The following is a 56,276-nucleotide window of genomic DNA, read 5'->3' as shown; positions in this document are numbered from 1 at the left end:
ACCCCGGAGGAGCTGGACGAGGGCCTGCGCGTACTGGCCAGGGCCGTGCGCGACACCGAGTGACGCGAGGTGAGGTGCGTGACGTGAGTGACGCGCGACCGCAAGACGCCGGACCGAGAGTGAAGTGAAAGGAAGAGAGCACCTGTGATCGTCCGATCCATCGCCGACATCGAGGGCACCGACCGGGACGTCGAATCCGCCTCCGGCACATGGCGCAGCAAGCGCGTCATCCTCGCCAAGGAGAAGGTCGGCTTCTCGCTCCACGAGACCGTGCTCTACGCGGGCACGGAGACCTCCATGTGGTACGCGCACCACGTCGAGGCCGTGTTCTGCGTCGAGGGCGAGGCCGAGCTGACCAACGACGAGACCGGCGAGAAGCACTGGATCACGCCCGGCACGATGTATCTGCTGGACGGCCACGAGCGGCACACGCTGCGCCCGAAGACCGACTTCCGCGTGCTGTGCGTCTTCAACCCGCCGGTCACCGGCCGGGAGGACCACGACGAGAACGGCGTCTACCCGCTGCTGACCGAGAGCTGAGTCCCGGAGCGACTGACCGTAAGGGAGTTTGTCCAGATGACCACCACGCCCGAGCGCACCACCGACCTGTACCCGACCCGGGGCCGGACCGAAGTGGCCACGCCCCGCCAGGACCCCGTGGTGTGGTCCACGCCAGGGACCCCTGGCCCGTTCGCCGCCGACGAACTGGCCGCCTTCGAGCGGAACGGATTCGCCGCCGTCGAGCGGCTCGTCGCCCCCGAGGAGGTGCTGACCTACCGGGCGGAGCTGGACCGGCTGATCGCCGACCCGGCCGTGCGCGCCGACGACCGCTCGATCGTCGAGCCCGCCTCGCGGGAGATCAGATCGGTCTTCGAAGTGCACCGGATGAGCGAGGTGTTCGCCGGACTGGTCCGCGACCCGCGCGTGGTCGGCCGCGCCCGGCAGATCCTGGGCTCGGACGTCTATGTGCACCAGAGCCGGATCAACGTCAAGCCCGGGTTCGGCGCCAGCGGCTTCTACTGGCACTCGGACTTCGAGACCTGGCACGCCGAGGACGGGCTGCCGAGGATGCGGACGGTGTCGGTGTCGATCGCGCTGACCGACAACCTCGACACCAACGGCGGCCTGATGATCATGCCCGGCTCGCACCTGACGTTCCTGGGCTGTGCCGGTGAGACACCGAAGGACAACTACAAGAAGTCGCTGCGGATGCAGGAGGCGGGCACGCCCTCCGACGAGGCGCTGACCGGCTTCGCGGACCGGCACGGGATCAAGCTCTTCACGGGCCCGGCCGGTTCGGCGACGTGGTTCGACTGCAACTGCGTGCACGGCTCGGGCGACAACATCACCCCGTATCCGCGCAGCAACGTCTTCATCGTCTTCAACAGCGTGGAGAACACCGCGGTCGAGCCGTTCGCGGCCCCCGTGCGCCGCCCGGAGTTCATCGGCGCGCGGGACTTCACCCCGGTCCGCTGAGCGCGGAACGGGTCGCCACGGCCGGGCCCGGCCCCCCTCCCCCTCGGGGTCCGGGCCCGGCCGCCAACTCGGGGACAGACGCCGGGGCATGGCGCGGATGCGACAGAATCGGCGGGAAGCGAAGCGACGTTACGACTCGCGAAGGATTGCGCAGTGACAGATCCAGTGACCAACACGGTGTCGGGGCAGGTGCCGCGCCCCGGGCAGCGGTTCGTCTTCATCGGGGGCCTGCACCGCAGCGGCACCACGCCGCTGGCCCGCACCCTGGCCGCTCATCCGCAGGTCAGCGGCTTCCACGAGACGGGCGCGATGGAGGACGAGGGCCAGTATCTCCAGTCGGTCTATCCGACGGCGGCGGCCCGCACGCGCTCGGGTCCCGGCCGGTTCGCGCTGTCCCCGGCGGCCCACATCACGGAGACGTCGCCGCTGGCGGACCCGGCCAACCGGGACCGGCTGATCGCCGACTGGAGCCGGTACTGGGACCTGGACCGTGAATTCCTGGTGGAGAAGTCTCCCGCGAATCTCGTCATGACGCGCTTCCTCCAGAAGCTCTTCCCCGAGGCCCGCTTCATCGTGATCATGCGGCACCCGGCGATCGTCACCCTCTCGACAAAGAAGTGGGCGCCGCGCACGCGGCTCTCCACGCTGTTCGAGAACTGGTTCCGCGCGCACGACCTCCTCCGGGAGGACGCGGCGAGCATCGGGCATCTGCACCTGCTCACGTACGAGAGCCTGGTGGCCAGTCCGGGCGAAACGCTGGACCGGGTGCGGGACTTCCTCGGCCTGTCGGGCCCGATCCCGACCGGTGCCGTGCAGGACCGGAGCGGCGGCTACCGCTCGCGCTGGCTCCATCTGGCCGAGGCCACCGACCCGTTCAACCGCAGGCGCTTCCGCCGGCTGTGCGAGCGCTTCGAGGACCGGGCCAACGCCTACGGATACAGCCTGACCGACATCGACCGCGTTCCCCCGGCCGATCTCTCCCCGCGCCCCGCCGCCTGAGGGCGGACACGGGACCGCCGCCGCGCGGGACGCGCGGCGGCGGGCGTGGGTCTTGGGGGGCCGGTACGCGCCGCTAGTACGCCCCGCGCGACCGCAGGACCGCGAAGACCGTGCGCCACAGGATCATCGCGTCCAGGGCGAGGGACCAGTTCTCCACGTAGCGCAGGTCGATGCGGACCGACTCCTCCCAGGAGAGGTCGGACCGGCCGCTGACCTGCCACAGGCCCGTCATACCCGGCTTGACGACCAGGCGCCGGTACATGTCGCTGGGGTAGCGCTCGACCTCGTCGGGCAGCGGCGGGCGCGGGCCGATCAGGGACATCCGGCCGGCCACGACGTTGACGAGCTGCGGCAGTTCGTCCAGTGAGTAGCGGCGCAGCGTTCTGCCGAGCGGGGTGACGCGCGGGTCGTCGCGGAGTTTGAACAGCACGCCGTCGTGGTCGTTGGCCGCCCGCAGCTCCGCGACCCGGCTCTCGGCCTCGGTGTACATGGAGCGGAACTTCAGCAGGGTGAACGGCGCCCCGTCCTTGCCGATCCGGGTCTGCCGGAACAGCGCGGGGCCGGGGCTGGTCAGGCGGATCGCGAGACCGATGAGGAGGAGCAGCGGCGCGAGGAGGAGCAGCGCGACCGCGGCGCCGGCGCGGTCGATCAGCTCCTTGGCCACCCGCCGCCCGCCGGAGAGCGTCGGGTGGTCGACGTGCACCAGCGGCAGGCCGTCGACCGGGCGGATGGTGGTGCGCGGTCCGGCGACGTCGATCAGCGCGGGCGCGACCAGCAGATCGACGTCGCTCTCCTCCAGCTCCCAGGCCAGCCGCTGGAGTTCGGGCCCCTGGAGCTCGGGGCAGGACAGCACCGCCACGGTGTCGGCGTGGGTCCGCTCCACCACCTCCGCGATGTCGGCGAAGCGGCCGTAGACCGGGATGTCGCAGTCCGCGACGCGCTGCCGGTGGGGCCGGTGCGGGGGCAGGCAGGCGCCGACGACGCGCATGCCGTGGTAACGGTGCCGGTGCAGTTCGGTGGCGAGGACGGCGATGGAGCGCTCGTATCCGACGGCGATGACCCGTTGCATGAACCGGGCCGATTCCGCCCGGTTGTGGTGCACCCACTTGCGGACGGCGAAGCGGCACAGCAGGTCGAGCAGGAGGGCGCCCGGCAGCGCGAGGGCGACGTAGCCGCGTGCGATCTCCAGCTTGGCGGCGTAGGAGACGACCGCGACGGCCGAGGTGAGCGCCGCGCCCGCGAGAAGGGTGCGCTGGTACTCGTCGGGTCCGATGAACAGGAAGCGCGGGTCGTAGGCGCGGCTCATCGCGAGCGCGAGGACCCAGCACAGCGGGAAGACGGTGACGCTGAAGAGGAGGTAGCCGGTGCCGATCCCGGTGCCGAAGCCGCCGAACCGGGTCGCCGAGGCCGCCGCCCCGGCCGTGACGGCGACGGTGGCGTCGATGCCGAGGAGGAGCACGGTGTACCGGCGCTTCCAGCGGTGCGTCCTGGCGGCGCCCCTCCCCCGCCGGGGCCCCGGGCGGGACGGGGGTGGGGCCGGGGCCGGCGGGAGGGGGGCGGGCAGGGGCAGGACGCCCTGTCGTGGGCCGCGGAACATCATGCGTGGGCTATCGCCACAAAACGGCTCCCGGCCGAGGGGCGGTGCGCCCGCCGTACCCGGGCGGGGCGTTGACAGGAACGGGCGTACGAGCGTGGTGACGGCATCATGGCTGGGCTCTCTCTCCTGGTGAACGGACAAGGACCTGGTGAGCGGACAAGGGAAGGACGGGCGGGACCGGTCAGCGGCGGCGGGAGACGTACGGGTCCCGGCCGACGTCGCCCCAGGCGTCGAGGACCCCGGGCCGCACGGACACGCGCGTGTCGCAGACCTTGTGGGTGTCGAAGACGCTGACGGCCCTGATGTTGGGGTACTTGCTCAGCGCGGGCACGAGGTCGCGGTACCACTGGGCCTGCGCCCGCTCGTTCTCCGGGTCGGCGACCGTGCCGTATTCGGCGAGCATCACCGGCTTGTCCGAGAAGCCGTTGCGCATCAGCCAGTTGTACCAGGGGCCGATCGTCTCGCTGGGCGAGCGCCACTCGTTGTCCCGGCAGACGTAGTAGTTGAAGGGGTCGTAGCCGATCCAGTCGACGTAGTCGTCGCCCGGGTAGAAGTCGGCGATCGTCTCCTGGTGGCCGAGCCAGCCGACGGTGATCCACACCCAGGTGACGTTGTCGACGCCCTCCTCCTCGAAGACGTCGTGGATGTGGCGCCAGGCGCGCGCGTAGTCCGCGCCGTCGCCCTGGTCGGGATGGCGCTTGCCCTCGGCCTCGTGGTCGAAGGCGAGGAAGACGGGCTGGTCCCACTCCTTCAGCCGGCGCGCGGCGGGGCGGACGACGGAGTCGTCGTAGGCGCCGTCGGCGACGTCGTCCCACCGGGCGCGGTCGTCCTCGCCGTGGATCCGGGTCGTCCAGTTGAGGAGGAGGACGCGGGAGCCGTCCGCGCCGAGCCGCCGCTCGTGCTCGTCGGGGAAGACGCCGGAGCGGCCGGTGCCGGAGAAGTCGTGGTAGCGGTGGACGAGGTCGACGGTCCGGCCGATGTCGGACTCGATGCTGGTCACCGTGGTGTAGAGGTCCTGGCCCCGGTTCGCGGCGGTGGTGTAGATCCCCCACAGCAGGCCGCATGCGGGGACGAGGTTCTCGTCGAGCGGGCACCGCGCGGCGGGTTCGGGTGCCGGTTCGGGTTCGGGGTCGGGAAACGTCGGCGCGCTGAGGGTGGCGAAGCCGAACGCCGCGGCGGCCAGTACCCGCCACAGGCGGCGCGGCGAGCGGCGGGCGGACACGTTGTCGCTCATGACCGTTGGTTCCTCACAGGTGTCGAGGGCCTCAGAGGGGAGCCGGGACGGGCTCCGGCGCGAGCAGCGGCGCGGCTCTGGCCCGGACGGGTGGATGGCTCTCGGCCTCGCGCAGGGCGAGCGCCCCGGCGATCATCACGATGACCAGGCCGGAGTCCATGAGGCCGTAGTAGAAGATCATCACCGTGGTCATCACGACGACGACGTGCGTCCACAGCGCCGTGCCGGTGGGCGCCCGGCGGGTGCGCCAGCACAGCCACAGGAACCAGCCGAGGAACAGCCCGGCGCCGACGAAGCCGTGCGAGAAGAGCACGTTCCAGAACTGGCCCTGGGTGCCCACGGCGGGCACGCCCTCGCCGAGCACCGAGGGGCGGGGCGCGCCGTATCCGAACAGCGGTGAGTCGAGGGTGCGTTCGTACGCCTCCTGGTAGACGGCCAGGCGCGTCTGGTTGGTCTCGCTGTTGGAGACGCGATCGGAGACGCGGTCCTGCACGCCGATGGCGAGGTTGACGCCGAGCGCGGCGACCAGGAGCGTGCCGAGCGCGAGCAGGCCCTTGGCGTTGCCGCGGCCGGCCATCCGCAGGGCGGCGTAGCCCAGGCCCAGGCCGAGGGCGACGAACATGCCCCGGTTGACGGTCAGGAAGGCCGGGACCAGCGAGACGGGCAGCAGCACCAGGATCAGCCGGAACATCGGTCCGCGCCGCAGGTGGGCGAGGGCGACCAGCACGAACGGGATCAGCTCGGCGTAGTTGTGACCCCATCCGTTGGTGTAGGCGAACGGGGCGGACGGGCGTGGCTCGTTCTGCCAGAAGCCGTCCGGATTGCCTTGCGAGAAGCGGGGGTTGACCATGTGTGCGACCAGCTCGTTGCGTTGCAGGCCCTGGGGCACGAGGTGGGCCATGGGGGTGTCGAGCGAGCCGTGCGGGAGGAGCACGCCGAGGTAGCCGCCGGCGATGACGGCGGCCCAGTAGGCGGTGAGGACGAGCGCGACACGGCGCGCGGGCAGGTCGCGTTCGGTGCCGTTGTAGACGTAGAGGAAGATGACGGTGGCGGCGAGGTAGATCAGCGCCCGGTAGAGGAAGCCGATCATCCGGCCGCCGGTGTCGATCTGGATGCCCGAGGCGAGCAGCCAGACCAGGAACAGCAGCCACAGGCCGAAGCCCTTGGGCGCGCGCAGCTCGCCGTGGCGCAGCAGCAGGACCGTCATCGGGATGGCGACCAGCGGCCAGATCATGTCGCCCAGACCGAGGGTCCACCAGAGCGGGAACGCGACGAACAGCGCGTACAGCGGCCAGCGAGGAAGGGAGCCCGGCATCAGATCCCTCGGCCGGCGCGGTGCGCGAGCTTGACGATCGTGTCGACCTTCACCAGGTGGGTGCTGGCCAGCAGGGCGGCGTAGAGCCGCTGTTCGCGCCAGTTGTGCCGGAACGCGCGGGCGGCGCAGCGGCGGGCGCTCGGCATGTCGCCGAGTCCCGCGTGGGCGAAGGCGAGTTGGGCTTCGATGCGGGCGATGCCGACCGGCTCGGTGCGGAAGTCGGGGTGTTTTTCGAGCAGGTAGTCCAGCGCGGAGATGATCATCTTCCAGCGGTCGAAGAAGAACGACCGCGCGTGCCACAGGACACGGACCAGCGGCTGGTGCACGGCGCGGATGCCGCCGGCGTCGGCGGCGCGCAGCAGGAACTCGTAGTCCTCGCCATATCCGCCGGGGATGTCCTCGTCCACCAGTCCGATGCGGTCCAGCAGGACGGCGCGGCGGACGAGGACGGTGCTGGGGTGCACCTCCATGATCCGGTCGCGCAGGAAGTCGGCGCGGCCCAGCGGCCGGTCGGGGGCGAGCCGGGGGATGTCGCGGTCGCCGTAGCTGACGATGATCCCGGCCGAGACCAGGGGTGTTTCGGGGTGACGGGCCAGCAACTCGACCTGGGCGCTGAGCTTTCCGGGCAACCACTCGTCGTCGTCGTCGCAGAACGCGACGAGTTCGCCGGTGGCGGCGAGGATGCCGGTGTTGCGGGCACCGGCCAGACCGGGGGTGCGGTCGTTGCGCAGGTAGCGCAAGGTGCGGTCGCCGCCGGTCGTGGCGGTGGTGGCGGTCGTGACGTCCACCTCGGCGGGATCGCTCTGGTCGAAGACGACGACGCACTCGATGGGGCCGTCGTAGCGCTGGCCCAGAATGGCGGTGACCGCCCGGCGCAGCAGCTCGGGGCGGTCCCGGGTGGGGACCACGACGCTGACGGTGGGGGCGGGCTTGGTCGTCGCTGCCGGGGACTCCGGTGCCACGGCGCTTTCGCTCATGGGTGTGACCTCATCGCTTACCGGGCGCTTGCGGATTCTGGTCTCCGGCATGAGCTGGGGCCGGATACACGTCTCATTTACTTGCCAGAGACCGAGGCGGTGAGATTATCATCCTGCATCACCGGGGATGGATGCGGGCATTCGGCCGGACCGCGTGACACCGCCCTATTCCCCGCTCGGAGTTGTTAATACGGTGACCACACACCCACCGTATTCACGAGATCTCCTCCGGAACGCCCCAGCGGCACGGTGCGGCCTCACCCGGGCGGCCGGAAGTGCTCATATGTCGATATGCAAGCAAAGCGCGAGCAAAGGTTCTCATGAGTGGCATGAGTGGCACGACGCCTGACGTCCGATCCGTCGATGTGCGGCGGTATTTCGAGGTGCCCCGGCACCGGTGGCGCACGGTGCTCGCCGTGGCCGTGCTCGGCGTCGGAGCCGTCGGGGGCTACGCGGCGCTGGCGCCGTCGTCGTACGAGGCGACGAGCCTCGTCCGCGTCAGCCCGGTCGGGACGGACCCGTTCAGCTCGGGCCGAACGCCCGACCAGCTCGTGAACACGGACAGTGAGGCGCAGATCGCGCGCTCCTCCGACGTGGCCGGGCTCGCCGCCGCGTCTCTGCCGGGCGGGCGCTCGCCCGAGGCGATGCGCGCGCACCTGGCGGTGACGCCGTCGAGCGACACCGCGACGCTCCGGCTCACCTACGACGCCGGCTCCCAGCAGGCCGCGATCGAGGGCGTCAACGCCTTCGCCACCGCCTACCTCGCGCACCGGGAGGCCGACGCGCGGGCGCGGCAGGAAGAGATGCTGCGCGACGTCGAGGAGGCGCTGGACGAGGCGCGGGCCGCCCTGCTGACCGCCGAGGAGGCGTTGGCGTCGGCGGTGGAGGGGTCGGCCCAGGCTCGGGAGGCCGACGCCGACCGGCAGTTTGCGCTGCGGGACGTGCAGGCGCTGTCCGACCGGCGCGGCGACCTGCGGGCAGTGTCGTTCGAGCCGGGCAGCGTGCTGGACGAGGCGGACCGGGCGGCGGCCGGCTCCCCGGCCGACGACACGCTGTTCCTGGCGGGCGGCGTGCTCGCGGCGCTCGTGCTGGCGGTGGCGGCGGCGTTCGCGCGGGACCGGCTCGACCGCCGGGTGGGGAGCGGGCGCGGGGCCGGCGAGGCCGCCGGAGCCCCGCTGCTGGCCGAAATCCCGGTCGGGACGGCGTCGTTGGCGCTGGTCGAGGACCCGGCCGGACCGGCCGCCGAGTCCTACCGGATGCTGCGCGCACTGCTCGTCCCGGCCCTGCGCCGCCGTGGCACCCGGGTGCTGCTGGTCGCCGACCTCACCGGCCCCGCCCACCGCGCGCTCCCCGGCGCCAACCTGGCGACCGCGCTGGCCGAGGCGCTCGGCGACGTGGTGCTGCTGACCCCCGGCTGGCGCGGCGCGGCGGCCCCCGCCCTGGCGCCCCTGGCGGCGGCTGGCGGAACGGGCAAGGTCACCCTCCACACCACCACCGTCACCGGCCTGCGCGTGGCCCACGGCGAAGCCACCGACGGCGGGCTGCGAGACGTCATCGCGGGCGAGGAGTTCCGCACGCTGGTGACCGAACTGACCGACGGGGGCGCCTGGGTGGTCCTCGACTCCTCGGGCGACCTGACCCCCTCGGAGGTCATCACCCTGGCCGGCACGGCCGGCGCGGCGGTGCTCGTCGCCCGGTCCCGCGAGACGGCCACCGCCGACCTCGCCTCCCTGGCCACGGCCCTGGAACGCCTCGACACCCCGATCGCGGGCTGCGCCCTGGTCGTGCCGGCCCCCACCCGGAAGGCCCGCCACACCCGCGCCTGACCCCCGGCGGCGGTCGCGTGCGGCGGCGGACGCGGTCGCGGGGTCGCGTGCGCGGTCAAGACCGCGTCCGCAGTCGCAGTCTGGTCGCGGTCGCGTACGCCGTCGCCGTCGCCGTCGCCGTCGCCGTCAGGATCGCGTCGCGGTCGCGGTCGTGGTCGGGATCGCGTCGCGGTCGTGGTCGGGATCGCGTCGCGGTCACGGCCGCCGTCAGAACCGCATCGCGGTCACGGCCACCGTCAGAACCACATCGCCGTCGCCGTCGCCGTCGCCGTTAAGGATCGCGTCGCGGTCACGGTCGTGGTCGGGATCGCGTCGCGGTCACGGTCGCCGTCGCCGTCGCGGTCACGGTCGCGTTCGCCGTCGCCGTCGCCGTCGCCGTCAGGATTGCGTCGCGGTCACGGTCGCGGTCACAACCGCGTCGCGGTCACGGTCGCCGTCAGGATCGCATCGCGGTCGCCGTCGCCGTCGCCGTCGCCGCAGAACCGCGTCGCGGTCACAGTCAGCCGCCGGGACGGGCTCGGGCGCGCACCACTGCTTCGGGATAAGGGGGTCACTCCGCCCGGACGCCGGGACGGGCTCGGGCGCGCACCACGCCGAGCAGGGCGGGGAGTTCGAGGACGGCGCGGTAGCGCCACAGGGCGGCGGCGTAGAGCGGGAGGGCCAGGCCCAGGTAGGTCAGGAGGACCCACAGGTCCGTGCCGGCCATCAGGCGCAGGGCCAGACCGAGGCCGCCGAAGATCACGGTGGCCAGGACCGCCGACAGGGCGAAGCCGTGGCCGTGGCCGCGCAGGGCGAGCAGGACGCGCACCTCGTACATGCCCATGACCTGCTCGCACACGATGCTCGCCGACCAGGCGAGCGCCGCGCCGACGATGCCGTGGTCCGGCACGAGGAGCAGGTTCAGCCCGACGTTCACGGCGAGCGCCACGACGGTGTTGACGGCCGTCCAGCGGCTCTTGCCCGCCATCAGCAGCACCGTGTTGACGTTCCCCGTCGCCAGGTTGAGCAGCATCGCCACCGACAGGACGCTCAGCGCGTCGGCGCCGGCCGCGAAGTCCTCCCCGAACACCCGCAGTACCTGGGGGCCGAACGTCGCGAGCACCAGGTAGAGCGGCCAGGAGGACGCCGTGATCCACTGCGTCGAGATCCGGTACAGGTCCTGCGCCCGGCGCTTGTCGCCGACCGCCAGCGCCGCGCCCAGCTGCGGCTGGATCGCCAGCCGCATCGCCTGCATCACCAGCGTGCCGGTGGTGACGAACCGGCTGGCGGCGGCGTAGATCCCGGCCTCGTGGGCGGAGCGCAGCGCGCCGACGATGATCACGTCGAACCAGACGATCGACTGCGTGAACGCCTGCGCGAAGCCCCGCCCGGCCGCGTACGACCAGAACTCCCTCGCGATCACCCCCACCGGACGCGCCGGGTGGGTGGCGGGCGGCGCGGCGCGTTCGGTGCGCCGCAGCTGCCCGTACAGCGCCCACAGCGCCAGCGGGCAGGTGAACAGCAGCGGGACCGCCCAGGCCAGCGGCACCGCCAACCCGCGGGCCCCGAACGCCAGCACGGCCGCCACCAGGAGCACCCGGCCCAGCGGCAGGGCGAGTTGCTGGAGGCCCACATAGATCCGCAGCCCGCCGAAACCGCGCGTCGCCTGCACGGCGATCAGGCCGGTGATCGCGCAGACCAGGAACGGCGCGAGCAGGGCCAGGAAGTCCGCGCCCTGGTCCCGGTGTTCCTCGTCCATCAGCAGCCGGGCCAAGGTGGGCGCGGCGGCGTAGAGGGCGACGGCCAGCGCGGTGGCGGCGAGCACGGCCGGGCCGAACGCGATGGCCATCACGCGGCGCAGCTCGGCGACCCGGCCCAGTGCCCGGCCGCGCGTCGCGGTGTAGAGCAGCGCGGTGTCGGCGCCCGCCGTGCCGACCGCCGCGAGGATCGTGAAGAGCGCGAACGCCGAGAAGAAGACGCCCGCGCCGGCCGGACCGAGACCGTGCGTGACGACGCCGGTCAGCGCGAACCCACCGAGGGCCGCCACCCCGGCGCCGAGCAGCCCCAGCGCGCCGCTGCGCGCCACGGCGCGGGTCTCCGCGGCGGTTTCGGTGGCGGACGGAGCGGTCGGGGCCGTCACGGAATCGCCTCGCTCGTCGTCTCGGGTCGCCTCATGGCTCTCGCCCGGGCCGGGCGGGGGTAGCGTAGTAGCTTGTGCGACGGGTCCGAAGGCCAGGATCGGCCGTATTCCCGGATCGGTACGGAATCCGGCGCCCTCGCATTTCCCGGTCGCACCCCATCCATACATGTTCTTATTGTGTGTTCTTACTGTCGTAATACTAGTTAATACTTCGTGCCGCCCCGAGACTTCTTCGCATGGTGGATCGAGTCCGCGTGCTCTACATCGGAGGACTGGGCCGCAGCGGCAGTACCGTCCTCTCCCGCGCCCTCGGCGAGCTTCCCGGCTTCTTCCACGTCGGCGAACTGGTCTTCCTCTGGTCCCGGGGCGCGACCCGGAATGAACTGTGCGGCTGCGGCAGCCGGTTCCTGGACTGCCCCTTCTGGACGGACGTCGGCAAGCGGGCGTTCGGCGGCTGGGAGGCCGCCGACCCCTCCCGGGTCGCCGCCCTCCAGCACGAGGTGGACCGGACCCGCTACCTTCCACAGCTCCTGCGGCCCGGCCTCAGCCGCGACTTCCGGCGCAGACTCGGCGAGTTGACCGCCCTCCTCGGCCGGCTCTACGCGGCGATCCAGGAGGTGAGCGGCTGTTCGGTCGTGGTCGACTCCTCCAAGCACGTCTCCTACGCCGCGACGCTCCGTCAGGTCCCGTCCGTCGACCTGCGACTGCTGCACGTCATCCGCGACAGCCGGGGCGTGGCGCACTCGTGGGCGAAGAAGGTCAAGCGACCCGATGTCGTCGAGGGCGAGTCCTACATGGCGAAGATCCCGGTGCCGAAGCTGGCCGCGCGGTGGACAGCGTTCAACGGCCTCTTCGACGTGCTGCGGCTGGTGCACGGGGACGCCATGGGGCTGCGCTACGAGCGGTTCGTCGCCGAACCGGCCGCCACGCTGACCCGGATCGCGGCCCTCGCCGGTCGCGAGATCCGGCCCGCCGACCTCGACTTCGTCCAGGACGCGGGCCTGCGGCTGTCGGCCGAGCACAGCGTCTCCGGCAATCCCATGCGCTTCACCAGCGGCCCGGTCCCGCTGCGCGTGGACGACGCCTGGCGGTCGGCGATGGCGCCGGGCGACCGAGCCGTCGTCACCGCCCTCACCACGCCCGGCATGCTCCGCTACGGCTACCGCCTCAGGGGGAAGACGACTCGATGAGCGACACGAGCCGGCACGACACCGGCACCGACACCGACACCGGGACCGGGACCGGGAAGAGCGAACGGCGCCTGCGGGTGCTGATCGTCTGCTCCGCCGGCGGCCACCTGGCCCAGCTCCACAAGCTGGCCCCCTGGTGGGGCCGGCACGACCGGATGTGGGTCACGTTCGACACCACCGACGCGCGCTCGCTGCTCGACGGCGAGAACGTCCGCTGGGCCTACCACCCGACCACCCGCAACATCCCCAACCTCCTGCGGAACCTGTGGCTCGCCCTCCGCCTCATCCCCCGGTACGCGCCGGACCTGGTCGTCAGCTCGGGCGCCGGGGTCGCCGTCCCCTTCTTCTGGGTGGCCCGGCTGCGCGGCACGCGCACGGCCTACCTGGAGGTCTTCGACCGCATCGACAGCAGGACCGTGACCGGCCGGCTGTGCCGGCCGGTGACCGATCTCTTCCTCGTCCAGTGGGAAGACCAGCGCGAGTTGTACGACGGCTCGGTCGTCGTCGGAAAGGTGATGTGAGATGTCCCGCGTCCTGGTGACGGTCGGCACCGACCACCACCACTTCACCCGGTTGATGACCTGGATCGAACGGTGGCAGGCCGAACGCCCCCCGCTGCGCTGGACCGTGCAGCACGGCTTCACCCCGCCACCGGCCGCCGGGCCTGGCATCGAGGCCACCGCGATGATGCCGCACGCCGAACTCCAGGCGGCTCTGCGCCGGTCGGCGGTCATCGTCTGCCAGGGCGGCCCCGGCTCGATCATGGACGCGCGCGGCGTGGGCAAGGTGCCCATCGTCGTGCCGCGCCGCCCGGAACTGGGCGAGCACATCGACGACCACCAAGTGCGGTTCTCCCGGCGGCTGGACGAGGCCGGGCTGATCCGGACCGCGGCCACGGAGCAGGACTTCCGGCTGCTGCTGACGGCCGCGCTGGACCGGCCCGAGGCGTTCGTCGCCACTGCCGGGGTCAGCGAACTGCCGGACACCGTGCGGCGGTTCGGCACGCTCGTCGACGAGCTGATGGTCCGGCCGCCGCGCCGCGCGCTCCTCCCGCTGCGGCGGCGCGGTCAGCCCGCGTAGTAGCGGGCGCGCACGTCCGCCGTCAGCTCCTTCACGCGGGCGATCTCCTCCTCGGTGAGCCGCTCCCGGTACGTCACCAGCGCCGCCTTGCTGTCCATCGGCTGGTAGGCCGTCCGGGACAGGCCACCCCTGAGGCTCCAGGACATCGCCCGCGTCGGCGCGTTCTCCGCCTGCGTGGCCGCCCGCACCGCCTGCCGCGCCGAGGCGTCCCAGGTCAGCCCGCACGTGCCGTACAGCTCGCCGAAGCCCGTCTCCGGGTCCCCGGCCAGGTCCTCGTAGCGCACGACGTGCAGCGACTCGACGTCCTTGCGCATCGCGTCGATCGCGTCGTACGTGACGCGCCACAGCGCCGCGTTCTTCGCCAGCTCGTCCTGACTGCCCACCAGCGCGCGCAGCTCGTCGGCGTGTTCGCCCAGCAGGTCGCGCATCAGCAGCGGCTGCTCCAGCAGCTCGTGGAAGTACGTCGTCCAGCCGAGCTTGCGCCAGCTCCCCGACCAGGTCACCGGATCGCGGATCAGCACGATCGCGACCGCGCCCAGCCGCCGGGCGAACCAGGCCGCCGACAGCACCGCGTACGGGTCGTCCAGCAGCGCCCGCCGCCCGCGCACCCGGCCGACCGTGAACGCCGAGGCGTTCTTGGCGAGCCGGGCCAGATCGGGGAGCGCGCGGTTGGCGCGCAGCTCGGCGAGCGTGCGGTAACGCAGCCGCGTGGTGTCGCCGAACGCCCGCAGCCAGGGCGCCTCGTTGTCCTCGCATATGTACTGGAAGGCGTGCGTCACCGAGGCGTTGAGCACGCCGGGGGAACGGCCGGGCGGGCGGCTCGGGTTGAGCGGCTCGTTGACGTACACCACCTCGCCGCCGGCCTGGAGCATCTTGCCGACCCAGCTGGTGCCGCTGCGGGGAAGACCGGTGATGAGGATCGGTCGCGTCACGGTCATGGTCATCACACGCTCTCTCGGTGCCGGCGCGGCGGGAGCCACGGGGCCGGGGTCAGGGTGTCGTCGCAGTTGGTGCGGTTTGTCATGAATTGCGGTGCGGCAAATGTTAGCGGCGGCAGCCGCCGACCGGTAGCCCCTACCCCCGGGCGGCGACAACAGGCCGTCACCGGCTCCGCGTTTCCCGCCATTGTTGACCAACCCACAACAGTTTCCATTTGACAACAGTAGTATCGCGGCCACACGCTGTGCCCTGGCGGCCCGCCTTCCGGCGCTCCCGCCGGTCCGGCACCCGGCCGGTCACGCTAGGAGCCCGCATGTCACCGTCGCACCTTCTATGCCGAGCGGGCGGAGCGGTCGGCGGCCCGGTCGCGCGCGGGCATGGTCTGTGCCACGGCGTCCCGGAAGCCGGCGAGTCCCTCGACAAGTGCCTTGCGCGTACTGGGCGGCATCGCGGCGATCGCGGTCAGCAGCGCCTTCTCCCGGCGCTCTCTGAGGTCCTGGAGGTAACGTCGGCCGCGGGGGGTGAGCCGCAGTTCGAGCTCGCGGCGGCTGGCCTGGCTCGGCATCCGCTCCACGAACCCGAGAGCCTGCAGCCGGTCGCACAGTCTGCTCACCGACGAGGGCGCCGAGCCCAACAGCTCCCCGAGTCCACGAAGATTGATCCCCTCATCCCGTTCCAGGATGTAGAGAACCCGGAGTTGAGAGGAGGAGACCGGTGCCGGCGAGACGGCGTCCCGCCCCCGTTCCCACAGGACCTCCAGCAGCTCGATCACCTCGGACGCCGCCAGGGCGGCGTCCGGGGGCCGGTGTGGAGGGGGTGGATTCACGCATCTCACTCTGGCACTCAGGATCTGGCTTGTCATCCCGGATGTCCGGTCCGGCGTCCCTCCTTACCTCACCGGTTTCCGCGACCGGCCCTCCCCCAGAAGGCGAACTGACACGGTGGACAGACTCGCGGCCGCTGAACGCGCCTTGCGCCACGCGGCCCCCCACGCACTGCTCGACAGCCTTCGAGCGGTCCTGCTCCGGTGCTATTCCGCGAGCGACGCGATCCTGATGGTCGCGGACTACGGGGTGGCCTCACTGCGTCCGGTCGACACCCCCGGCGCCCGTTCCGTTCCCGTCCACATGGGCCCGGCCGGCCGCGTGTACGGCTCCCAACTGCCGTACGTGGAGCCCGCCGAGGGGTCACCCGAGCTCACCGCGCACCTGCCGGTCAGCGTGCGGGGTGACCGCATCGGCGTGCTCACCGTCCGGTTGCCGCGCGAGCGCTTCAGCGCGACGATCCTGGACGAACTCACCGAGATCGCCCGGATACTGGGCCACGAGATAGTGGTCGCCGAGCGGGACACCGACGTCTACCTCCAGGCGCGCCGGGCCGAACGGCTCACGCTGGCCGCCGAGATGCAGTGGCAGCTCCTGCCCGGCCGGTCCTGCTCCCGCCCCGAGTACGAGTTGGGCGGGCAGCTCGAACCCGCCTACGCCGTGCACGGTGACACGTTCGACTGGTCGACCTCGGCCGAGTACCTGTCCCTCACCGTCATCAACGGCATGGGCGAGGGCATAGAGGCGTCGCTGCTCACCGGCCTGGCCGTCAGCGCGCTGCGCAACGCCCGCCGGGCCGGACTCGACCTCGCCGAACAGGCGTACCTGGCCGACCAGGCCATCTACGGCCAGTACCGGGGCATCACGCACGTCTCGGCCCTGCTGCTCCGCTTCGACCTCGCGACCGGCCGTACCCGGATCATCGACGCGGGCTCGCCGCGGATGTGGCTGCTGCGCCAGGGCGTCGCCGAGTACGTGGAGCTGGAAGGGCAGCTCCCGCTCGGGATGTTCGAGGAAACGGTGTACACCACACAGGAGTTCACCACCCGGCCCGGCGACCGGCTGTTCTTCGTGAGTGACGGGGTGTACGACGCCTCCTCCCCCGGCGGCGAGCGGTACGGCGAGAAGGCGCTGGCGCGGGCCATCATGAACACCCGGCTGCTGCCTCCGGCCCAGGTGCCGCGCGCCATCCTGTCGGAGTTGGCCGGCCACCGTGGCGGGCCGCTGCCGGAGGACGACGCGATGGTGGTGTGCCTGGACTGGCACGGCCGTTCGGCGGATGTCTGACGCCGTCCCGGACGGAACGACCGAGGCCCTGAACGCCCCGTGGTCAGTGGGGAGTTCAGAGCCTCAGCCGTCATGGGGGCGCGTTCAGGCGCCGATCACGCCGCCGTCCGTGCGGCGGATGACGACGGTGGCCGAGCGCGGACGGCCCGCCGGGTCGAAATCGGGCCAGTTGCTGACCGCGCGCGGGTTCTCCGGCGTCGGCGTACCCCAGGCCGTCGTCGCCTCGCCCGGGTGCTGGACGTTGACGAACAGCGTCCGCTGGTCCGGGGTGAAGGCCAGGCCGGTGATCTCGCAGCCGCGCGGGCCGGTGAGGAAGCGGCGGATCTCGCCGGTGCGCGGGTCGGCGGCCAGCATCTGGTTGTTGCCGATGCGGTCGTAGCCCTTGGCGGCCAGGTTCTGCGAGGAGTTGGAGACGTCCGTCATGATCCACAGCCGGCCGTCGCCGTCGAACCCCAGACCGTCGGGGGAGCCGAAGACGTTGCTCGCGTCGGTCCCGGCCTGCGGGTCGTACGCCGGGTCACCGGCCAGGACGAAGATGTCCCAGTCGAAGGTGGTGGCGGTGTTGTCGCCGTCCTTCTCCGTCCAGCGGACGATGTGACCGTACGGGTTGGGCTCGCGCGGGCTGACGGCGCTGTTCCAGCCGCTGCCGTTGGTGAGGGTGCAGTAGACGTCCTGGTTCTCGGGGTTGACCGCGATCCACTCCGGCCGGTCCATCTTGGTGGCGCCCACCGCGTCGGCCGCCTCGCGGGTGCGCAGCAGCACGTCCGCCTGGTCGGCCCAGCCGTTCGCGCTCGTCAGCGCCCCGGTGCCGTGCGCCAGGGGCAGCCAGGAGCCGGTGCCGTCGTCCTCGAAGCGCGCCACGTACAGCGTGCCGTGGTCCAGCGGGCTGCGGCCGAGCGCCCGCTGCGCGCGCCAGTGGCCCTGGCCGACGAACTTGTAGATGTAGTCGCCGTCCTGGTCGTCACCGGTGTAGGCGACGACGCGGCCCCGCGACTCGGTGACCGTGCAGCCCTCGTGCTTGACGCGGCCGAGCGCGGTGCGCTTGACGGGCTTGGCGTTCGGGTTCATCGGATCGATCTCGACGATCCAGCCGAACCGGTTGATCTCGTTGGGGTTGGCCGCCAGGTCGAAGCGCGGGTCGGCCAGGTGCCAGCGGAAGCCGCCGCCGCTCTTGGAGACGCCGTAGCGGGACTGCGAGGCGGTGGGCTGCCAGGTGGCGTCCTGGGTGCCGAAGTAGTTGTTCCAATTCTCCTCGCACGCCAGGTAAGTGCCCCACGGCGTGTAGCCGTTGGAGCAGTTGTTCAGCGTGCCGCGCGGCTCGTCGGCGGCGCGCAGGCCGGGGTGGCTCGCCGTGACCGGCCCGGAGAAGTCGACCGGCGTCGAACCGGTGATCCGGCGCGCGCGTCGGGAGTCCACGACACGCCACTCGCCGTCGCGCTCCTCGATCTCCACCACGCTGACACCGTGCGCGGCGAGCGCCTTGCGCACCTTCTCGGGGGTCATCGTCGCGGAGCCGTCGGGGAACAGCAGCTCCTGGTCGACGTACTCGTGGTTGAGCACCAGCATGCCGCGTCGGCTGCCCCGGCGGCCGGACCCGAGCGGGAAGAAGTGCATGCCGTCGTGGTTCATGCCGACCTGCTGCGCCTGCTCGTCGGCGGAGTTCCCGCCGTCCTTGCGCCACGCCGGGCCGTCCGGCCGGATCGAGGTGCCCCAGGGAATGATCACCTGGGTCTCGTAGCCCGCCGGAACGGTGAACGTGTCGGCCGTCGATGTCGGCACGGCCTCGAACCCGAGCAGCGCCCGCGGCGGCCGGCCGCCGCCACCGACCTGGCCGCCGTGGACCGGCGTGCTCGCACCGGCCGTACCCGCTCCGGCGGTCGCCGCGACCAGGAACCCGGCCGCCGCGGCGGTCCCGCCCATGAGCGCGACCCGGCGGGACATCCGCTTCTCGACGATCTCCCCGAACGCCCGGTTCCCGGAGCTGTTCGAGCTCACGTCATCCGGATCGATCGCGGGAAAAACCGGGGGCAGTCCTGACATCGCGGATCCTCACTTGCTCATGTGTGCCGTCGGTGATGCTCCTGTGAGGCTAGGAGCGAACGGTGGCCCGGAGTGACCACCAAGGTGAACGAATGGCCATCTTCATACATACGGATGCTTCACCGCCCCGGTTCACCTGCTCAAACGGCACCGGGCCGCGGTCACCACCACCACCCGGCGTCAGCCGCGGCGGTGAGGGCGGCGAACCGTCGGTCGTCCGGAACAGCGGCGGGGGCAGTCGGCCGACGGTGGGGGTTCCGTCAGCTGTTGCGGCCGGAGGACTGTCCGATGCCGGTCGTGAGATCGGCTTCGGTGCAGCGGTTGAGTCCGGTGACGAGCCGGCAGCAATCAGGAGATGTGCGTGGAGGTCGGGTCCGACGTCCCGGTCAGCGTCCCGGTGCGGGACAGCGAGACCCCCGCACGCGCCGTCCTGTCCGTCCCCACCCGCTCATGGGCCGCGTTCGTCGCCAGCCTCCAGAGCTGACCCGCCGCGTCCGGATGGGCGTCAGTGGTGCCAGGGCAACGTGACCGGCTCGTCCGGGACATGGCCCGTCAGGATGGCGGTGAGCAGCGAAACCAGGCCGAAGGGGACGACCCGCTCCTCCGTCGTGGCCAACTCCGCCACCGGCCACCAGCGGTGGCCGGTCGTCGCGCCGCGTTCGAACTCCTCCATGCGGCTGGTGTCCACCTCGTGCCGGGCCACCCGGTGCAGGAAGAAGTGGTCCTCGAACAGGCCGCGCTTCCAGCCGAGATCGGCGTGACCGCCGGTCCACGCCACCCGCCGCCCCAGCGCGCGCGGCGCGACCCGTAGTCCGGCCTCTTCCCACACCTCCCGTGCCGCCGCCGCCCGCAGCGTCTCGTGCCACCGCACGCCCCCGCCCGGTGTCAGCCACAAACCGTCGGTCATCCGGAACAGCAGCAGCCGGTCGGCGCCGTCCAGGAGGAGGACGCGCGCCGACCGGCGTGCCACCCGTCGGGGGAACCGCATCAGTCGACGTCGAAGAGCTGCTCGACCGGGTCGATGCCGAAGTAGACGAGGAAGAGCCCGGCGGCCAGCCACAGCAGCCAGCTCACCTCGCGCGGGCGGCCCAGGATCGCCTTCAGCACGACATAGGCGATGAAGCCGGCGCCGATGCCGTTGGTGATCGAGTACGTGAACGGCATGACGGCGATGGTGACGAAGGCCGGGATGCCCACCGAGTAGTCGTTCCAGTCGATCCGGCCGACCTGCACCATCATCAGGAAGCCGACCGCGACGAGCGCGGGCGCGGCGGCCTGCGAGGGGACGACGGCGGCCAGCGGCGCGAAGAAGAGGGCCAGGGCGAACAGTCCGCCGGTGACCACGTTCGCGGCGCCGGTCCTGGCGCCCTCGCCGACGCCCGCGGCGGACTCGATGTAGGAGGTGTTGGAGGAGGCGGACGCGGCGCCGCCGGCCGCGGCGGCCAGGCCGTCCACGAACAGCAGCCGGCCCAGGCGCGGCACCCGGCCCTCCTCGTCCAGCAGCCCGGCCTCGCTGGTGACGCCGACCGCGGTGCCCATGGTGTCGAAGAAGTCCGTCAGGAACAGCGTGAAGATCAGCAGCACGGCGGTCACGAAGCTGACCTCGCCGAACGCGCCGAACAGGCTGAAGTTCCCCAGCAGACCGAAGTCGGGCGAGGCGGCCAGGTCGTCCGGCACCTCGGGAACGGTCAGCCCCCACGCCTCGTCCGGCACGTCCGCGATCGCGTTGACGACGATCGCGAAGACGGTCGTGGCCAGGATACTGAGGAGGATCGCGCCCTTCACCCGGCGGGCGAGCAGGGCCAGGGTCAGCAGCAGGCCGAGGCAGAACGCCAGCACGGGCCAGCCGGCCAACTCGCCCCCGGCGCCCAGGGTCAGCGGCGGCGCCCCCTCGTGGCCGATGGTGAAGCCCGCGTCCACGAAGCCGATCAGGGCGATGAACAGCCCGATACCCACGCCGATGGCCTGCTTCAGCGCGGCGGGGATCGCGTTCATCACCGCCTCCCGCAGCCCGGTCGCGGACAGCACGCAGACGATGATCCCCTCCAGGACCACCAGCCCCATCGCGTCCGGCCACGACATGCGCGGCGCGATCTGGAACGCCACCATCGCGTTGATGCCGAGCCCGGCGGCGAGCGCCAGCGGCAGGTTGGCCGTGATGCCCATCAGGACGGTCATGATCGCGGCGACCAGGGCGGTGACGGTGACTATCTGCTCGAACGAGAGCTGGTTGCCGTGTACGTCCTGGGCGCTGCCGAGGATGATCGGGTTGAGCACCAGGATGTAGGCCATCGTGAAGAACGTGGCGAAGCCGCCCCGCACTTCCCGGCTGAGTGTGGAGCCTCGTTCGGAGATGTGGAAGTAGTCGTCCAGGCGTCGCAACGGCATGGCTGGATCCTTATGAAGCGGTTGTGGGCTCCCGGATTCTGCCCGCTGGGCACGGGCGGAAGGTTTTGGGCGGGTAACACCAGCCGCACCGTTACGGAATTGCGCTCTTGGCGTGGACGTTATGTGTGTGTTGCTCGCTTGGCGGGAGACTTCAGGGGAGACGGGATGACCGACGGAACGCCGACGGTGCTGCTCACCGGTGCCGCGGGCGGCATCGGCACGATGCTGCGCGCGCTGCTGCCGCCCCACGGGTACGCGCTCCGGTCGCTGGACGCCGTGCCGGTGGCCGACGACCGGGACGCGGTCGTCCTCGACCTGGCCGACCCCGCGGGCGACGACGCGCTGCGGGCGGCGTTGCGCGGCGCCGACGCGGTGGTGCACCTCGCGGGCATCCCGCTGGAGGCGTCGTTCGCGGAGATCCTGCGCGCCAACGTCGAGGGCACCTACCGCCTGTACGAGGCGGCGCGGGCCGAGGGCGTGCGGCGGATCGTCTTCGCGTCGAGCAATCACGCGGTCGGTTTCACGCCCTGGCCGGCGCCGGGCGCCCCGCCGATCCCGGTCGGCACCCCGCACCGGCCCGACACGTTCTACGGCCTGTCCAAATGCTTCGGGGAGGACCTGGCCCAGCTGTACTGGGACCGGCACGGCCTGGAAACGGTCTCGGTCCGCATCGGCACCTGCTCCCCCGAGCCGACCTCGGTGCGTGAGCTGTCGATCTGGCTGAGCCCGGCGGACGCGGCTCGGCTGGTCCACGCGGCGCTGAGCGCGGAACACGTGGGCCACACCGTGGTGTTCGGCTCCTCCGCCAACACCCGCGGCGTGTGGGACCTCGCCCCCGCCCGCGCCCTGGGCTACGAACCGGCGGACGACTCCGAGCCGTTCGCCGCCCGGCTGCCGGCGGCCGGCCCGCCGGACCGAACCCGGCCTGAACACGCCCGCCTGGGTGGCGCGTTCACCACCGACCCACCGATGTGGTCCCCCGCTGGACCGGCCCAACGGGTCGGCCCGGTAGGCCGACCGGCGAGCCGACCGGTAGGCCGCCGTTCGTCCCCGGCCGCTACTCGCCGCGCCGGGAGCGGGCCTTGAAGGCCGCCTTGCGGGCCCGCTTCGCCAGCTGCTTGTCCGGATGGACCCGGCCCACGGCCTCCAGGACGTCCGCCGTCGCGGGGTGGTCCGAGCGCCAGGCCCGGTCGAAGAACTCGCTGTGCTGGCGGGCCAGTCCGGAGACCAGCTCCTGAAGCTCGGCCGCGTCCTCCTCGACGCCGAACGGCAGCAGCTGCGCGGCCAGCGTGTCGACCGTCAGCCAGAAGATCATGTCCTCGTCCGGCTCGGGAATACCGGCCACGCCGCGCTCGGCCAGCCACACCCGGGCCAGGCCGCCCAGCTCCCGGTCGTCCAGCACCTCGCGCACCGCGGGCTCGGCCCGCGGGTCGAGGAGCGAGAGCACCAGCTGACAGCCGAAGCGCCGCCCCGGCCCCTCCTCGTCCACGCCCCGGGCGGCGGCCAGCAGCTCACGCGCCGCGTCCAGCGGCTCGCGGCCCGCCAGCCACAGCCCGGCCTCCTCGTTCGCCGCCGGCTCCGGGCGGAACGGCAGGGCGGCCAGCAGCGCCGCCGCGTCGCGCCCGGCCAGCTCGCCGATCACCGGCGCCTCCAGCCCGGCCTCCCGCATCCGCCGCCGCACCGCCCAGAGCCCGAGCGGGGTCAGCCGGGCCAGCCCGTACCGGCTGAGGTCCTCCTCGTCGCCGTCCTGGCCCGGCGCGTCCAGCGCGCCCGACCCGCCCGGCGCGCCCGACCCGCCCGCGAAGTCCTCGCCGTCGGCGGCGCGTTCGTCCGGCTCGCCGTCGACCAGCACGGAGTCGTCCACCGGCTGGTAGTCCAGCAGCCCGGTCCCGGCCAGCGCGCGGAACTGCCCGTCGAGCTTCAGCACCGCCTCCGACAGCTCATCCAGCGCCTCGGCGGACAGCTCATCCATGTCCTCGGGCACGAGCGAGGCGGCGGCGACCATCGGCAGCGGCACCATCGAGGCGGCCTGCCCGGCCTCGTCCGTGACGGCGAAGAGATACAGGCTGCCGAGCGCCGCGTCCAGGAAGCCGGCCGCCTCCTCCTGGTCCCAGGCCAGCGCGTCCAGGTCGATGGCGTCCGGGTCGATCTCGCCGTCCGGGCTGACCGCGCCGTCCAGGCCGCCGAGGTCCCCGAGCATCTCCTCGAAGGTGGGGGTCGCGGCGTCGTCGAGCACGGCGTCGACACCGGCGGCCCAGAGCTCCAGCACATCGCCGGGGCCACCCCCGGTGAGCTGGGCCAGCTCCTCGCCCGGCGCGGCGGTGCCGGCCACCGCCGGGTCCTCGCCGCCGTCGGTCTCCGCGCCGGTCTCGGTGATCTCCACCAGGCCGGTGTCCACCGCGAAGTGCCAGGCGTCGGCGGCCAGCGCCTCGCCGTCCTGGTCCTCGTCCAGACCGAGGTGGGTCACCGCGCCCTTGAGCCCGGCGGTCAGCAGCTCGCCGCCGGCGCCGACCGGCGTGCCGGGGCGCGTCCAGCGGGCGAGCGAGGCGGCGCGGGCGAGCAGCGGCGCGGCGAGCGCGTCGCGCGCCAGCTCGGCCTCTGCGGGGAGCCGCACGGGCGGCATAACGGGACGGTCGTCACCGGGGTTCACGATCGCTCCTCATCGCGGCGAGCTGGGCGGTTACCAGCCTAGATCAGCGGACGCGGCTCCGCGCGGCGAGCCCGCCTCTCATCGCGCCGGGCGAACAGCCGTAGCTGTCAAGCGGTCTGACGGACCGCCAGCGGATCAGCGCCCACCCGTTCACCGGCTCGTTCACCGGCCCGTTCCGCGACGGCTGCCGGGCGGCTTCCCGGCCGCTGCCCGACGACCGTTGACAACGCCCTTGCCCCTACGGGAGCTTTACGCGCGTAGAGGCAGCACTCGGCAACGCGCCCGTCCGGAGGCACCCCTTGTCCGCAGCACCGTCCGCAGCACACCGTTCCCGCCCGCTCCGCGGATCCGTCGCGGTCGGGGCCCTCGTCGTCGCCGCGCTGGGCGGCACCCTGCTCGCGCCGCCCGCCTCGTCGGCGGCTGACGCGCAGGCCGTCGACACCCCGCGCGTCCGCGACATCCAGGGCTCGACCCGGCTGTCACCGTACGTGGGAGCACAGGTCACGAACGTGTCGGGCATCGTCACGGGCGTGCGCGCCTACGGCTCGCGCGGCTTCTGGCTACAGGACCCGGAGGCGGACGGCTCGGCGGCCACCAGCGAGGGGATCTTCGTCTTCACCAGCTCGACCCCCCGGGTGGCGGTGGGCGACGACGTGCTGGTCTCGGGCACGGTCGGCGAGTTCTACTACGGCGGCGTCGCGTCCGGCGGCCAGTCGGTCACCCAGATATCCCGCCCCACGGTCACCGTCCGCTCCTCGGGGAACGAACTGCCCGCGCCCGTCGTGCTGGACGCCGACACCCTGCCGCGCGCGTACGCCCCGGCCGGCGACCCGGCGGCCGACGACAGCGTCGAGGGCCTCGAACTCGCCCCGGACACCTACGCGCTGGACCTCTATGAGTCCCTTGAGGGCATGAACGTCACGATCGGTGACGCGCCCGTCGTCGGCCCGAGCACCTCGTTCTACGAGCTGTGGGTGACGCTGGATCCGGAGCGGAACCGGACGGCGAGCGGCGGCTCCCGGTACGCCTCCTACACCGAACAGAACCCGGGCCGCCTGAAGATCGAGGCGCTGGTGCCGGTGGCGCAGCAGCCGTTCCCGACCGCGAACGTCGGGGACGTGCTGACCGGCCCGACCGAAGGGCCGCTGGATTACGACGAGTTCGGCGGGTACGTGCTGGCGGCCCGGGCTCTCGGCGAGGTCACCCCGGGCGACCTGGAGCCGGAGACGACCCGCCCGCAGCGCGCGGACGAGCTGGCCGTGGCCACGTACAACGTGGAGAACCTGCACCCGGGCAACGCCCAGGAGAAGTTCGACCGGCTGGCCGCCGGCGTCGTGGAGCACCTGGCCTCGCCGGACATCCTCGCCCTGGAGGAGATCCAGGACAACAACGGCCCGACGAACGACGGCACGGTGGCCGCCGACCAGACCCTTCAGCGGTTCACGGACGCGGTCGTCGCGGCGGGCGGCCCGCGTTACGAGTGGCGGAGCATCGACCCGGTGGACGGCCAGGACGGCGGCCAGCCGGGCGGCAACATCCGCAACGTCTTCCTCTTCAACCCGGAGCGGGTCTCGTTCACCGACCGCGCGGGCGGCGACGCCACCACTCCGACCGGCGTGGTCAAGGAGCGCGGCCGGGCCCGTCTCACCCTCTCCCCCGGCCGGATCGATCCGGCGAACGCGGCTTGGGAGGACAGCCGCAAGCCGCTGGCCGCCGAGTTCACCTTCCGGGGCGAGACGGTCATCGTCGTCGCGAACCACTTCGCCTCCAAGGGCGGCGACCAGCCGCTGTACGGCCGTTACCAGCCGCCCGCCCGCTCCTCCGAGGACCAGCGGCTCCGGCAGGCCCAGGCGGTCAACGACTTCGTGCGGGAGGTCCGTTCGGCGCAGCGGACGGCGCGGGTGGTGGTGCTCGGGGACATCAACGACTTCGAGTTCTCCGCCACCACCGAGGCCCTGACGGCGGGCGGCGCGCTGGAGAGCGCGGTCACCTCCCTGCCGCGCGACGAGCGCTACACGTACGTCTTCCAGGGCAACTCGCAGGTGCTCGACCAGACGCTGGTCTCCCCCGCGATCCGCCGGTACGACTACGACATCGTGCACATCAACGCCGAGTTCGCGGACCAGGCGAGCGACCACGACCCCCAGGTCCTGCGCTTCCGCCCCTGACATCGACAGGACGGACACCGGACAGGGCGGACAGGAACAGAGACAGGGACAGGGACAGGGAAGGGCGGGACGAAGGCCGTCGCCGGGGCTCGGCGACGGCCTTCGTCCGTTCCGTTGACGCCTTCCCGAGTGGCCCATACCTTTTCTTACCCGTCGGTAAGAAGGAGGCCCAACGATGCGCTCGCCCTTGAGACTTGCCCTCGCCGCGACCGGACTGCTCAGCATGCTGCTGGCCGTTCCGACCACGGCGAGCGCCATCACGGAAGACGAAGAGCCCCTGGAATACGTGGCGATGGGCGACTCCTACGCCTCGCTCGGCACGGCCTCCACGCACTACACCGATCCGGCGACCGGCTGCGTCCGGGCCACGGACAACTACCCCTCACGCCTCGCCGAGGAGCTCGCCCCCGACACGTTCGTAGACGTGACCTGCGCGGGCGCGGTCACCGGCGGCGTGCTGAACTCCCAGCTCTCCGCGCTCACCCCGGACACCGACCTGGTCACGCTGACCATAGGCGGCAACGACATAGGCTTCGGCGCGATAGCCGCCACCTGCGGCTCCGACAGTCTGACCAACCCCCTCGGCTCCCCCTGCGAGCAGCGTTTCACCACGGGCGGCACCGACCAGCTCGCCGCCCGCATCGGCGCCACCGCCCCCAAGATCGACGCGGTCCTCGCCGGTATCAGGGAGCACGCGCCGCACGCCGAGATCGTCGTCGTCGGCTACCTGCGCATCCTGCCCCCCGCCCTGGGGTGCTGGCCGGTCGTGCCGATCTCCGTGGGCGACGTCCCCTACCTCAACGGCGTGCAGCGCGGGCTCAACACGATGATCGGCGAACGCGCCACCGCCGCGGGCGCCACCTTCGTCAACCCCGGCGAGACGACCGGCCACGACGCCTGCCAGCTGTTGCCCTGGCGCAAGTGGATCGAGGGCCCCTTCCCCATCCTCGACGCGGCCCCCATGCACCCCACAGCCGCCGGCCAGGCACACGTCGCCGATCTGGTGGCCGACACGCTCTGACCGGCCAAGCGCCGTACGCGCACGGCCTGTTACCATCCCCGTGCGTACGGGTGCCTGTTCGTACCCTTCGACGGATGCTCTTGGGGGGCGTGGCGTGGGGTCGTTCGACGAGGAGTGGGCCGCGTTACAGGCCGCCGCCAGGGAGCAGTCGACCCCCACGCGACTCAACTCCTCGGAGGGCGGAGGCGCGGGCGCGCGGGACCGGCTCGTCGTGAGCTGGACCGCGCAGCGCGCGGCGGCCGATGTCGTGGAGCGCGAGGTGCTGCCGGACGCGGTGCGGGCGGGCACGAAGCCGCTGGGCGAGCTGGCCGAGGCCGCGGCGAGGATGCGAACGTGGGCCTCGGCGGCGGGCCTGCGGGCTGTGGCGGAGAGCTGGGCCACCAAGACCGAGGCGCTCGGCACCCAGCTGCGGGCGGAGGCGGAGGCGCTGCGGGCGACCGCCTCCGGCTTCCAGGGCGGGGATCTGGAGATCACGTATCAGCTCCGCTCGATCGATGGCACGGAGTGAGCTGACCACCGTGCCGACGTATCAAGAGATCATCGAGCAGAACTTCGCCGCGCTGGATGCCGCCGCGACCGAACTCGAAGCCGCCGCTGAAGAGTTCGGTCAGACCGCCGACACCTATCGCACCCGCGTCGCGTCCCTGCCGCACCACGACGAGCTGTGGGTCGGGGACAGCGCGGGAGCCGCGAGCTTCCGGTTCTCCCAGACCGAGGGGGAGTTGGACGCGGCGAAGGCGGAGGCCCGGTCCCTGGCGGGCGTGATCCGGGACGGCCGGTCCGAGTTGCTGCGCCTGCGCGGCGAACTGGAGGAGGTGGCCGCCGAGATCAGGGCCGAGGGTTTCGGGATCAACGGCGACGGCCGGGTCACGCTGAACCCCGACTGGGCCCACGACACCGAGTCGGACCGACTGGAGCGCGAGCGAAGCGCCTGGCAGGGCAGACTCGACCAGGCCGTCGAGGTGGTGTCGCGGGCCGACGACAGCCTGCGGCTGGCGCTGCTGGAGGTCGTGGAGGGGCAGGACGGCCGCCGGGCGGGCGTCTTCAACGGCGGGGCGGCGGCCAGCACCGAGGAGGTGCTGGCCGACCGCGCCGAGGAGCTGGCCCGCCGGCTGGCCGACGGCGAGGAACTGTCGGGCGCGGAGCTGTCGGAGCTGAACCACCTGCTGGAACTGGAGGCCGACGACCCGCAGTTCGCGCGCTCCCTGCTGGAAGGGCTCGGCGGGGATGGCTTCGTGAGCCTGTCGGCCCGGACAGCCGACCAGGTCATCGGCGGCGAGGGCGACACCCGGCAGAGCTTCGCCGGCCTCCAGGAACATCTGGCCACCGCGCTCGCGGCGGGCACCGACGTGCCGACGCTGGAGCCGGGATCCATGGAGTACGGGCAGTGGGCGCAGACCGAGGAGGGGCTGTTCTACGCCCGCTTCATGGACGAGCTGCACGACGCCGGATCGGCCGGCTACGCGGTCGACTCGCTGACCCAGCAGGATGTACGCGGCTACCAGTTGCTCACCAGCCTGATGAACACCGAGAACCCCGACTACTCACAGCGCTTCCTCCACGACCTCGCCGACGACATCCGCGCCGCGGAGGACCCGTCCCTGGGCGGTGACGAGGACATCTGGCGCCTGCGCGCCGACGACCTCGCCGTGGACGGCCTCGACGCGGACGAACAGGAGTGGTTCACCCTCGACCCGATGGACGCCGTCCTCGGCGTGATGGGCCACCAGCCGGATGTCGCCACGGCCTACCTCGATCCCGAGGACGGGAACGGCCGCCTGGACTACCTGCTGGACGAACGCGACTGGTCCCAGCTGAACATGCCCATGGGCACATCCATGGTGAGCGTCCCGGGCGACATGACGGGCCTCGGCGCCGCCCTCCAGGCGGCCACCACGGGCGTCCCGGCCGACCAGAGCCCGACGATCACCGGCCTGAACCCCACGGAGGCCGGCGGCCGGATCGTTCACGAGGTGGTCGAGAAGTTCTCAGCGGACGAGGGCACCCTGATCGCGGACGACGGCAAGTTCGCCACCCTACGCCCGGAACTGGCCCGGATGACGGCCGCGTACATGGGGGACTTCCAGATGGGGATCAGCCAGTTGACGATTCGCGAGGAGTCGGAAGGCTTCACGAATCTCACGGATCTTGCCCTCGATGACTTCCTCGGACAGCTGGGAAGAGACGCGGAGGCCCACGGGATCGTCACCGGGGCCCAGCAGGCGTACACGGCGCTCGCCGTCGACATCGCCATCAACCAGCCGCGGGAGGACGGGATCAGCCTGGACGGTCTCATCGAGAGCGCGGTGTCACCCGGGGCTCAGATGGCGGGCATCATGAGCGACGCACGCGCCGGCGCGGTCTACGACGCGGGCATCGCCGGTGCCGAGGAGTACAACAGCCGGCTGGGAACCATCCAGGAATGGACCGGTGTCGTGCTCGACGAGGCGGTCGGCCTTGCCGCCGAAAGGTACCCGCTCGCGGGTCCGGTGATCGAATGGGGAGTCGGGGAGCTGTCGGACAGCATCTTCGAGACACTTCAGCGGGACAACAGCGAGCAGGCGGCCCAGGATGCCGGAGACACCTACGACGAGGGTTATCAGGCCGCCATCGGCGCGGCCCAGCACGCAGTCGATCTGGCCACCGAGGGCCACTACGCCGAAGACAGCGACGCGCCGACCCAGCTCAAGAACGCGGCGACCAGGACAGTGACCGCGTTCTTCGGCACGCTGATCGGCTGGGACGCACCAGAAGCACCCCAGCAATAGTCCGGAAGGTATGGAATGCGTCGGAATGTGGCCGCAGGACTCACGCTGCTGGCACTGTCGTGGTCGGCCGCCGCCTGTGACAGCGAGTCGGCCGAAAGGGAGTACTCCTTGCCGGGCAGCCTCTGCGGAGCGAGTGTGCCGGAGGACCTCTACGCGCCGCTCTTTCCCCCCGGGGCCGCGTTGGATACCGAGCAGTCCTTCGACGACGTCACCGAGTTCTCCGGATCCCGTTACTGCGTCCTGTCCGTGGACGGCGAGGAGATCCTACGCGCGGACGCGACGGGCCAGGACGATTACTCCGGTGCCATCGTCCGGCATGACTTGGACGTCGAGGAGCAAGACGGCGAGGCCGTGCCGGGTGACTTCGAGGCCGTCGTCTGGCCCGGAGTCGCCATGGCCAAGGCCCCATGCACCCTCCCCGGGATCGGCGGGTCGAACACCATCGAGACCCTGATGGTCGTCCTCCAAGCCGAACACCCCGGGGGCGACGACGAGTCGAAGCAAGTGCTGTCCGAGCTGATCCAGCCCTTCATGGCCGGCACGCTCGACATGGTCGCGTGCCAGGAACACGAAGCCGAGGGAACCGAGTAGCCCCGCCGGTCGGCTCGTCGGCGCTATGACGACGCGCCGTCCTCACCCTGTCGTGGGGCGGTGTCTCCATCGTGCCGGTCAGGCCAGTCAGGCCGGGACGCCGGGGGTATGGGCGGCGCCCGGGGCCACCTCTGTCCGCCGGACCAGGACCACCGCGCTCCTGGCCGCCGCACTGACCGCCAACGCCAACGCCACCGCCGGGTCCGGCGGACCGTCGGGCGGGCTCCGCGGGAGGCGGGGATCGTGGGCTCTCGGTCGAGGTCCGTGACGGCCACCGCCGGCCGTACGCGAGCCCCGGCGAGGCGGAGGCGGGGGGCGGGACCGCCCGGTCCCGCGGAGCGCGGCCCGCGGGCCGGACGCACGACCACGACACAGGCGGACGGTTCACGGCCCGGTGCCGTGGGCCGGGTGGGGGCAGGCGGGTGGACGCGGTCAGCCTGGGGAGGCGAGACTCCCCCCATGCGTACCGGACCCTTCGGCCGCTGTGCCGCGGCCATGATCACGCCGTTCGCCGAGGACGGCTCCCTCGACCTGCCCGGAACCCAGCGGCTCGCCGCGCATCTCGTCGACCGGGGCAGCTGTGACGCCCTCGTCGTCAACGGGACCACCGGGGAGTCCCCCACCACCACCGACACCGAGAAGGCCGCCGTGGTCCGGGCCGTGGTCGAGGCGGTCGGGGACCGGGCCTCGGTCGTGGCCGGGGTGGGGACGGCCGACACCCGGCACACCGTCGCCCTGGCCCGCGCCGCCGAGACGGCCGGGGCGCACGGGCTGCTGGTCGTCACGCCGTACTACTCACGGCCCACCCAGGAGGCGATCGTCCACCACCTGCGGACGGTCGCGGACGGCACCGGTCTGCCGGTGATGCTCTACGACATCCCGGCCCGCACCGGCACCGGCACCGCCCTGACGGCCGATTCGCTGCGCCTGCTCGCCGGGCACGAGCGGATCGTGGCGGTCAAGGACTGCGCGTTCGACCCGCTGAAGTCCGGTCTGGTCATGGCCGACACCGGCCTCGCGTACTACTCGGGCAGCGAGGAGACGAACCTGCCGCTGCTCGCCCTCGGCGCCGCCGGGTGCGTCAGCACGGTCGCCAACGTCGCGGGCCACCAGGTGCGGGCGGCGCTGGACGCGTTCGCCGCCGGGGACCACGGGACGGCGGCCCGCCGCAACGCCGCGCTGCTGCCGCTGGTGAACGCCGTGATGGGCGAGGTGCCGGGAACGGTCGCGGTCAAGGCGCTGTTCCGCGCGGCCGGGCTGCCGGGCGGCCCGGTGCGCGGCCCGCTGCTGCCCGCCGGGGAGGAGCTGACGGGCCGGCTGGTCGACGCCCTGAAGTCGGTCCTGGGCTCTCCCGTGTGGGAGGGCTGAGCGCGCCCCGGGGCCCCGCGCGTCACCGGTGGCCGGCCGTGCCGCCCAGCGTCCGGTAGGCGGTGAGGTCCCGGGACAGCAGCGTGGCCCCGGCGACCGCGCCCGGCATCAGGACGACGGCGACCACCGGGATCAGGAAGAGCAGCGCCAGCGGTACCCCGAAGCCCAGTGCCAAGCCCAGCCGGTGACGGAACAACAGCATCCGCTCCCCCAGCCGCCGCCCCTGCCGGGCCATCGGCACCGAGGTCAGCTCTATGGTCAGGAAGAAGCCGGTGACAGCGACGCCGATCGCGGGCACCACGGTCTGCCCCAGCAGCGGCACGAAGCCGAGGAAGAACAGCGGCACGCCGAACACCGCCCAGCGCAGCAGCACCCGGACGCTGTCCGCCACGTCGCTCCACCACGGCACCTCCACGCCACTGTCGCGCGGGCCGCCCTCGGCCTTCTCCACCTGCTCCGACAGCGCCTCGTAGAACGGGTCCCCGATCAGCAGCGTCACGGCCGTGAAGGTCAGCACGGCCGACAGCAGCGCGCCGCCGATCAGCAGCGCCGCGAACAGCCCGCGCAGCACGGCCTGGTTCAGGTCGTCCCAGCCGTCCGCGAACGGCGTGGCCCAGGTGACGATGTCGTCGGCCCACAGGGCGAGCAGGATCAGCGCGGCGGCGTAGATCACCAGGGTGATCAGCGCGGGCAGCAGCCCGAAGCCGAACCACCTCCGGTGCGTCAGCACCCACCGCTGCCCCAGCAGCATGAACCGCAGCCCCGTCATCACATCGCGCACGGCGGCAAGGCTAGCGTCCCGCCGGGCCGTTCACGCTCCCGCCCAGGTGCCGGGGTCCCGGGCGACGGCGTGGACACGGTCCACGTCACCGGTCCCCAACTCCCCCGCGCGGGCCCGGAAAGCGGCCAGCTCGCGCACATCCACGGCGAGCACGTCGCGCAGCGAGGGCGCCACGGTGAGGCGTTCCGCCCGGACGAACGCCAGGACCGGCCGCACGGTGACCTCGAAGCCGCAGCCCCGGGTGAGGGCCTTCCCGGCCCGCCGCGCCTCGGCACGGCTCTTGCGGACGTACGGATATGTGTCCGGGCCGATCCGGACGGCCTCGTCGCCCACCCAGATCCGGGCCCCGGGGTGGTGCTTGGTGTTGACGCAGAAGACGCCGCCCGGCCCGATGAGCAGGTGGTCGATGTCGACGTCCCGCGCCAGCGGTATGGAGTGCAGGACGCGCCAGCCGTGCCGGGTGAGCCGGGCCAGCTCGGCGCCGGCGATCCGTTCGCCGGTCAGCCCCTTGTGCCAGGAGTCGGCCTCCGTCCGCCGGCCGAGCAGGCGCAGCAGCAGGTGCCAGAAGGGACCGGGCCCGGTCTCCGCCAGCTTGCGCCGGACCATCTCACCGGGCCGGTGGGCCGCCAGATCGCCGATCGCACCCGGCACGCCGGCCGCGCCCGGCCCGGTCAGCGGGAGCCCGGTCAGCGGGGGCGGGGACGGGGACGGGGGAACGGCGGCCGGGGGCGGCGGCGCGTCGAGGGACGCGGGGAGCGGGTCGGCGAGGTAGGGCGCGAGCGCCAGCAGCGCGGCGTCGCGGTGCTCGGCCACCAGCACGTGCAGGAACCCGCCCTGCCGGTCGAACCAGGCCACGGCCGTGCCGTCCGGCAGGTTCACGTACAGCCGGTCACGGCCGTACCGCTTCCACTGCGAAACCTGTAACGCGCTCACCCGCCGCACACCTCCGCGCCGCGTCGGCGGCTGTCGGACGTCCTCAGGGACGCCCATCAGACCAGCCCGCCGACGCGCTCGCAAGAGGCTGCTTCCGGCCGCCGCCGGCGGTGTCAGTTGTGGCTGTGCAGCACCGAGTTGAGACCGCCCCAGTGCCCGGTGCGCGGCAGCGCCTCGACCCGGCCGGTCGTGGAGTTGCGGCGGAAGAGGAGGTTGTCCGCGCCGGACAGCTTCAGCGCCTTGACGACCTCGCCGTCCGGCAGCGTGACGCGCGTGCCCGCCGTGACGTACAGGCCGGCCTCCACCACGCAGTCGTCGCCGAGCGAGATGCCGATGCCCGCCTCGGCGCCGAGCAGGCAGCGCTCGCCGATCGAGACGGTCTGCTTCCCGCCGCCCGACAGCGTGCCCATGATGGACGCGCCGCCGCCGATGTCCGAGCCGTCCCCGACCACGACGCCCGCGCTGATCCGGCCCTCGACCATGGAGACGCCGAGCGTGCCCGCGTTGAAGTTGACGAAGCCCTCGTGCATGACGGTGGTGCCGGTGGCCAGGTGCGCGCCGAGCCGGACCCGGTCGGCGTCCCCGATCCGCACGCCGGACGGGACGACGTAGTCGGTCATCCGGGGGAACTTGTCGACGCTGGTCACCGTCAGGTACGCGCCCTCGGCGCGGGCGGCCAGGCGGGCGCGCTCCACGCCGTGGGCCGGGACCGGGCCGAGGCTGGTCCAGGCGACGTTGGCGAGCAGCCCGAAGACGCCGTCCAGGCTGAGCCCGTGCGGGCGGACCAGGCGGTGGCTGAGCAGGTGGAGGCGCAGGTAGATGTCGTGCGCGTCGAGCGGCTTCTCGTCGAGCCCGGAGATGACCGTGCGCACCGCCACGACCTCGACCCCGCGCCGGGGATCGGGGCCGAGGGCGCGCGGGGCCGCGTCGCCGAGCAGCTCGGCGGCGCGCTCCGCGCTCAGCCGTTCGGTGCCGGAGGGTCCGGGTTCGGCGGCGAGTTCGGGGGCGGGGAACCAGCTGTCGAGCACGGTGCCGTCGGCGTCAACGGTGGCGAGCCCGGCGGCGACGGCGCCGGTGGTGCGGGAGGTCCCGGAAGAGGAGGGAGTGGACGTTGCGTCGGTCATGCCCCCGACGCTAACGGGTGGGCGCGCCCCCGTGCGAACCTGTCCCGATGCCGGACAGCCCACCGCCCGTCAGCAGGCGCGCGAACGTCGCCCGCGCCTCGCCGGGATCATACGGCCGCTCGGTCAGCAGGAAGTGGATGAGCATCCCGTCGGCCGCCGCGATCAGCGCGCGGGCCGTCGCCCCGTCGGGCACCGCCCGCCGTGGCAGCAGCCCGGTCATGCGGTCCACGCAATCGGCGGCGAGGGGCCGCAGAGCGGGCCGGCGCAGTCCCGCGAAGTACAGCTCGTACGCCAGCTCGGTGTCGGCCCGGTGCGGACCGAGGCAGTCCCCGAGGTGGTCGGCCAGCGCGCCGGCCAGCGCCTCGGTGGGCGGCCGGGCGGGGTCGACGGCGTCCAGCAGGGCGGCGAAACGGGTCAGCCAGGCGTCGTTGATCCGCTCCAGCGCGGCCGTCAGCAGCTCGTCGCGGTCCGCGAAATGGTAGGTGGTCGACCCGAGCGGCACGTCGGCGGCGGCGGCCACGGCCCGGTGGCTGAGCCCGGCGATGCCGCGCTCGGCGACCACCGTGACCGCCGCGTCCACGATGCGCCGCCTGCGGTCGGGATCGTAGCGGCGGGGCATCAGTGGGCCCCGCTGAGGTTGAGCAGGGCGACCCCGCCGATGACGAGGACGACGCCGAGCACCTTGGGGAGGGAGGCGGCCTCGCCCAGGAACAGCACGCCGATGGCGGCGACGACCGCCGTCCCCGCGCCGGACCAGATGGCGTAGGCGACGCCGACCTCCATCGCCTTCAGGGTCTGGGCCAGCAGCGTGAAGGCCAGCAGATAGCAGCCGATGGTGCCCAGGCTCGGCCAGAGCCTGCTGAATCCGTCGCTCTGTTTCATGAGCAGGGTCCCGATGATCTCCGCCGTGATCGCGGCGGCCAGCGTCACGTACATCATGTGGACGACCGTACATAACGCCCGGCCGGTGGAGTGACCGCCCTGCGCGTCTGCGGGGAACGCGCCGCGCGCCCCCGCGATCCTTAGCGGCGCGACAAGCACGAAATCCACGACACCCACGACACCCACGACAGGAGGGAGACCCCATGGCCGAGTGCGAGGTCTGCGGAAACGACTACCGGATGGCCTTCGAGGTGCGGGCCGCCGGACAGGTCCACGTCTTCGACAGCTTCGAGTGCGCCGTCCAGAAGATGGCGCCGATCTGCGAGAACTGCCAGTGCCGCATCATGGGCCACGGCCTGGAGACCCAGGACGGGCACTTCTACTGCTGCGCCCACTGCGCCCGCGCCCAGGGGCACGCCCAACTCGTCGATCACGCCTGACTGTTCGGCGCTCGGGGCACCCCGGGACCCATCCGCGGACGGACAGCGACGGCGGCGACGGCGGTGACGGGCGGCGACGGGCGGCGCGGCCCGTCGCCGCGAGCCGGGAACCACCGGGCCCGCGCACACGTCCTCCGCCATGACCAAGGTGTGTGACCAGGCGCATGACCAGGGGGCGGACGCGGGCGATGGACGGCGAGAGCGGCACGAGCGGCAGAGGCACCGGGGACGAGTGGATCGTTCCCGGCTACACCGAGACCCGGGAGCTGGGCGCGGGCGCCAGCGGCCGGGTCGTCCTGGCCGTCCACGACGCCACCGGCACCCCGGTGGCCATCAAGTACCTCAACGAGCGGTACCGGGCGAACGAGACGTTCCGCACCGCCTTCCGCCGCGAGGCCGAGACGCTCGGCGCGCTCGGCTCCCCGCACGTCGCCGCCCTCTACGAGTACGTCGAGGCGCCGCGCGCCGCCGCGATCGTGATGGAGCTGATCGACGGCGTCACGCTGCGCACCCTGATCCGCGAGCACGGCCCCACCGCTCCCGAGGCGGCGCTCGTCCTCCTCAAGGGCTCCCTGCTGGGCCTGGCCGCCGCCCACACGGCCGGAGTCGTCCACCGCGACTACAAGCCGGGCAATGTGCTGGTCGCCCTCGACGGCACGTCCAAGCTGGTCGACTTCGGCATCGCCGTGCCCAGCGGCTTCGGCGGAACGGTGGCCGGCACCCCCCGGTACATGGCGCCCGAGCAGTGGCGCGGCCTGCCCACCAGCCCGGCCACCGACATCTACGCGGCGACCGCGACGTTCCACGAATGCCTCACCGGGCGCCCGCCGTTCGGCGGCGACAGCACCACCGAGCTGATGGTCCAGCACACCACCGCGCCCATCCCGCTGGAGAACGTGCCGCCGGGCGTGCGGGGTCTGATCCAGCACGGCATGGCCAAGGACCCGGCGCTGCGGCCCGCCGACGCGACCGCGTTCCTGGCGGAGCTGGAGGAGGCGGCCACCGCCGGCTACGGCGCGGACTGGGAGGAGGGCGGCCGGCGCGCGCTCGCGGCCCTCGCCGCGCTGCTCCCGCTGCTGCTCCCCCGCCACGACATGGGCCCGGGCGGGACGACGGCCGAGGCCGAGACGGTCCTGTCCCGGCCCGAGCCCTCGCCCACGGCCCCGCCCGCACCGACCGGCCCGCCCCTCTACACGCCCCCGCCCGTCCCGTCGCCCGCCGCGCCGCCGCCCGGCACCCCACTCGGCGGGGCGCCCTGGCGCCGCCTGGTCCCGGTCGGCAGCGCCCTGCTGATCGCGCTGCTCGTGGTGCTGGCGACGGGGCTTCCGGCGCAGGGCGAGAAGGGCACGGTCGCCGAGACGGCCGCCACCAGCAGCCCCGGCCCGGCCACCGAGGACGCCGAACCCCCGGCCCCGACCCCGGAGCCGACCGAGACCGGCTCCTCTCCCGAGCCCACGGACGAGCCGACCGCCGAGCCGACCCCGGCCGCCGGGCCGACGGACCCCGTTCCCACCCCGGACCCCACCGACCCCGTCGGCCCCACGGACGAGCCGACCGACCCGCCGGTCACCGATCCGTGCGAGGGAATCACGGGAATCAGGACCATCGACATCCCGCGGATGGTCTACTCGGGGGAGAGTGTCTACACCGGCGATGTCGTCGTGACCACCTGCACCACCGAGGAGGTCGGGGTGTGGGTCGAGTGGTACGCGGTGGACGAGGAGACCGGCGAGACGATCACCCTGGAGGAGGGCAGCGTGGTCTACCTCAGCGCCGCGCGGGAGTACATGTTCACCCGGGAGACGATCAACGACGCCTACCCGTGCTACACCACGGTCTTCGAAGTGTCGGACGACGCCGACGGCGACCCCTACGCGGTGGCGGAGGCCGGAGGGAGCTGCGATTTGAGGTGACCGGACCGAGCCGGGCCGACGAGCCCACCCAGTCGCACGAGACCTACCAGGCGACCGTCCTCGACCCGGCCTGGACCGGCGACGTGCTCCGCTTCGGCCCCGGCGTGCCGACGCCGACGCCGACACCCATGCCGTACCGGGCGCCCACGCCGTACCCGCCGGGGGCCGCCCCCTACTACCCGCCGCAGACCACCTACCCGGTGATGGCCGCTCCCCCGCCGTCCCCGCCGGAGCGCCGTGGCGGCGGGCGCGGCGCCCTGCGCCGTTACGGCCCGGCCGCCATCATCCTGATCGCCGTCATCGCCTATCTGCTCTGGCAGCGCGGCGGCCCCCGCCTGGCCGTCGAGACCGTGTCCGCCGCCGCCGAGCCGGCCGCCGCCGGCTGCGACGCCGTCGTGGAGGTGACGGCGCTGGTCCGGACGAACGGCGGCCCCGGCGTGATCACCTACGAGTGGCTCCGCAGCGACGGCGGCACCTCCGGCGTCCTGCGGGAGCGCGTCCCCCGGGGCCACGACGAGGCCCGGCTGCGCCTGCGGTGGAGCTTCCAGGGCGAGGGCACCATGACGGCCACCGCCGAGCTGCGCGTCACCGCCCCGACCCGGCACACCGCCACGGCCGAGATCGCCTACGCCTGCCCCTGACCCGGCCTCCTGAGACGCCCCCCTGAGACGGGCCGGATGCCGGATGGGACGCCGACGCCGGACGCCGGACCGGGCCGGACACGCGCGTGGTCAGACGTTGAAGCCCAGGGCCCTGAGCTGCTCGCGGCCGTCGTCGGTGATCTTGTCGGGGCCCCACGGCGGCATCCAGACCCAGTTGATCTTCAGCTCGCTCACCAGGCCCTCCGTCGCCGACTTCGCCTGGTCCTCGATCACGTCCGTCAGCGGACAGGCTGCCGAGGTGAGCGTCATGTCCACCGTGGCGATGTTGTCGTCGTCGACGTGGACGCCGTAGATCAGGCCGAGATTCACCACGTCGATCCCCAGCTCCGGGTCGACGACGTCCAGCATCGCCTCCCGGATCTCCTCCTCGCTCGCCGGCGAGGTGGTCACGGTCTCGCTCATGCCGTCCTTCCCTTCAACGCGCTCTCCCGCGGCCCGGCGCCGCCGCCCAGGGCCTGGGCCGTCGCGTCCTTCCAGGCCATCCAGCTCAGCAGCGCGCACTTCACACGCGCCGGGTACTTCGAGACGCCGGCGAACGCGACCGCGTCCTCCAGCACTTCTTCCATGGCGTCGTCCGGGACGACCTGCCCACGCGACTGCATCAGCTCCAGGAAGGTCTCCTGAATGCTCACCGCCTCGGGCAGCTCCTTGCCGACGAGCAGCTCGTTCAGCACCGAGGCGCTGGCCTGGCTGATCGAGCAGCCCTGCCCCTCGTACGACACGTCGGCGATGACCTGGCCCTCATACCGCACCCGCAGCGTGATCTCGTCACCGCACGTGGGATTCACGTGGTGGACCTCGGCGTCGCCGTCGCGCAGACCGCGGCCGTGCGGATGTTTGTAGTGGTCCAGGATCACGTCCTGGTACATGGATTCCAGCTGCACGTCCTCACACCACCCTCATCCGAAGAAACGACGGACATACTCAAGGCCGGCGACGAGCGCGTCCACCTCCGCGGGCGTCGAGTACAGATAGAACGACGCTCGCGTGGTCGCGGGAATTCCGTACCGCAGGCAGACGGGCCGGGCGCAGTGGTGACCGACCCGGACGGCGATGCCCTGCTCGTCCAGCACCTGGCCCACGTCGTGGGGGTGAATGTCACCGAGGGTGAACGAGATCGTCGCGCCGCGGTCCTCGCCTGTCACCGGGCCGATGATCCGCAGGTCCGGGACCTCGGCGAACCGGTCGAGCGCGTACCGGGTTATGGCGTGCTCGTGGGCGGCGATCTTGTCCATGCCGATGGCGTGCAGGTAGTCCACGGCCGCGCCGAGCCCGACCGCCTGGGCGATCGGCGGCGTGCCCGCCTCGAACTTGTGCGGCGCCGGGGCGTAGGTCGAGGAGCTCATGGTGACGGTCTCGATCATCTCGCCGCCGCCGAGGAACGGAGGCAGGTCCTCCAGCAGCTCCTGGCGGCCCCACAGCACGCCGATACCGGTCGGCCCGCACATCTTGTGGCCGGTGAAGGCGACGAAGTCGGCGCCGAGGGACTGCACGTCCATCGGCATGTGCGGCGCGGCCTGCGAGGCGTCGAGGACGACGAGGGCGCCGACCTCCTGGGCGCGGCGGACGATCTTGTCCACCGGGTTGAGCGTGCCGAGCACGTTGGAGACCTGCATGAACGAGACGACCTTGGTCCGCTCGGTGATGACCTCCTCGATGTTCGACAGGTCGAGCCTGCCGTCGTCGGTGAGGCCGAACCACTTCAGCTTGGCGCCGGTGCGCTGCGCGAGGAGCTGCCACGGCACGATGTTGGAGTGGTGCTCCATCTCCGTGATGACGATCTCGGTGCCGGAGTCCACGCGGTAGGGCTCGTCGGCCCAGCCGAGCATGTTCGCGACCAGGTTCAGCGACTCGGAGGCGTTCTTCGTGAAGACGACCTCGTTGCGGCTGGGCGCGTTGATGAACGCGGCGACCTTGTCCCGGGCGCCCTCGTACAGCGCGGTGGCCTCCTCGGCCAGCACGTGCACACCGCGGTGCACGTTGGCGTGGTGCCGCTCGTAGTAGTCGTTGAGCGCGTCGAGCACCTGGCGCGGCTTCTGCGAGGTGGCCGCGTTGTCCAGGTAGACCAGCGGCTTCCCGTCGTGGACGGTGCGGTCCAGGATCGGGAAGTCCTTGCGGATCGTCTCGGTGTCCAGCAGGCCCGGCAGCGCCGGACCCGGATGTGTCTGTGTCATGCCCTACCCCTAGTTCGCCCCGCCGCGGCAGCGGCTGATGTGGCTGTCGCCCGCGCGGCGAGGCGCGGCCATGTCCTTCGTCTGCGGCCGGGTGGACGCCGCGCGGGCGTCGCTCACGAGGCGGCCCCCTTGGTGTAGTGCTCGTAGCCCTCGGCCTCAAGCTTGTCCGCCAGCTCGGGGCCCCCGGACTCGACGACCCGGCCGCCCGCGAAGACGTGGACGTGATCGGGCTTGATGTAGCGCAGGATGCGCGTGTAGTGCGTGATCAGCAAGGTGCCGACCTCGCCCGCCTCGCGGACGCGGTTGACCCCCTCGGAGACGATGCGCAGCGCGTCGATGTCCAGGCCCGAGTCCGTCTCGTCCAGGATCGCGATCCTCGGCTTCAGCAGCTCCAGCTGAAGGATCTCGTGGCGCTTCTTCTCGCCGCCGGAGAAGCCCTCGTTGACGTTTCGCTCGGCGAAGGCCGGGTTCATCTCCAGACGCGCCATGGTCTCCTTGACCTCCTTCACCCAGGTCCGCAGCTTGGGGGCCTCGCCGCGGATGGCGGTGGCGGAGGTGCGCAGGAAGTTGGAGACGGAGACGCCGGGGATCTCGACCGGGTACTGCATGGCGAGGAAGACACCCGCCCGCGCCCGCTCGTCCACGGACATCGTCAGGACGTCCTCGCCGTCCAGAGTGACCGTGCCACTGGTGACCGTGTACTTGGGGTGGCCGGCCAGCGAGTAGGCCAGGGTGGACTTGCCGGAGCCGTTGGGGCCCATGATGGCGTGCGTCTCGCCCTGCTTCACGGTCAGGTCGACCCCGCGAAGGATCTCTTGGGGGCCGCCTTCGCCGTCGACGGAGACGTGCAGGTCGTGGATCTCAAGCGTTGCCATGGGGATGCCTCAGGACTCCTGGGTGACGGAGACGAGCACGGCCGCGTCGGGGCCGTCTCCTTCGATCTTGACGGGGTAAACGGGGATGGGGCGGGTCGCCGGCAGGCCGGAGGGCTTGCCGGTACGCAGGTCGAAGCTGGAGCCGTGCAGCCAGCACTCGATCTGGCAGTCCTCCACCTCGCCCTCGGAGAGGGACACGTTCGCGTGCGAGCAGATGTCGTTGACCGCGAACACCTCGCCCTCGGTGCGGACGACGGAGACGGGAACGTCACCGACCTCCACGCGGCGGGGGACGTTCTCCTCCAGGTCGGCGAGGGCGCAGACGCGGGTGAAGCCGGACGCGGCAGGGGAAGCGGAGGCGGTCATGCGATCGACGCCTCCAGCTCGGCCTCCAGCTTGGCGATCAGCCGCTCCTCGACGTCGGGCACGCCGATCCGCTGGACCAGCTCCGTGAAGAAGCCACGCACGACCAGGCGGCGCGCTTCCTCGGCGGGGATACCGCGGGCCATGAGGTAGAAGAGCTGCTCGTCGTCGAACCGGCCGGTGGCGGAGGCATGGCCGGCGCCGACGATCTCGCCGGTCTCGATCTCCAGGTTCGGCACCGAGTCGACCCGCGCGCCGTCGGTGAGGACGAGGTTGCGGTTGAGCTCGTAGGTGTCGGTGCCGGCGGCGGCGGCGCGGATCAGCACGTCGCCGATCCACACCGCGTGCGCGTCCGCGCCCTGGAGCGCGCCCTTGTAGGCGACGTCGCTGCGGCAGTTGGGCGCGGTGTGGTCGACCAGCAGCCGGTGTTCCTGGTGCTGCCCCTGGTGGGTGAAGTACAGCCCGTACAGCTCGGCCTCGCCGCCCGGGCCCGCGTAGCTGACGCGCGGGTGGACGCGGACCACGTCGCCGCCGAAGGTGAGGACGACCGACTTGACCGAGGCGTCGCGCCCGATCAGCAGGTTGTGCTGGGTGCAGTGCACGGCGGTGTCGTCCCAGTCCTGCACGGAGACGACGGTGAGCTTGGCGCCGTCGCCGACCTGGAACTCCACGTTGGCGGACCGGACGGTGTCGCCGGTGTGGTCCAGGATCAGGACGACCTCGGCGAGGGCCCCGATGGCGAAGACCGTGTGGCCGTAGGTGACGCCGCCCTCGCCGTGCAGGCTCACCCGCACCGGCTGGGGCAGCACCGCCTCGGCGGGCACGGAGATGACCGTGGCCTTCTCGAAGGCGCTGAACGCCTGCGCGGCCACCCGGTCCACGGGCTTGCCCGCCCGGCCGACGCGCGGGTCGTCGCGGCCGACGGTCTCGATCGTGACGACGTCGGGCGCGTCGACCTCGATCTTCATCGAACCGTCCGCCGTCGCGGTGCCGTCGTGCAGACCCCGCAGCCGCTCCAGGGGAGTGAAGCGCCACTCCTCCTCGCGGCCGTGGGGGACGGGGAAGTCCGCCACGTCGAAGGACGGCGGGGCGCTCATGCGGGTGGCCACGGTGGAATCCGCCGCCACCGCGACGGCTCCTCCCACACTGGCACCGGCCGGGATGCTCTGGGCCTCAGCCATGGCTGTCGTCGTGCTCACTCTCTTGATCGGGCGCTTGTCTGGTCTGTCTGGCTCGGCTGCCGGGATCTGGCTCCCCGGGCGGGCGCGGGCGGCCGGGTCAGCCGACCGAGCCCTCCATCTGGAGCTCGATCAGCCGGTTCAGCTCCAGGGCGTACTCCATGGGCAGCTCCTTGGCGATCGGCTCGACGAAACCGCGCACGATCATCGCCATCGCCTCCTGCTCGGACAGGCCGCGGCTCATGAGGTAGAAGAGCTGGTCGTCGCTGACCTTGGAGACGGTCGCCTCGTGGCCCATCGTCACGTCGTCCTCGCGGACGTCGACGTACGGGTAGGTGTCGGAGCGGGAGATCGTGTCCACGAGCAGCGCGTCGCACAGCACGCTGGACTTCGAGCCCGCGGCGCCCTCCCCGATCTCGATCAGACCCCGGTAGGAGGTCCGGCCGCCGCCCCGGGCCACCGACTTGGAGACGATGTTGGACGAGGTGTTCGGGGCCATGTGGACCATCTTCGCGCCGGCGTCCTGGTGCTGCCCCTCGCCCGCGAAGGCGATGGAGAGCGTCTCGCCCCTGGCGTGCTCGCCCATCAGGTAGACCGCCGGGTACTTCATGGTGACCTTGGAGCCGATGTTCCCGTCGACCCACTCCATGGTGGCGCCCTCATAGGCCACGGCGCGCTTGGTCACCAGGTTGTACACGTTGTTCGACCAGTTCTGGATGGTCGTGTAGCGGCACCGGCCGCCCTTCTTGACGATGATCTCCACGACCGCCGAGTGCAGCGAGTCCGAGTCGTAGATCGGGGCGGTGCAGCCCTCGACGTAGTGCACGTAGGCGTCCTCGTCGACGATGATCAGGGTCCGCTCGAACTGGCCCATGTTCTCCGTGTTGATCCGGAAGTATGCCTGGAGCGGGATGTCGACGTGCACGCCCGGGGGCACGTAGATGAACGAGCCGCCCGACCACACCGCCGTGTTCAGCGCGGCGAACTTGTTGTCGCCGACCGGGATGACGGTGCCGAAGTGCTCCTGGAACAGCTCCGGGTGCTCCTTCAGCGCGGTGTCGGTGTCGAGGAAGATGACGCCCTGCTTCTCCAGGTCCTCACGGATCTGGTGATAGACGACCTCCGACTCGTACTGGGCGGCGACACCCGCGACCAGACGCTGCTTCTCGGCCTCGGGGATGCCCAGCTTGTCGTACGTGTTCTTGATGTCCTCGGGCAGGTCCTCCCAGCTCTGGGCCTGCTTCTCGGTGGACCGCACGAAGTACTTGATGTTGTCGAAGTCGATGCCGCTGAGGTCGGACCCCCAGTTGGGCATGGGCTTCTTACCGAAGAGCTTCAGCCCCTTCAGCCGCAGCTTCAGCATCCACTCCGGCTCCGCCTTCTTGCCCGAGATGTCACGGACGACATTCTCGGACAGGCCCCGCTTGGCGGCGGCACCGGCGGCGTCGGAGTCGGCCCAGCCGTATTCGTACTTGCCCAGTCCTTCGAGCTCGGGGTGGGCCGTCTCCGTGGGGAGCGTCATGCGGGGTTCCTCCCGGCGTTGCGTGGTGGTGCGGTGGTCTCGGTCTGGTGGTGGTGGTGCTGGTGCTCCGGCTTGGGCACGAACGTCGTGCACACGCCGTCGCCATGGGCGATGGTCGCCAGGCGCTGCACATGGCTGCCGAGCAGGCGGGAGAAGACCTCCGTCTCCGCCTCACAGAGCTGCGGGAACCGCGCGGCGGCGTGCGCCACCGGGCAGTGGTGCTGACAGAGCTGCTCCCCGGCGGGCGCCGGAACGCCCCGGGTGGCCGCAGCATAACCGTGATGCGTCAGCGCTTCCGCCAGCGCCCGCGCCCGGTCCTCGGGCGCGGCCCGGTCCAGGAACGGGCGGTACAGCTCGGCCTGCTCCTCGGCCCTGGCCCGCGCGAAGGCCATCACGGCCGCCGCGCCCTTCTCGCCGCCGCCGGCGGCGAGCTCGATCCAGCGCAGCGCCTCGACGGCCAGCTCGTCATAAGCCTGGTCGAACGCGCCCCGGCCCGCGTCGGTGAGGGCGAAGACCTTGGCGGGGCGTCCCCGGCCGCGCGAGCCGTAGACCCGCTTCTCGCGGGGCTCGACCAGACCGTCGGCGGCCAGGGCGTCCAGATGGCGTCGCACCGCCGCCTGGGTCAGCCCGAGCCGGTCGGCGAGCTCGGCCGCCGTGGACGGACCGTGGTTCAGAATGGAGCGCGCGACGCGCTGCCGCGTGCCGGGCTGCTCCTCGGACGCCGCGGACAGCGCGGAATCACCGGGGGCACCCTCGGCCACCGGCGCGTGCTGCTGCCCGCTCACGTTTTTCACAACGCCATTGTTGCGTAATTCCCGGGACGCGGGCAAGCCGCGTCCTGACCAGCCGGAATGCAGTGGGTCACGTAAGGCATGCCTAACCTCCGGGACCGGGGGGCGGGACGCCGCCGAAGGTTCCTAGACTCGCCCCCATGCGCAACGCAGGGGCGGAACCGGCGGTCGAAGCAGTGGGCCTGGTCAAGCGGTACGGCCGCACGACCGCGGTCGACGGCCTCGACCTGACCGTCACCCGGGGCACCGTGGCCGCCGTCCTCGGGCCGAACGGCGCCGGCAAGACCACCACCATCGAGCTGTGCGAGGGCTACCGCGCCCCCGACGCGGGACAGCTGCGGGTCCTCGGGCTCGATCCGGCCGCCGACGGCCAGGCGCTGCGCCCCCGGATCGGCGTGATGCTCCAGGACGGCGGCGTCTACCCCGGCGTCCGGGCCGAGGAGATGCTGCGCCACATCGCCCGGCTGCACGCCCACCCGCTCGACGTGGACGACCTGATCGAACGGCTCGGCCTCGGCTCCTGCGGACGCACGCCCTACCGCCGGCTCTCCGGCGGCCAGCGGCAGCGGCTGGCCCTCGCGCTGGCCGTGGTCGGCCGCCCCGAGCTGGTCTTCCTGGACGAGCCGACCGCCGGGCTCGACCCGCAGGCCAGGCACGCCACCTGGGAGCTGGTCCGCGAGCTGCGGAGGGACGGCGTCACCACCGTGCTGACCACGCACTTGATGGACGAGGCCGAGGAGCTGGCCGACGACGTCGCCATCGTGGACGCGGGCCGCGTGATCGCGAGCGGCACCCCGGCCGAGCTGTGCCGGGGCGGCGGCTCCGACGTGCTGCGGTTCGCCGGCCGCCCGGGCCTCGACCTGATCTCGCTGCGCGCGGCCCTGCCGCTGGGCAGCGAGGCGACCGAGCCGAGCCCCGGCAGCTACCGGATCACCGGCGATGTCGGCCCCCGGCTGCTGGCGACGGTCACGGCCTGGTGCGCGCAGCACGGAGTGCTCGCCGACCGGATCACCACCCAGCGGCACACCCTGGAGGACGTCTTCCTGGAGCTGACCGGCAAGGAGCTGCGCTCATGACCCTCACCACCGGCCGCCACACGCCCCGCCCGGGCGGGGCGCCGCTGGGGCGGATGATCGCCGCCCAGGCCGCGCTGGAGACGCGGATGCTGCTGCGGCACGGCGAACAGCTCCTGCTGACGGCCGTCATCCCGACGCTCCTGCTGGTCCTCTTCAGCGCGGTCGACATCATCTCGGTGCCCGCCGAGAAGGACGGCGCGGACGAGCGGGTCGACTTCCTGGCGCCGGGCATCCTCGCGCTCGCGGTCCTCTCGACCGCGTTCACCGGGCAGGCCATCGCCACCGGCTTCGAACGCCGCTACGGCGTGCTGAAGCGGCTGGCCGCCTCGCCGCTGCCGCGCTGGGGGCTGATGTGCGGCAAGACGTGCGCGGTGCTGGTCACGCTGGCGCTCCAGACGGTGCTGCTGACGGCCGTGGCGTTGGCCCTCGGCTGGTCCCCGCGCGGGAACCCGGCGGCCGTCGCCGTGCTGATGCTGCTGGGCACCGCCGCCCTGTCGGGCCTGGGCCTGCTGATGGCCGGCACCCTGCGGGCGGAGGCGACGCTGGCCGCGGCCAACCTGGTCTTCGTCCTGCTGGTCTTCTTCGGCGGCGCGGTCGTCCCTCTGGAGGACTTCCCCGACGGCCTGCGCGACGTCCTGGAGCTGCTGCCGGTCACCGCCCTGGCCGAGGGCCTGCGCGAGGTGCTGCGCGACGGCGCGGGCATGCCCTGGCCCGAGGCGGGCGTCCTGGCGGCCTGGGCGACGGCGAGCCTCGCCGCGGCGGCCCGCTTCTTCCGCTGGGAGTGAGGATCGCCTCTCCGCCTCTCCGCCCCGCCTGGCTGTCCCGCCTCTCCACTTCCCGGCCCCCCGCCTCTCCGCCCCCGCTCTCCTTGCCTCTCCGGCCCGCCCGGGCCTCCGCCTCGCCCGCCTCTCCCGGCCCTCCGACTCTCCGGCCCGGGCCGCCGGGGTTCCTCGCGCCGTGGCCCTTCTCGCCCTCCCGCCCGGGGCCTCGGCCCTCCCCTCGTGAACGCGCGCACAAGCGCGGGCATAACATGAGCGGGTGCTGAAAGCAGTGCGAAACCCCCTCGCCTTCATCGCCGCCCACTGGACCCCGCGGTCGCGGACCATCCGGCGTGCCGTGTCCGCCGCGCTCCTCATGAGCGTGGCCATCGTGGTCACCGGCGGGGCGGTCCGGCTCACCGGCTCGGGGCTCGGCTGCGACACCTGGCCCAAGTGCAGCGACCAGAGCCTGGTCGCGACCCAGGAGATGGGCCCGCACGGGCTGATCGAGTTCGGCAACCGGATGCTGACCTACGTGGTCTGCGCCGCCGTCGGCTGGGTGATCATCGCCTCCCGGGCCGCCGAGCCCGAGCGGCGCGGGCTGACCCGGCTGGGGTGGGCCCAGTTCTGGGTCGTCATGTCCAACGGCGTGCTCGGCGGCCTCACGGTGCTCGCCAAGCTGAACCCGTTCCTCGTCGCGGCCCACTTCCTGGCCGCCACCGCGCTGATCACCGTGGCCACCGTGACGTGGCAGCGCGTCCGCGAGGGCGACGACGCGCCGCGCCCGCTGGTCGGGGTCCCGGTGCGGCGCGCGGTGATCGGGCTGACCGGGCTCGCCGGGGCCCTGATCGTGGTGGGCACGGCGGTGACGGGCACCGGTGAGCACGCGGGCGACAGCAGCGACATCGAGCGGATGCCGTTCGACTGGGACACGATCACCAAGGTCCACTCCCTGCTGGCCTGGGGGGTGGTGCTGGGCACGGCGGCGATCTGGGCCGCGCTGAAGGCGGCGGACGCCCCGGCGGTGACGCGGGCCAGGGCCCGCGACCTGTTCGTGGTGCTGATGAGCCAGGGCGTCATCGGCTACACCCAGTACTTCCTGGACGAGCCCGAGGGCCTGGTCGCCCTCCACCTCCTGGGCTCGACCCTGGTCTGGATCGCGACCCTCCGCCTGTTGCTCGCCACCCGCGACCGGGGCGCGGCCCCGGAGCCCCGGCTCCCGTCCCCGGCCGAGCCACGCGAGGCCCCCGTCCCGGCCTGAGCCGCACGCCTGGCGAAGGGCTCTCACGCCTAGCAAGGGGACCTAGTAAGGGAACCTAGTAAGGGGCCTGGGCCGGCTCGGTGAGGCGGTAGATCCGGTGGGCGGTGCCGCCGGCGACCATCGCGCCGACGCGCTCGGCGTCCGCCGGGGAGTACGCGCCCTCGGTGACCCAGTCACTCAGCACCCGCCCCAGCGCCCGCTGGAACTGCCGTGCTCTTATCACGTGCAGCTCCGGCAGCACCCGGGCGCCGCTGGAGAACAGCAGCTTCGCCGAGGGCGCCTCGGCCAGGGTCCGCTCGGGCTCGGGGCCCACGTCCGCGTAGACGTGCGGGAACACGGCGGCCAGCCGGGCCGCCGCGCGGTGGTGCGGCTCGCGCGGCAGCAGGATCAGCGTGGCGCGGCCCGCCGTGGCGTGCAGCAGCGGCGTCAGCGGCACCGGATCGGCGCACCGGAGCTGGAGCGGGCGGCCGGTCTCCAGCGCGCTCCACAGCAGGTGGCGGACGAGCACCGGCTCCGGCGCCCCCCGGCCGGCCAGCCAGCGGCCCGCCGCGCGCCGCACCTCGGCCGGCTCGGGAACGCCGCCCTCGGCGACGCCGTCCGCGTCGCAGACGAAGGCCGCCGCCCCGCGCGCGGCGGCGGCGGTCAGCGCCTCGGCGATCTCGTCCAGGAACGTGTCGACGGTGCCGGTGGCGTCGGCGGCACGCGCCGCGAGCCGTTCGAGGCCCACCAACTCGTGGGCCCGGCCGCCGACCGCCGAGGCCAGTTCGTCCGGCGTGGTGACCTCCTCGGCGGGCTCCTGTCCGGGGGCGGGCCCGCTGTCGACGAGGAAAACCTTGATGCCGCTGGCGCGCAGCAGCGTCCGGCCCGCCGTGTAGGCGCCCAGCTCCCGGCGCCTGGCCAGATAGCTGACGGCCGAGCAGTCCGGTTCGAGCCCCAACAGCGGCGGGCACCAGCGGCGCACGGCGAGGCCGACGCGACTGTCGAAGAAGCTTCCGGCCGCCGCGCCCTCGCCGGGCGCGGACTCCCCGACGGCCGCCGCGAGCCTCCGCTCGAAGGCGCCGAGGCCCAGCTCGCCGTGGAGGACGCCGTGGCTGTACTGGTCCACCAGGGGCAGAGAGTGCATGTCCCCGCTCTCACGCGCGCGAGCGCATCAAGGGCTCAGGTGTTGCTCGGTCCGCCGATCTGAATACCGGCCATCCGGGACCACTCGTAGGGCCCGGTCCTCACGCGCGCGGCGAGGGCGCCGTCGAACGCCTCGCGCAACTCGACCCCGGTCTGCTCGGCCGCCTGCTCCAGGGCCGCCCGGTCGGGGTTCACCACGTCGCCCCAGGCACCGTCGGACCCGACCAGCACCAGGCGGTAGCCACGGGCGCCGAGGTAGGCGATCTGTCCCTCCGCCCGGCCGCCGTGCGCGCCGGCGAAGGAGCGGATGCGGCGGGCCAGGCGCTTCACCTCGCGGCCGGCCACGGCGGGAGGACGGCCGGGCTCACGGTCCTCGGTCACTTCAGCGGTGTCAGTCATGAGCGCATCCTACCGGCCAGTAAGTTCCCCGGGGAGGGGCGGGAGAGCAGAGAGGTCAGCGAAGGAAGGGATCGATGGCGACGGCGAGGAAGAGCACCGAGACGTAGGTGATCGACCAGTGGAACAGCCGCATCTCCTTCAGCTTCGCGCCCTTCAGCCCCGCGCGGGCGCGCGCCGACAGCGCGTGCGCCTCCCACAGCCACCAGCCGCCGGCCAGCGCGGCGACCGCCGGGTAGAACCAGCCCGTGTAGCCCAGCGGCCACAGCGCCAGCGACACCGCGACCATCACCCAGCTGTAGGCGACGATCTGCCGGGCCACGACCGTGTTGGCGGCGATCACCGGGAGCATGGGGACGCCCACGCGCGCGTAGTCCTCCTTCACCTTCATCGACAGCGGCCAGTAGTGCGGCGGCGTCCAGAAGAAGATGACGAGGAAGAGGATGACCGAGGCCCACGAAAGTGAGCCGGTCACCGAGGACCACCCGATCAGCACGGGCATGCAGCCGGCGATCCCGCCCCACACGATGTTCTGCGCGGTGCGGCGCTTGAGCAGCATCGTGTAGACCACGACGTAGAAGAGGAGCGCGCCGAGCGAGAGCGCGGCCGACACCCAGTTCACCAGCAGCCCGAACCACAGCGTCGAGGCGACCGCGAGGGTCAGCCCGAAGGCCAGGCACTCACCGGGCCGGACGACGCCGGTGACCAGGGGGCGATTCTGCGTGCGGTGCATCAGGGCGTCGATGTCGCGGTCGAGGTACATGTTGAGCGCGTTCGCGCCACCCGCCGACAAGTACCCGCCGAAGCAGGTGGCGAGCACCAGCCACAGCTCCGGCACACCCTGCTCCGCAAGGAACATCACCGGCACCGTGGTGATCAGCAGGAGCTCGATGATGCGCGGCTTCGTCAGTGCGATGAACGCCTTGACCCGGGCTCCCGGTGTCCGGCGGTCAGAGCCCGATCCGAGCTCTGCCACGGGACGGGAATCGACGGCCGTCACGGACACCTCATGGTTGTGCGACATCAGCGGATGGGCGCTGCGGGCAAGTACCTCGTCACTCTAGACGCCGGGCTCGCACCGCTTGTCGCCGGGTCCCCGTGTTGCCGAGCGTGCCGGAACGGCCCGGCTGGGGCACCCTGGGAAACGTCGGACGTCCGCCGGTACGTCCGGAGGTAGGCTCGGCAGCGCCTGGTGAGCCATGTCCCGCCGTAGGGGGAGGGGCGGGCCACCGTGCCTGACACATGCGGGAAGGAGCCCTGACGCAGGGTGAGCAGCAAGCCGACCACCTCAGACCTCGAGTGGACCGATCTTGACCAACAGGCGGTGGATACCGCCCGGGTGTTGGCCATGGACGCCGTACAGAAGGTCGGAAACGGCCACCCCGGCACGGCGATGAGCCTGGCTCCCGCCGCGTATCTTCTGTTCCAGAAGCTGATGAGCCACGATCCGTCGGACCCCGACTGGACCGGCCGGGACCGTTTCGTGCTCTCCGTGGGTCACACCAGCCTCACGCTCTACATCCAGCTCTACCTCGCCGGGTACGGCATGGAGCTGGACGACCTCAAGTCCTTCCGGGTCTGGGGCTCCCGGACCCCGGGCCACCCCGAGCACGGCCACACCGACGGCGTGGAGACCACCACCGGTCCGCTGGGCCAGGGCGTCGCCAACGCGGTGGGCATGGCGATGGCCGCCCGCTACGAGCGCGGCCTGTTCGACCCGGAGGCCGCCCCCGGCGAGTCGCCGTTCGACCACACCGTCTGGGTCATCGCCGGCGACGGCGACCTCCAGGAGGGCGTGGCCGCCGAGGCGGCCTCGCTCGCCGGCCACCAGAAGCTGGGCAACCTGGTCCTGCTCTACGACGACAACCACATCTCCATCGAGGGCGACACCGCCACCGCGTTCTCCGAGGACGTCCTGGCCCGGTTCGCCGCGTACGGCTGGCACACCCAGCGCGTCGCGCCGAAGGAGAACGGCGACCAGGACCCGCACGCGCTGCACGAGGCGTTCCGGGCCGCGCGGGCGGAGACCGGCCGCCCCTCGATCATCGCCGCCCGCTCGATCATCGCCTGGCCCGCCCCCAACGCGCAGAACACCGAGGCCGCGCACGGATCCGCGCTGGGCGCCGGGGAAGTGGCCGCCACCAAGCGGGTGCTGGGCTTCGACCCCGAACGGCACTTCGACGTCACGGACGCCGTGATCGCCCACACCCGGTCGGCCGTCGAGCGCGGCCGGCGCGCCCGCGCCGCCTGGGAGGAGAGGCTGGCCGCCTGGCGGCGGGCCAACCCGGAGCGGGCCGCCGAGTTCGACCGGATCCGGGCCTGGCGGCTGCCGGAGGGCTGGGAGAAGTCGCTGCCCGTCTACGAGGCGGGCAAGCAGGTCGCCACCCGCAAGGCGTCCGGCCAGGTCCTGGCGGAGCTCGGCGGCATCCTCCCCGAGCTGTGGGGCGGCTCCGCCGACCTCGCCGGCTCCAACAACACGACGATCGACGCCTCTTCGTCCTTCCTGCCCGAGGGCAACCCGCTGCCGGAGGCGAACCCCTACGGCCGCACCGTGCACTACGGCATCCGTGAGCACGCCATGGGCTCCGCGATGAACGGCATCGCCCTGCACGGCAACACCCGGATCTACGGCGGCACGTTTCTCGTCTTCTCGGACTACATGCGCCCGGCCGTCCGGCTCGCCGCGCTGATGAAGCTGCCCGTCACCTACGTGTGGACGCACGACTCCATCGGCCTGGGCGAGGACGGCCCGACCCACCAGCCGATCGAACACCTGTCCGCGCTGCGCGCCATCCCCGGGCTGAACATCGTGCGCCCGGCCGACGCCAACGAGACCGCCCTCGCCTGGCGCGAGATCATCAAGCGGCACGGCACCCACCCGGCCCCGCACGGCTTGGCGCTGACCCGGCAGAACGTGCCGACGTACGAGCCGAACGAGGGCGTGGCGCTCGGCGGTTACATCCACACCGAGGCCCAGGGCGGCATTCCGCGCGTCATCCTCATCGGCACCGGCTCCGAGCTCCAGATCGCCCTGGCGGCCCGCGACGAACTCCAGGCCGACGGCGTGCCGACCCGCGTCGTGTCGATGCCGTGCGTCGAGTGGTTCGAGGAGCAGGACCGGGGGTACCGCGACCACGTGCTGCTCCCCGCCGTCCGCGCCCGCGTGGCGGTGGAGGCCGGAGTGGGGCTGAGCTGGTACCGGTATGTGGGCGACGCGGGGCGCGTGGTGTCCCTGGAGCACTTCGGCGCCTCCGCCGACTACGAGACGCTCTACCGCGAGTTCGGCCTCACGGGGGATGCCGTGGCGCTGGCCGCGCGGGAATCCCTCACCATCGCCGAGCGCTGACACCGACACCGAAACCGACACCGACACACGAGACTGCAGGGGATGCGATTTCCATGACCGACGCACTCAAGCGCCTCTCCCAGGAGGGTGTCGCGATCTGGCTGGACGACCTGTCGCGCACGTTGATCACGTCCGGCGACCTGGGCGAGCTGCTCGATCAGCAGCACGTCGTGGGCGTCACCACCAACCCGTCGATCTTCCAGAAGGCGATCTCGGCGGGTGAGGGCTACCAGGAGCAGCTCGCCGACCTGGCCGCCCGCCGGGTCACGGTCGAAGAGGCGGTACGCATGATCACCACCGCCGACGTCCGGGACGCGGCCGACGTGCTGCGCCCGGTCTACGAGGCCACCGGCGGGCTGGACGGCCGGGTCTCCATCGAGGTCGACCCACGCCTGGCCCACGACACCCGCGCCACCGTCGCCGAGGCCAAGCAGCTCGCCTGGCTGGTCGACCGGCCCAACACCTTCATCAAGATCCCGGCCACCCGCGCCGGACTGCCCGCCATCACCGAGACCATCGCCCGGGGCATCAGTGTCAACGTCACGCTGATCTTCTCCCTCCAGCGCTACCGCGAGGTGATGGACGCCTACCAGACCGGCCTGGAGAAGGCCCGGGCCAGGGGCCTGGACCTGGCCGGGATCTACTCGGTGGCGTCGTTCTTCGTCTCCCGCGTCGACACCGAGACCGACAAACGCCTGGCGGCCCTGGGCACCCCGGAGGCCACCGCCCTGCGCGGCAGGGCCGCGCTGGCCAACGCCCGGCTCGCGTACCAGGCGTACCAGGAGGTCACCGCCGCCGACCGCTGGCAGGCGCTCTCCCGCGCCGGGGCCAACCCGCAACGCCCGCTGTGGGCCTCCACCGGTGTCAAGGACCCGGCCTACCCGGACACCCTGTACGTGACCGAGCTGGTCGCCCCCGGCACCGTCAACACCATGCCCGGCGCCACCCTGACCGCCACCCAGGACCACGGCCGGATCACCGGCGACACCATCACCGGCACCTACGAACAGGCCCGCGCCGACCTCGACGCCCTGGAGAAGGCCGGCGTCTCCTACGACGACATCGTCCAGCTCCTGGAGGACGAAGGCGTGGACAAATTCGAGACCGCCTGGAACGGCCTCCTCCAATCCACCAAGACCGAGCTGGAACGCCTGGCCGGCGGAGAGGACTGAGGCACCGGTGAGCGGCAGCTCGAAGTCCAGCAATCCCCTGCGCGGTCCGCAGGACCGACGGCTCCCGCGCATCGCGGGGCCGTCGGGCCTGGTCATCTTCGGGGTGACCGGCGATCTGTCCCGCAAGAAGCTGATGCCCGCCGTCTACGACCTCGCCAACCGGGGGCTGCTGCCGCCGGGCTTCTCGCTGGTGGGCTTCGCCCGCCGGGACTGGGCGGACGAAGACTTCTGCGAGGTGGTCCACGACTCCGTCAAGCAGTACGCGCGCACCCCGTTCCGCGAGGAGGTGTGGCGCCAGCTCGCCGAGGGCATGCGCTTCGTCTCCGGCGTCTTCGACGACGACCAGGCGTTCACGACGCTGCGCACCACCATGGAGGAGCAGGACAAGGAGCGTGGCACCGGGGGCAACTTCGCCTTCTACCTCTCGGTGCCGCCGAAGTTCTTCCCCACGGTGGTGACGCAGCTCAAGAAGCACGGGCTGTCCGAGGGGCAGGGCGGCAGCTGGCGGCGGGCGGTGATCGAGAAGCCGTTCGGGCACGACCTGTCCTCCGCGCAGGAGCTGAACCGGGTGGTGCACGATGTCTTCCCGGCCCACGAGGTGTTCCGGATCGACCACTACCTGGGCAAGGAGACCGTCCAGAACATCCTGGCGCTGCGCTTCGCCAACACGATGTTCGAGCCGATCTGGAACCGGTCGTACGTCGACCATGTCCAGATCACGATGGCCGAGGACATCGGCATCGGCGGCCGGGCGGGGTACTACGACGGGATCGGGTCGGCCCGGGACGTCATCCAGAACCACCTGCTCCAGCTCCTGGCCCTCACGGCGATGGAGGAGCCCTCGTCGTTCGACGCGGACGCCCTCGTCACCGAGAAGCTGAAGGTGCTGAAGGCGGTCAAGCTCCCCGCCGACCTCGGCCGGCACACCGTGCGCGGGCAGTACACGGCGGGCTGGCAGGGCGGCGAGAAGGTGCGCGGCTATCTGGACGAGGAGGGCATCGACCCGGCGTCGGTGACCGACACGTTCGCGGCGACGCGGCTGGAGATCGACAACCGCCGCTGGGCGGGCGTCCCGTTCTACCTGCGCACCGGCAAACGGCTCGGGCGGCGCGTCACGGAGATCGCGGTGGTCTTCCAGCGCGCGCCGTACTCGCCGTTCGACACGACCGACACCCAGGAGCTGGGCCACAACGCGCTGGTCATCCGCGTCCAGCCGGACGAGGGCGTGACCGTGCGGTTCGGCTCCAAGGTGCCGGGCACCCAGATGGAGATCAGGGACGTGACGATGGACTTCGCGTACGGCGAGTCCTTCACCGAGTCCAGCCCCGAGGCGTACGAACGGCTGCTGCTCGACGTGCTGCTGGGCGACGCGAACCTGTTCCCGAGGCATCAGGAGGTCGAGCGGTCCTGGGAGATCCTCGACCCGGTCGAGGAGTTCTGGGCCAAGCACGGCAAGCCGGAGCCGTACACGGCCGGCACCTGGGGCCCGAAGGCGGCGGATGACATGCTCGCGCGTGACGGACGGAGCTGGCGGCGGCCATGAATATCGACCTCACGGACACCACGTCCAGCCAGATCAACGGCGCCCTGATCCGGGCCCGCCGCGCGGTCGGCTCGGCGATCGGCATGGTCCTGACCCTCGTCATCGTG

At 72.2% G+C, this 56,276-nt stretch carries 52 protein-coding genes and 2 pseudogenes (2 of these 54 running past the window's edge); 27 read left to right on the top strand and 27 right to left on the bottom strand.

What is annotated here, in order from left to right:
* The 4 genes from ectB to OIE51_RS23035 all read left to right on the top strand — a co-directional run.
* Positions 1 to 63: the final stretch of a diaminobutyrate--2-oxoglutarate transaminase gene (gene ectB / locus OIE51_RS23050; RefSeq protein WP_442812076.1), read on the top strand. Its footprint begins 1,200 nt before the window's first position; only the last 63 of its 1,263 coding nucleotides appear in the window; the start codon falls outside the window, past its left edge; it ends in the stop codon at positions 61 to 63.
* A gap of 81 nt (positions 64 to 144) precedes the next feature.
* Entirely contained in the window at positions 145 to 540 is a 396-nt protein-coding gene (locus OIE51_RS23045) for an ectoine synthase (RefSeq protein ID WP_326599692.1), read from the top strand.
* Positions 541 to 576: 36 nt separating this feature from the next.
* Complete coding sequence (gene thpD, locus OIE51_RS23040; RefSeq protein ID WP_326599691.1) at positions 577 to 1,476, top strand: ectoine hydroxylase; 900 nt, start codon at positions 577 to 579, stop codon at positions 1,474 to 1,476.
* Between the two features lie 153 nt (positions 1,477 to 1,629).
* The gene (locus OIE51_RS23035) at positions 1,630 to 2,475 is read left to right on the top strand and encodes a sulfotransferase family protein (protein ID WP_326599690.1); all 846 of its coding nucleotides are present in this window, start codon (positions 1,630 to 1,632) and stop codon (positions 2,473 to 2,475) included.
* 73 nt (positions 2,476 to 2,548) lie between these two features.
* Here the strand turns inward: OIE51_RS23035 and OIE51_RS23030 are convergent, their stop codons facing one another.
* The 4 genes from OIE51_RS23030 to OIE51_RS23015 form a co-directional block, all read right to left on the bottom strand.
* Positions 2,549 to 3,934: a sugar transferase gene (locus OIE51_RS23030; RefSeq protein ID WP_326599689.1), complete on the bottom strand. Its 1,386-nt coding sequence runs from the start codon at positions 3,932 to 3,934 to the stop codon at positions 2,549 to 2,551.
* Positions 3,935 to 4,253: 319 nt separating this feature from the next.
* Positions 4,254 to 5,306: a glycoside hydrolase family 26 protein gene (locus tag OIE51_RS23025; protein WP_326599688.1), complete on the bottom strand. Its 1,053-nt coding sequence runs from the start codon at positions 5,304 to 5,306 to the stop codon at positions 4,254 to 4,256.
* Positions 5,307 to 5,337: 31 nt separating this feature from the next.
* Entirely contained in the window at positions 5,338 to 6,621 is a 1,284-nt protein-coding gene (locus tag OIE51_RS23020) for an O-antigen ligase family protein (protein WP_326599687.1), read from the bottom strand.
* A complete protein-coding gene (locus OIE51_RS23015) occupies positions 6,621 to 7,598 on the bottom strand; it encodes a glycosyltransferase family 2 protein (protein ID WP_326599686.1) in 978 nt (325 codons plus the stop codon). The genes OIE51_RS23020 and OIE51_RS23015 overlap by 1 nt, the downstream gene beginning before the upstream one ends.
* A gap of 329 nt (positions 7,599 to 7,927) precedes the next feature.
* On the opposite strand from OIE51_RS23015, the gene OIE51_RS23010 reads away from it, so the two are divergent.
* Positions 7,928 to 9,424: a hypothetical protein gene (locus tag OIE51_RS23010; RefSeq protein ID WP_326599685.1), complete on the top strand. Its 1,497-nt coding sequence runs from the start codon at positions 7,928 to 7,930 to the stop codon at positions 9,422 to 9,424.
* Positions 9,425 to 9,974: 550 nt separating this feature from the next.
* Here the strand turns inward: OIE51_RS23010 and OIE51_RS23005 are convergent.
* Positions 9,975 to 11,543, bottom strand: a complete 1,569-nt coding sequence (locus OIE51_RS23005; RefSeq protein WP_326599684.1) for a lipopolysaccharide biosynthesis protein — start codon at positions 11,541 to 11,543, stop codon at positions 9,975 to 9,977.
* Between the two features lie 236 nt (positions 11,544 to 11,779).
* On the opposite strand from OIE51_RS23005, the gene OIE51_RS23000 reads away from it, so the two are divergent.
* Genes OIE51_RS23000 through OIE51_RS22990 form a run of 3 tightly spaced genes read left to right on the top strand, consistent with a single transcriptional unit; the run spans position 11,780 to position 13,813 of the window.
* The gene (locus OIE51_RS23000; RefSeq protein ID WP_326599683.1) at positions 11,780 to 12,733 is read left to right on the top strand and encodes a sulfotransferase; all 954 of its coding nucleotides are present in this window, start codon (positions 11,780 to 11,782) and stop codon (positions 12,731 to 12,733) included.
* Positions 12,730 to 13,254, top strand: coding sequence for a hypothetical protein (locus tag OIE51_RS22995; RefSeq protein ID WP_326599682.1), 525 nt, complete (start codon positions 12,730 to 12,732; stop codon positions 13,252 to 13,254). The genes OIE51_RS23000 and OIE51_RS22995 overlap by 4 nt, the downstream gene beginning before the upstream one ends.
* Position 13,255: 1 nt before the next feature.
* The gene (locus tag OIE51_RS22990; protein ID WP_326599680.1) at positions 13,256 to 13,813 is read left to right on the top strand and encodes a glycosyltransferase; all 558 of its coding nucleotides are present in this window, start codon (positions 13,256 to 13,258) and stop codon (positions 13,811 to 13,813) included.
* On the opposite strand, the gene OIE51_RS22985 is transcribed toward OIE51_RS22990, so the two are convergent.
* Both OIE51_RS22985 and OIE51_RS22980 read right to left on the bottom strand, forming a co-directional pair.
* Positions 13,801 to 14,751 carry a sulfotransferase gene (locus OIE51_RS22985; RefSeq protein ID WP_326599678.1) on the bottom strand — a complete coding sequence of 317 codons (951 nt, stop codon included), beginning with the start codon at positions 14,749 to 14,751 and terminating at the stop codon, positions 13,801 to 13,803. The two genes, OIE51_RS22990 and OIE51_RS22985, sit on opposite strands and share 13 nt — an antisense overlap.
* Before the next feature lie 332 nt (positions 14,752 to 15,083).
* Positions 15,084 to 15,614, bottom strand: a complete 531-nt coding sequence (locus OIE51_RS22980) for a MarR family winged helix-turn-helix transcriptional regulator (RefSeq protein WP_442811997.1) — start codon at positions 15,612 to 15,614, stop codon at positions 15,084 to 15,086.
* Positions 15,615 to 15,693: 79 nt separating this feature from the next.
* Here OIE51_RS22980 and OIE51_RS22975 point away from each other — a divergent pair, with 79 nt between their 5' ends.
* Positions 15,694 to 16,863: a PP2C family protein-serine/threonine phosphatase gene (locus tag OIE51_RS22975; protein ID WP_326599676.1), complete on the top strand. Its 1,170-nt coding sequence runs from the start codon at positions 15,694 to 15,696 to the stop codon at positions 16,861 to 16,863.
* Positions 16,864 to 16,947: 84 nt separating this feature from the next.
* On the opposite strand, the gene OIE51_RS22970 is transcribed toward OIE51_RS22975, so the two are convergent.
* Positions 16,948 to 18,903 carry a PhoX family protein gene (locus OIE51_RS22970; protein WP_326599675.1) on the bottom strand — a complete coding sequence of 652 codons (1,956 nt, stop codon included), beginning with the start codon at positions 18,901 to 18,903 and terminating at the stop codon, positions 16,948 to 16,950.
* 352 nt (positions 18,904 to 19,255) lie between these two features.
* Here OIE51_RS22970 and OIE51_RS22965 point away from each other — a divergent pair.
* Positions 19,256 to 19,387, top strand: a pseudogene (locus OIE51_RS22965) (DUF397 domain-containing protein); the annotation flags it as partial.
* A 21-nt stretch (positions 19,388 to 19,408) separates the two neighbouring features.
* Here OIE51_RS22965 and OIE51_RS22960 read toward each other — a convergent pair.
* Complete coding sequence (locus OIE51_RS22960; RefSeq protein WP_326599673.1) at positions 19,409 to 19,873, bottom strand: NUDIX hydrolase; 465 nt, start codon at positions 19,871 to 19,873, stop codon at positions 19,409 to 19,411.
* A 17-nt stretch (positions 19,874 to 19,890) separates the two neighbouring features.
* Positions 19,891 to 21,291 (bottom strand): NCS2 family permease, encoded by a 1,401-nt coding sequence (locus OIE51_RS22955; protein WP_326599672.1) that lies wholly within the window; start codon positions 21,289 to 21,291, stop codon positions 19,891 to 19,893.
* Positions 21,292 to 21,456: 165 nt separating this feature from the next.
* Here OIE51_RS22955 and OIE51_RS22950 point away from each other — a divergent pair.
* Positions 21,457 to 22,266: pseudogene (locus tag OIE51_RS22950) on the top strand (NAD-dependent epimerase/dehydratase family protein); the annotation flags it as partial.
* An 82-nt stretch (positions 22,267 to 22,348) separates the two neighbouring features.
* Here OIE51_RS22950 and OIE51_RS22945 read toward each other — a convergent pair.
* A complete protein-coding gene (locus OIE51_RS22945) occupies positions 22,349 to 23,914 on the bottom strand; it encodes a hypothetical protein (protein ID WP_326599671.1) in 1,566 nt (521 codons plus the stop codon).
* A gap of 326 nt (positions 23,915 to 24,240) precedes the next feature.
* On the opposite strand from OIE51_RS22945, the gene OIE51_RS22940 reads away from it, so the two are divergent.
* The 6 genes from OIE51_RS22940 to dapA all read left to right on the top strand — a co-directional run bounded on the left by OIE51_RS22940 (position 24,241) and on the right by dapA (position 31,857).
* A complete protein-coding gene (locus OIE51_RS22940) occupies positions 24,241 to 26,109 on the top strand; it encodes an endonuclease/exonuclease/phosphatase family protein (RefSeq protein WP_326599670.1) in 1,869 nt (622 codons plus the stop codon).
* A gap of 175 nt (positions 26,110 to 26,284) precedes the next feature.
* The gene (locus tag OIE51_RS22935) at positions 26,285 to 27,130 is read left to right on the top strand and encodes an SGNH/GDSL hydrolase family protein (protein WP_326599669.1); all 846 of its coding nucleotides are present in this window, start codon (positions 26,285 to 26,287) and stop codon (positions 27,128 to 27,130) included.
* Between the two features lie 94 nt (positions 27,131 to 27,224).
* Positions 27,225 to 27,638 (top strand): hypothetical protein, encoded by a 414-nt coding sequence (locus OIE51_RS22930; protein WP_326599668.1) that lies wholly within the window; start codon positions 27,225 to 27,227, stop codon positions 27,636 to 27,638.
* The gene (locus tag OIE51_RS22925; RefSeq protein ID WP_326599667.1) at positions 27,625 to 29,898 is read left to right on the top strand and encodes a DUF6571 family protein; all 2,274 of its coding nucleotides are present in this window, start codon (positions 27,625 to 27,627) and stop codon (positions 29,896 to 29,898) included. Before OIE51_RS22930 ends, OIE51_RS22925 begins: the two co-directional genes overlap by 14 nt.
* Before the next feature lie 27 nt (positions 29,899 to 29,925).
* Positions 29,926 to 30,489, top strand: coding sequence for a hypothetical protein (locus OIE51_RS22920; protein ID WP_326599666.1), 564 nt, complete (start codon positions 29,926 to 29,928; stop codon positions 30,487 to 30,489).
* A 459-nt stretch (positions 30,490 to 30,948) separates the two neighbouring features.
* Positions 30,949 to 31,857 (top strand): 4-hydroxy-tetrahydrodipicolinate synthase, encoded by a 909-nt coding sequence (gene dapA, locus OIE51_RS22915; RefSeq protein WP_326599665.1) that lies wholly within the window; start codon positions 30,949 to 30,951, stop codon positions 31,855 to 31,857.
* 22 nt (positions 31,858 to 31,879) lie between these two features.
* Here the strand turns inward: dapA and OIE51_RS22910 are convergent, their stop codons facing one another.
* The 5 genes from OIE51_RS22910 to OIE51_RS22890 form a co-directional block, all read right to left on the bottom strand.
* On the bottom strand, positions 31,880 to 32,638 hold the full coding sequence (locus OIE51_RS22910; RefSeq protein WP_326599663.1) for an EI24 domain-containing protein: 759 nt from the start codon (positions 32,636 to 32,638) through the stop codon (positions 31,880 to 31,882).
* A gap of 30 nt (positions 32,639 to 32,668) precedes the next feature.
* A complete protein-coding gene (locus OIE51_RS22905; RefSeq protein WP_326599662.1) occupies positions 32,669 to 33,571 on the bottom strand; it encodes a nuclease-related domain-containing protein in 903 nt (300 codons plus the stop codon).
* Between the two features lie 113 nt (positions 33,572 to 33,684).
* The gene (gene dapD / locus OIE51_RS22900) at positions 33,685 to 34,695 is read right to left on the bottom strand and encodes a 2,3,4,5-tetrahydropyridine-2,6-dicarboxylate N-succinyltransferase (protein ID WP_326599661.1); all 1,011 of its coding nucleotides are present in this window, start codon (positions 34,693 to 34,695) and stop codon (positions 33,685 to 33,687) included.
* Between the two features lie 10 nt (positions 34,696 to 34,705).
* A complete protein-coding gene (locus OIE51_RS22895; RefSeq protein ID WP_326599660.1) occupies positions 34,706 to 35,314 on the bottom strand; it encodes a TetR/AcrR family transcriptional regulator in 609 nt (202 codons plus the stop codon).
* Positions 35,314 to 35,634, bottom strand: coding sequence for a DMT family transporter (locus OIE51_RS22890; protein WP_326599659.1), 321 nt, complete (start codon positions 35,632 to 35,634; stop codon positions 35,314 to 35,316). Before OIE51_RS22890 ends, OIE51_RS22895 begins: the two co-directional genes overlap by 1 nt.
* 146 nt (positions 35,635 to 35,780) lie before the next feature.
* Here OIE51_RS22890 and OIE51_RS22885 point away from each other — a divergent pair, with 146 nt between their 5' ends.
* From OIE51_RS22885 to OIE51_RS22875, 3 genes are all read left to right on the top strand, one after another.
* Positions 35,781 to 36,017: a hypothetical protein gene (locus tag OIE51_RS22885; RefSeq protein ID WP_326599658.1), complete on the top strand. Its 237-nt coding sequence runs from the start codon at positions 35,781 to 35,783 to the stop codon at positions 36,015 to 36,017.
* A 164-nt stretch (positions 36,018 to 36,181) separates the two neighbouring features.
* Positions 36,182 to 37,930, top strand: coding sequence for a serine/threonine-protein kinase (locus OIE51_RS22880; RefSeq protein ID WP_326599657.1), 1,749 nt, complete (start codon positions 36,182 to 36,184; stop codon positions 37,928 to 37,930).
* A complete protein-coding gene (locus OIE51_RS22875; protein ID WP_326599656.1) occupies positions 37,927 to 38,571 on the top strand; it encodes a hypothetical protein in 645 nt (214 codons plus the stop codon). Before OIE51_RS22880 ends, OIE51_RS22875 begins: the two co-directional genes overlap by 4 nt.
* Positions 38,572 to 38,661: 90 nt before the next feature.
* Here OIE51_RS22875 and OIE51_RS22870 read toward each other — a convergent pair whose 3' ends face one another.
* The 8 genes from OIE51_RS22870 to OIE51_RS22835 form a co-directional block, all read right to left on the bottom strand.
* Complete coding sequence (locus OIE51_RS22870; RefSeq protein WP_326599655.1) at positions 38,662 to 38,994, bottom strand: metal-sulfur cluster assembly factor; 333 nt, start codon at positions 38,992 to 38,994, stop codon at positions 38,662 to 38,664.
* Entirely contained in the window at positions 38,991 to 39,476 is a 486-nt protein-coding gene (gene sufU / locus OIE51_RS22865) for a Fe-S cluster assembly sulfur transfer protein SufU (protein WP_326599654.1), read from the bottom strand. The genes OIE51_RS22870 and sufU overlap by 4 nt, the downstream gene beginning before the upstream one ends.
* Before the next feature lie 15 nt (positions 39,477 to 39,491).
* Positions 39,492 to 40,766, bottom strand: a complete 1,275-nt coding sequence (locus tag OIE51_RS22860) for a cysteine desulfurase (protein ID WP_326599653.1) — start codon at positions 40,764 to 40,766, stop codon at positions 39,492 to 39,494.
* A gap of 113 nt (positions 40,767 to 40,879) precedes the next feature.
* Positions 40,880 to 41,641, bottom strand: coding sequence for a Fe-S cluster assembly ATPase SufC (gene sufC / locus OIE51_RS22855; protein ID WP_326599652.1), 762 nt, complete (start codon positions 41,639 to 41,641; stop codon positions 40,880 to 40,882).
* Positions 41,642 to 41,650: 9 nt separating this feature from the next.
* Positions 41,651 to 42,007: a non-heme iron oxygenase ferredoxin subunit gene (locus OIE51_RS22850; RefSeq protein ID WP_326599651.1), complete on the bottom strand. Its 357-nt coding sequence runs from the start codon at positions 42,005 to 42,007 to the stop codon at positions 41,651 to 41,653.
* Positions 42,004 to 43,185, bottom strand: a complete 1,182-nt coding sequence (gene sufD / locus OIE51_RS22845; protein ID WP_326599650.1) for a Fe-S cluster assembly protein SufD — start codon at positions 43,183 to 43,185, stop codon at positions 42,004 to 42,006. The genes OIE51_RS22850 and sufD overlap by 4 nt, the downstream gene beginning before the upstream one ends.
* 97 nt (positions 43,186 to 43,282) lie before the next feature.
* Entirely contained in the window at positions 43,283 to 44,704 is a 1,422-nt protein-coding gene (gene sufB, locus OIE51_RS22840) for a Fe-S cluster assembly protein SufB (RefSeq protein ID WP_326599649.1), read from the bottom strand.
* On the bottom strand, positions 44,701 to 45,498 hold the full coding sequence (locus OIE51_RS22835; protein ID WP_442811996.1) for a helix-turn-helix transcriptional regulator: 798 nt from the start codon (positions 45,496 to 45,498) through the stop codon (positions 44,701 to 44,703). Before OIE51_RS22835 ends, sufB begins: the two co-directional genes overlap by 4 nt.
* Positions 45,499 to 45,635: 137 nt before the next feature.
* Here OIE51_RS22835 and OIE51_RS22830 point away from each other — a divergent pair, with 137 nt between their 5' ends.
* The 3 genes from OIE51_RS22830 (at position 45,636) to OIE51_RS22820 (ending at position 48,590) form a co-directional block, all read left to right on the top strand.
* Positions 45,636 to 46,571: an ABC transporter ATP-binding protein gene (locus OIE51_RS22830; RefSeq protein ID WP_326599648.1), complete on the top strand. Its 936-nt coding sequence runs from the start codon at positions 45,636 to 45,638 to the stop codon at positions 46,569 to 46,571.
* Positions 46,568 to 47,356 carry an ABC transporter permease gene (locus OIE51_RS22825; protein WP_326599647.1) on the top strand — a complete coding sequence of 263 codons (789 nt, stop codon included), beginning with the start codon at positions 46,568 to 46,570 and terminating at the stop codon, positions 47,354 to 47,356. Before OIE51_RS22830 ends, OIE51_RS22825 begins: the two co-directional genes overlap by 4 nt.
* 253 nt (positions 47,357 to 47,609) lie before the next feature.
* Positions 47,610 to 48,590: a COX15/CtaA family protein gene (locus tag OIE51_RS22820; RefSeq protein WP_326599646.1), complete on the top strand. Its 981-nt coding sequence runs from the start codon at positions 47,610 to 47,612 to the stop codon at positions 48,588 to 48,590.
* A gap of 55 nt (positions 48,591 to 48,645) precedes the next feature.
* On the opposite strand, the gene OIE51_RS22815 is transcribed toward OIE51_RS22820, so the two are convergent.
* From OIE51_RS22815 to OIE51_RS22805, 3 genes are read right to left on the bottom strand one after another with little or no spacing between them, the layout of a single operon-like run.
* On the bottom strand, positions 48,646 to 49,713 hold the full coding sequence (locus OIE51_RS22815) for an amidohydrolase (protein ID WP_326599645.1): 1,068 nt from the start codon (positions 49,711 to 49,713) through the stop codon (positions 48,646 to 48,648).
* A 35-nt stretch (positions 49,714 to 49,748) separates the two neighbouring features.
* Positions 49,749 to 50,111 (bottom strand): hypothetical protein, encoded by a 363-nt coding sequence (locus OIE51_RS22810; protein ID WP_326599644.1) that lies wholly within the window; start codon positions 50,109 to 50,111, stop codon positions 49,749 to 49,751.
* 55 nt (positions 50,112 to 50,166) lie between these two features.
* On the bottom strand, positions 50,167 to 51,108 hold the full coding sequence (locus tag OIE51_RS22805) for a heme o synthase (protein ID WP_326600753.1): 942 nt from the start codon (positions 51,106 to 51,108) through the stop codon (positions 50,167 to 50,169).
* A gap of 267 nt (positions 51,109 to 51,375) precedes the next feature.
* On the opposite strand from OIE51_RS22805, the gene tkt reads away from it, so the two are divergent.
* The 4 genes in view from tkt to opcA are tightly spaced (at most 53 nt apart) and all read left to right on the top strand, a layout consistent with a single transcriptional unit that may run on beyond the window.
* Complete coding sequence (tkt, locus tag OIE51_RS22800; protein WP_326599643.1) at positions 51,376 to 53,454, top strand: transketolase; 2,079 nt, start codon at positions 51,376 to 51,378, stop codon at positions 53,452 to 53,454.
* A 53-nt stretch (positions 53,455 to 53,507) separates the two neighbouring features.
* Positions 53,508 to 54,626 carry a transaldolase gene (gene tal / locus OIE51_RS22795; protein WP_326599642.1) on the top strand — a complete coding sequence of 373 codons (1,119 nt, stop codon included), beginning with the start codon at positions 53,508 to 53,510 and terminating at the stop codon, positions 54,624 to 54,626.
* 7 nt (positions 54,627 to 54,633) lie between these two features.
* Positions 54,634 to 56,169 (top strand): glucose-6-phosphate dehydrogenase, encoded by a 1,536-nt coding sequence (gene zwf, locus OIE51_RS22790; protein WP_326599641.1) that lies wholly within the window; start codon positions 54,634 to 54,636, stop codon positions 56,167 to 56,169.
* Positions 56,166 to 56,276: the beginning of a glucose-6-phosphate dehydrogenase assembly protein OpcA gene (gene opcA, locus OIE51_RS22785; protein WP_326599640.1), read on the top strand. 924 nt of this gene lie beyond the right edge of the window; 111 of the gene's 1,035 nt are visible here — the first part of the coding sequence; it begins with the start codon at positions 56,166 to 56,168; the stop codon falls past the right edge of the window. Before zwf ends, opcA begins: the two co-directional genes overlap by 4 nt.

It is taken from the genome of Streptomyces sp. NBC_01803 (assembly GCF_035917415.1).
Taxonomy (GTDB): domain Bacteria; phylum Actinomycetota; class Actinomycetes; order Streptomycetales; family Streptomycetaceae; genus Streptomyces.
The sequence above is the reverse complement of the archived record's forward strand: the minus strand, read 5'-3'. Positions and strand labels throughout refer to the sequence as shown.

What these genes read in the sequence shown, in the direction of transcription:
- OIE51_RS22885 (WP_326599658.1), top strand. Translation starts at nt 35,781, where the DNA reads ATGGCCGAGTGCGAGGTCTGCGGAAACGACTACCGGATGGCCTTCGAG.
- OIE51_RS23000 (WP_326599683.1), top strand. Translation starts at nt 11,780, where the DNA reads ATGGTGGATCGAGTCCGCGTGCTCTACATCGGAGGACTGGGCCGCAGC.
- OIE51_RS22985 (WP_326599678.1), bottom strand. Translation starts at nt 14,751, where the DNA reads ATGACCGTGACGCGACCGATCCTCATCACCGGTCTTCCCCGCAGCGGC.
- OIE51_RS22850 (WP_326599651.1), bottom strand. Translation starts at nt 42,007, where the DNA reads ATGACCGCCTCCGCTTCCCCTGCCGCGTCCGGCTTCACCCGCGTCTGC.
- OIE51_RS22815 (WP_326599645.1), bottom strand. Translation starts at nt 49,713, where the DNA reads ATGCACTCTCTGCCCCTGGTGGACCAGTACAGCCACGGCGTCCTCCAC.
- OIE51_RS22945 (WP_326599671.1), bottom strand. Translation starts at nt 23,914, where the DNA reads ATGCCGCCCGTGCGGCTCCCCGCAGAGGCCGAGCTGGCGCGCGACGCG.
- OIE51_RS22870 (WP_326599655.1), bottom strand. Translation starts at nt 38,994, where the DNA reads ATGAGCGAGACCGTGACCACCTCGCCGGCGAGCGAGGAGGAGATCCGG.
- OIE51_RS22880 (WP_326599657.1), top strand. Translation starts at nt 36,182, where the DNA reads ATGACCAGGGGGCGGACGCGGGCGATGGACGGCGAGAGCGGCACGAGC.
- OIE51_RS22995 (WP_326599682.1), top strand. Translation starts at nt 12,730, where the DNA reads ATGAGCGACACGAGCCGGCACGACACCGGCACCGACACCGACACCGGG.
- OIE51_RS22955 (WP_326599672.1), bottom strand. Translation starts at nt 21,291, where the DNA reads ATGCCGTTGCGACGCCTGGACGACTACTTCCACATCTCCGAACGAGGC.
- OIE51_RS22980 (WP_442811997.1), bottom strand. Translation starts at nt 15,614, where the DNA reads ATGACAAGCCAGATCCTGAGTGCCAGAGTGAGATGCGTGAATCCACCC.
- OIE51_RS22860 (WP_326599653.1), bottom strand. Translation starts at nt 40,766, where the DNA reads ATGACACAGACACATCCGGGTCCGGCGCTGCCGGGCCTGCTGGACACC.
- OIE51_RS22810 (WP_326599644.1), bottom strand. Translation starts at nt 50,111, where the DNA reads ATGACTGACACCGCTGAAGTGACCGAGGACCGTGAGCCCGGCCGTCCT.
- sufD (WP_326599650.1), bottom strand. Translation starts at nt 43,185, where the DNA reads ATGGCTGAGGCCCAGAGCATCCCGGCCGGTGCCAGTGTGGGAGGAGCC.
- OIE51_RS22935 (WP_326599669.1), top strand. Translation starts at nt 26,285, where the DNA reads ATGCGCTCGCCCTTGAGACTTGCCCTCGCCGCGACCGGACTGCTCAGC.
- OIE51_RS23020 (WP_326599687.1), bottom strand. Translation starts at nt 6,621, where the DNA reads ATGCCGGGCTCCCTTCCTCGCTGGCCGCTGTACGCGCTGTTCGTCGCG.
- OIE51_RS23025 (WP_326599688.1), bottom strand. Translation starts at nt 5,306, where the DNA reads ATGAGCGACAACGTGTCCGCCCGCCGCTCGCCGCGCCGCCTGTGGCGG.
- OIE51_RS22925 (WP_326599667.1), top strand. Translation starts at nt 27,625, where the DNA reads ATGGCACGGAGTGAGCTGACCACCGTGCCGACGTATCAAGAGATCATC.
- OIE51_RS22970 (WP_326599675.1), bottom strand. Translation starts at nt 18,903, where the DNA reads ATGTCAGGACTGCCCCCGGTTTTTCCCGCGATCGATCCGGATGACGTG.
- OIE51_RS22895 (WP_326599660.1), bottom strand. Translation starts at nt 35,314, where the DNA reads ATGCCCCGCCGCTACGATCCCGACCGCAGGCGGCGCATCGTGGACGCG.
- OIE51_RS23010 (WP_326599685.1), top strand. Translation starts at nt 7,928, where the DNA reads ATGAGTGGCACGACGCCTGACGTCCGATCCGTCGATGTGCGGCGGTAT.
- dapD (WP_326599661.1), bottom strand. Translation starts at nt 34,695, where the DNA reads ATGACCGACGCAACGTCCACTCCCTCCTCTTCCGGGACCTCCCGCACC.
- OIE51_RS22825 (WP_326599647.1), top strand. Translation starts at nt 46,568, where the DNA reads ATGACCCTCACCACCGGCCGCCACACGCCCCGCCCGGGCGGGGCGCCG.
- OIE51_RS22890 (WP_326599659.1), bottom strand. Translation starts at nt 35,634, where the DNA reads ATGATGTACGTGACGCTGGCCGCCGCGATCACGGCGGAGATCATCGGG.
- sufB (WP_326599649.1), bottom strand. Translation starts at nt 44,704, where the DNA reads ATGACGCTCCCCACGGAGACGGCCCACCCCGAGCTCGAAGGACTGGGC.
- thpD (WP_326599691.1), top strand. Translation starts at nt 577, where the DNA reads ATGACCACCACGCCCGAGCGCACCACCGACCTGTACCCGACCCGGGGC.
- tal (WP_326599642.1), top strand. Translation starts at nt 53,508, where the DNA reads ATGACCGACGCACTCAAGCGCCTCTCCCAGGAGGGTGTCGCGATCTGG.
- OIE51_RS22830 (WP_326599648.1), top strand. Translation starts at nt 45,636, where the DNA reads ATGCGCAACGCAGGGGCGGAACCGGCGGTCGAAGCAGTGGGCCTGGTC.
- sufC (WP_326599652.1), bottom strand. Translation starts at nt 41,641, where the DNA reads ATGGCAACGCTTGAGATCCACGACCTGCACGTCTCCGTCGACGGCGAA.
- OIE51_RS23015 (WP_326599686.1), bottom strand. Translation starts at nt 7,598, where the DNA reads ATGAGCGAAAGCGCCGTGGCACCGGAGTCCCCGGCAGCGACGACCAAG.
- dapA (WP_326599665.1), top strand. Translation starts at nt 30,949, where the DNA reads ATGCGTACCGGACCCTTCGGCCGCTGTGCCGCGGCCATGATCACGCCG.
- OIE51_RS22990 (WP_326599680.1), top strand. Translation starts at nt 13,256, where the DNA reads ATGTCCCGCGTCCTGGTGACGGTCGGCACCGACCACCACCACTTCACC.